General features: G+C 67.9%; 59 protein-coding genes and 1 tRNA gene (1 of these 60 cut by a window edge). 41 read left to right on the top strand and 19 right to left on the bottom strand.

Going from position 1 to position 54951, the window contains the following annotated elements; all coding sequences use genetic code 11:
- The 3 genes from ACP26O_RS04435 to ACP26O_RS04425 form a co-directional block, all read right to left on the bottom strand.
- Positions 1 to 499, bottom strand: partial view of a carbohydrate ABC transporter permease gene (locus tag ACP26O_RS04435; protein WP_006750821.1) — the 5' portion only. The gene continues 359 nt to the left of window position 1, outside the view; 499 of the gene's 858 nt are visible here — the first part of the coding sequence; its start codon is at positions 497 to 499; its stop codon lies off the left edge, out of view.
- Positions 489 to 1427 (bottom strand): carbohydrate ABC transporter permease, encoded by a 939-nt coding sequence (locus ACP26O_RS04430; RefSeq protein WP_011656200.1) that lies wholly within the window; start codon positions 1425 to 1427, stop codon positions 489 to 491. The genes ACP26O_RS04435 and ACP26O_RS04430 overlap by 11 nt, the downstream gene beginning before the upstream one ends.
- A 138-nt stretch (positions 1428 to 1565) precedes the next feature.
- The gene (locus ACP26O_RS04425; RefSeq protein WP_011656199.1) at positions 1566 to 2813 is read right to left on the bottom strand and encodes an ABC transporter substrate-binding protein; all 1248 of its coding nucleotides are present in this window, start codon (positions 2811 to 2813) and stop codon (positions 1566 to 1568) included.
- Positions 2814 to 3242: 429 nt separating this feature from the next.
- Between ACP26O_RS04425 and zwf the strand changes: the two genes are divergently transcribed.
- From zwf to ACP26O_RS04410, 3 genes are all read left to right on the top strand, one after another.
- Positions 3243 to 4712 (top strand): glucose-6-phosphate dehydrogenase, encoded by a 1470-nt coding sequence (gene zwf / locus ACP26O_RS04420; protein WP_105831591.1) that lies wholly within the window; start codon positions 3243 to 3245, stop codon positions 4710 to 4712.
- A gap of 87 nt (positions 4713 to 4799) precedes the next feature.
- Positions 4800 to 5480, top strand: a complete 681-nt coding sequence (gene pgl, locus ACP26O_RS04415; protein ID WP_175664104.1) for a 6-phosphogluconolactonase — start codon at positions 4800 to 4802, stop codon at positions 5478 to 5480.
- On the top strand, positions 5458 to 7386 hold the full coding sequence (locus ACP26O_RS04410) for a bifunctional transcriptional regulator/glucokinase (protein ID WP_105831589.1): 1929 nt from the start codon (positions 5458 to 5460) through the stop codon (positions 7384 to 7386). Before pgl ends, ACP26O_RS04410 begins: the two co-directional genes overlap by 23 nt.
- A gap of 109 nt (positions 7387 to 7495) precedes the next feature.
- Here ACP26O_RS04410 and ACP26O_RS04405 read toward each other — a convergent pair whose 3' ends face one another.
- Entirely contained in the window at positions 7496 to 8713 is a 1218-nt protein-coding gene (locus ACP26O_RS04405) for a Bcr/CflA family multidrug efflux MFS transporter (protein WP_012363278.1), read from the bottom strand.
- Positions 8714 to 8972: 259 nt separating this feature from the next.
- Between ACP26O_RS04405 and ACP26O_RS04400 the strand changes: the two genes are divergently transcribed.
- The 9 genes from ACP26O_RS04400 (at position 8973) to ACP26O_RS04360 (ending at position 16973) form a co-directional block, all read left to right on the top strand.
- The gene (locus ACP26O_RS04400) at positions 8973 to 9425 is read left to right on the top strand and encodes a hypothetical protein (protein WP_011656194.1); all 453 of its coding nucleotides are present in this window, start codon (positions 8973 to 8975) and stop codon (positions 9423 to 9425) included.
- Between the two features lie 186 nt (positions 9426 to 9611).
- The gene (gene hemL / locus ACP26O_RS04395) at positions 9612 to 10895 is read left to right on the top strand and encodes a glutamate-1-semialdehyde 2,1-aminomutase (RefSeq protein WP_011656193.1); all 1284 of its coding nucleotides are present in this window, start codon (positions 9612 to 9614) and stop codon (positions 10893 to 10895) included.
- A 12-nt stretch (positions 10896 to 10907) separates the two neighbouring features.
- Positions 10908 to 12029 carry a bifunctional diaminohydroxyphosphoribosylaminopyrimidine deaminase/5-amino-6-(5-phosphoribosylamino)uracil reductase RibD gene (ribD, locus tag ACP26O_RS04390; protein WP_006755086.1) on the top strand — a complete coding sequence of 374 codons (1122 nt, stop codon included), beginning with the start codon at positions 10908 to 10910 and terminating at the stop codon, positions 12027 to 12029.
- Between the two features lie 14 nt (positions 12030 to 12043).
- Entirely contained in the window at positions 12044 to 12673 is a 630-nt protein-coding gene (locus tag ACP26O_RS04385) for a riboflavin synthase (protein ID WP_175664105.1), read from the top strand.
- Between the two features lie 182 nt (positions 12674 to 12855).
- A complete protein-coding gene (locus ACP26O_RS04380; protein ID WP_175664106.1) occupies positions 12856 to 13374 on the top strand; it encodes a DUF1993 domain-containing protein in 519 nt (172 codons plus the stop codon).
- A gap of 187 nt (positions 13375 to 13561) precedes the next feature.
- Positions 13562 to 14704, top strand: coding sequence for a bifunctional 3,4-dihydroxy-2-butanone-4-phosphate synthase/GTP cyclohydrolase II (gene ribBA / locus ACP26O_RS04375; RefSeq protein WP_011656189.1), 1143 nt, complete (start codon positions 13562 to 13564; stop codon positions 14702 to 14704).
- A 52-nt stretch (positions 14705 to 14756) separates the two neighbouring features.
- Positions 14757 to 15272, top strand: a complete 516-nt coding sequence (gene ribH, locus ACP26O_RS04370) for a 6,7-dimethyl-8-ribityllumazine synthase (RefSeq protein WP_006754953.1) — start codon at positions 14757 to 14759, stop codon at positions 15270 to 15272.
- Positions 15269 to 15706, top strand: coding sequence for a transcription antitermination factor NusB (gene nusB, locus ACP26O_RS04365; RefSeq protein ID WP_006754954.1), 438 nt, complete (start codon positions 15269 to 15271; stop codon positions 15704 to 15706). Before ribH ends, nusB begins: the two co-directional genes overlap by 4 nt.
- A gap of 70 nt (positions 15707 to 15776) precedes the next feature.
- Positions 15777 to 16973, top strand: a complete 1197-nt coding sequence (locus ACP26O_RS04360; RefSeq protein ID WP_175664108.1) for a pyridoxal phosphate-dependent aminotransferase — start codon at positions 15777 to 15779, stop codon at positions 16971 to 16973.
- Positions 16974 to 17081: 108 nt separating this feature from the next.
- Here the strand turns inward: ACP26O_RS04360 and ACP26O_RS04355 are convergent, their stop codons facing one another.
- Positions 17082 to 18200, bottom strand: coding sequence for a transglycosylase SLT domain-containing protein (locus tag ACP26O_RS04355; protein ID WP_175664109.1), 1119 nt, complete (start codon positions 18198 to 18200; stop codon positions 17082 to 17084).
- A 596-nt stretch (positions 18201 to 18796) separates the two neighbouring features.
- Here ACP26O_RS04355 and ACP26O_RS04350 point away from each other — a divergent pair.
- Both ACP26O_RS04350 and ACP26O_RS04345 read left to right on the top strand, forming a co-directional pair.
- The gene (locus tag ACP26O_RS04350; protein ID WP_175664110.1) at positions 18797 to 20353 is read left to right on the top strand and encodes a UbiD family decarboxylase; all 1557 of its coding nucleotides are present in this window, start codon (positions 18797 to 18799) and stop codon (positions 20351 to 20353) included.
- 34 nt (positions 20354 to 20387) lie between these two features.
- On the top strand, positions 20388 to 21059 hold the full coding sequence (locus ACP26O_RS04345) for a LysE family translocator (RefSeq protein WP_126227304.1): 672 nt from the start codon (positions 20388 to 20390) through the stop codon (positions 21057 to 21059).
- A 103-nt stretch (positions 21060 to 21162) separates the two neighbouring features.
- On the opposite strand, the gene ACP26O_RS04340 is transcribed toward ACP26O_RS04345, so the two are convergent.
- Positions 21163 to 21453 carry a hypothetical protein gene (locus ACP26O_RS04340; protein ID WP_041491105.1) on the bottom strand — a complete coding sequence of 97 codons (291 nt, stop codon included), beginning with the start codon at positions 21451 to 21453 and terminating at the stop codon, positions 21163 to 21165.
- A gap of 511 nt (positions 21454 to 21964) precedes the next feature.
- On the opposite strand from ACP26O_RS04340, the gene ACP26O_RS04335 reads away from it, so the two are divergent.
- On the top strand, positions 21965 to 22894 hold the full coding sequence (locus tag ACP26O_RS04335) for a Rossmann-like and DUF2520 domain-containing protein (protein ID WP_175664111.1): 930 nt from the start codon (positions 21965 to 21967) through the stop codon (positions 22892 to 22894).
- A 76-nt stretch (positions 22895 to 22970) separates the two neighbouring features.
- The gene (locus ACP26O_RS04330) at positions 22971 to 23534 is read left to right on the top strand and encodes a YggT family protein (protein WP_011656180.1); all 564 of its coding nucleotides are present in this window, start codon (positions 22971 to 22973) and stop codon (positions 23532 to 23534) included.
- Between the two features lie 9 nt (positions 23535 to 23543).
- On the opposite strand, the gene ACP26O_RS04325 is transcribed toward ACP26O_RS04330, so the two are convergent.
- Both ACP26O_RS04325 and crcB read right to left on the bottom strand, forming a co-directional pair.
- Positions 23544 to 23894 carry a DUF190 domain-containing protein gene (locus ACP26O_RS04325; protein ID WP_011656179.1) on the bottom strand — a complete coding sequence of 117 codons (351 nt, stop codon included), beginning with the start codon at positions 23892 to 23894 and terminating at the stop codon, positions 23544 to 23546.
- 24 nt (positions 23895 to 23918) lie between these two features.
- Positions 23919 to 24305, bottom strand: a complete 387-nt coding sequence (gene crcB, locus ACP26O_RS04320) for a fluoride efflux transporter CrcB (RefSeq protein ID WP_041491104.1) — start codon at positions 24303 to 24305, stop codon at positions 23919 to 23921.
- 25 nt (positions 24306 to 24330) lie between these two features.
- Here crcB and ACP26O_RS04315 point away from each other — a divergent pair, with 25 nt between their 5' ends.
- Together ACP26O_RS04315 and ACP26O_RS04310 are read left to right on the top strand one after the other, a co-directional pair.
- Positions 24331 to 24543, top strand: coding sequence for a hypothetical protein (locus ACP26O_RS04315; RefSeq protein ID WP_175664112.1), 213 nt, complete (start codon positions 24331 to 24333; stop codon positions 24541 to 24543).
- A 171-nt stretch (positions 24544 to 24714) separates the two neighbouring features.
- Positions 24715 to 25926 (top strand): S53 family peptidase, encoded by a 1212-nt coding sequence (locus ACP26O_RS04310; RefSeq protein ID WP_011656177.1) that lies wholly within the window; start codon positions 24715 to 24717, stop codon positions 25924 to 25926.
- A gap of 35 nt (positions 25927 to 25961) precedes the next feature.
- Here the strand turns inward: ACP26O_RS04310 and ACP26O_RS04305 are convergent, their stop codons facing one another.
- Both ACP26O_RS04305 and ACP26O_RS04300 read right to left on the bottom strand, forming a co-directional pair.
- Positions 25962 to 26852, bottom strand: a complete 891-nt coding sequence (locus tag ACP26O_RS04305) for an SIR2 family NAD-dependent protein deacylase (protein ID WP_175664113.1) — start codon at positions 26850 to 26852, stop codon at positions 25962 to 25964.
- Between the two features lie 79 nt (positions 26853 to 26931).
- Positions 26932 to 27537 carry an NUDIX domain-containing protein gene (locus tag ACP26O_RS04300; protein WP_011656175.1) on the bottom strand — a complete coding sequence of 202 codons (606 nt, stop codon included), beginning with the start codon at positions 27535 to 27537 and terminating at the stop codon, positions 26932 to 26934.
- An 81-nt stretch (positions 27538 to 27618) separates the two neighbouring features.
- Between ACP26O_RS04300 and ACP26O_RS04295 the strand changes: the two genes are divergently transcribed.
- Positions 27619 to 28374, top strand: a complete 756-nt coding sequence (locus tag ACP26O_RS04295) for a DeoR/GlpR family DNA-binding transcription regulator (RefSeq protein ID WP_175664114.1) — start codon at positions 27619 to 27621, stop codon at positions 28372 to 28374.
- Between the two features lie 4 nt (positions 28375 to 28378).
- On the opposite strand, the gene ACP26O_RS04290 is transcribed toward ACP26O_RS04295, so the two are convergent.
- Positions 28379 to 29539: an enolase C-terminal domain-like protein gene (locus ACP26O_RS04290; protein ID WP_175664115.1), complete on the bottom strand. Its 1161-nt coding sequence runs from the start codon at positions 29537 to 29539 to the stop codon at positions 28379 to 28381.
- Positions 29540 to 30022: 483 nt separating this feature from the next.
- On the opposite strand from ACP26O_RS04290, the gene ACP26O_RS04285 reads away from it, so the two are divergent.
- From ACP26O_RS04285 to ACP26O_RS04270, 4 genes are all read left to right on the top strand, one after another.
- Positions 30023 to 30307 (top strand): hypothetical protein, encoded by a 285-nt coding sequence (locus tag ACP26O_RS04285; protein WP_011656171.1) that lies wholly within the window; start codon positions 30023 to 30025, stop codon positions 30305 to 30307.
- A gap of 291 nt (positions 30308 to 30598) precedes the next feature.
- Entirely contained in the window at positions 30599 to 30811 is a 213-nt protein-coding gene (gene rpsU, locus ACP26O_RS04280; protein ID WP_175664116.1) for a 30S ribosomal protein S21, read from the top strand.
- Between the two features lie 9 nt (positions 30812 to 30820).
- Complete coding sequence (locus tag ACP26O_RS04275) at positions 30821 to 31027, top strand: hypothetical protein (RefSeq protein WP_006752092.1); 207 nt, start codon at positions 30821 to 30823, stop codon at positions 31025 to 31027.
- A gap of 77 nt (positions 31028 to 31104) precedes the next feature.
- On the top strand, positions 31105 to 31323 hold the full coding sequence (locus ACP26O_RS04270) for a helix-turn-helix domain-containing protein (RefSeq protein WP_175664117.1): 219 nt from the start codon (positions 31105 to 31107) through the stop codon (positions 31321 to 31323).
- Between the two features lie 63 nt (positions 31324 to 31386).
- Here the strand turns inward: ACP26O_RS04270 and ACP26O_RS04265 are convergent, their stop codons facing one another.
- Positions 31387 to 31731, bottom strand: a complete 345-nt coding sequence (locus tag ACP26O_RS04265) for a cupin domain-containing protein (protein ID WP_006752094.1) — start codon at positions 31729 to 31731, stop codon at positions 31387 to 31389.
- Positions 31732 to 32025: 294 nt separating this feature from the next.
- Here ACP26O_RS04265 and ACP26O_RS04260 point away from each other — a divergent pair.
- Together ACP26O_RS04260 and trmB are read left to right on the top strand one after the other, a co-directional pair.
- Positions 32026 to 32100, top strand: a tRNA-Gly gene (locus tag ACP26O_RS04260).
- 132 nt (positions 32101 to 32232) lie between these two features.
- Positions 32233 to 33000, top strand: a complete 768-nt coding sequence (gene trmB, locus ACP26O_RS04255; RefSeq protein ID WP_175664118.1) for a tRNA (guanosine(46)-N7)-methyltransferase TrmB — start codon at positions 32233 to 32235, stop codon at positions 32998 to 33000.
- Positions 33001 to 33033: 33 nt separating this feature from the next.
- Here trmB and ACP26O_RS04250 read toward each other — a convergent pair whose 3' ends face one another.
- The 3 genes from ACP26O_RS04250 to ACP26O_RS04240 all read right to left on the bottom strand — a co-directional run bounded on the left by ACP26O_RS04250 (position 33034) and on the right by ACP26O_RS04240 (position 34978).
- Positions 33034 to 33864 (bottom strand): undecaprenyl-diphosphate phosphatase, encoded by an 831-nt coding sequence (locus tag ACP26O_RS04250; protein ID WP_006752096.1) that lies wholly within the window; start codon positions 33862 to 33864, stop codon positions 33034 to 33036.
- Between the two features lie 80 nt (positions 33865 to 33944).
- Entirely contained in the window at positions 33945 to 34526 is a 582-nt protein-coding gene (locus ACP26O_RS04245; protein WP_426356295.1) for a DUF1439 domain-containing protein, read from the bottom strand.
- Between the two features lie 134 nt (positions 34527 to 34660).
- Positions 34661 to 34978 (bottom strand): YkgJ family cysteine cluster protein, encoded by a 318-nt coding sequence (locus ACP26O_RS04240; RefSeq protein ID WP_175664119.1) that lies wholly within the window; start codon positions 34976 to 34978, stop codon positions 34661 to 34663.
- 171 nt (positions 34979 to 35149) lie between these two features.
- Here ACP26O_RS04240 and hemN point away from each other — a divergent pair, with 171 nt between their 5' ends.
- The 16 genes from hemN (at position 35150) to ureG (ending at position 49799) form a co-directional block, all read left to right on the top strand.
- Positions 35150 to 36541: an oxygen-independent coproporphyrinogen III oxidase gene (gene hemN, locus ACP26O_RS04235; RefSeq protein WP_175664120.1), complete on the top strand. Its 1392-nt coding sequence runs from the start codon at positions 35150 to 35152 to the stop codon at positions 36539 to 36541.
- A 72-nt stretch (positions 36542 to 36613) separates the two neighbouring features.
- On the top strand, positions 36614 to 36871 hold the full coding sequence (locus ACP26O_RS04230) for a hypothetical protein (protein WP_006752100.1): 258 nt from the start codon (positions 36614 to 36616) through the stop codon (positions 36869 to 36871).
- A 104-nt stretch (positions 36872 to 36975) separates the two neighbouring features.
- A complete protein-coding gene (locus ACP26O_RS04225) occupies positions 36976 to 37632 on the top strand; it encodes a protein-L-isoaspartate O-methyltransferase family protein (protein WP_011656163.1) in 657 nt (218 codons plus the stop codon).
- Positions 37633 to 37643: 11 nt separating this feature from the next.
- The gene (locus tag ACP26O_RS04220) at positions 37644 to 37967 is read left to right on the top strand and encodes a rhodanese-like domain-containing protein (protein WP_006752102.1); all 324 of its coding nucleotides are present in this window, start codon (positions 37644 to 37646) and stop codon (positions 37965 to 37967) included.
- A 367-nt stretch (positions 37968 to 38334) separates the two neighbouring features.
- The gene (gene urtA, locus ACP26O_RS04215; RefSeq protein ID WP_105831568.1) at positions 38335 to 39642 is read left to right on the top strand and encodes an urea ABC transporter substrate-binding protein; all 1308 of its coding nucleotides are present in this window, start codon (positions 38335 to 38337) and stop codon (positions 39640 to 39642) included.
- Between the two features lie 141 nt (positions 39643 to 39783).
- The gene (urtB, locus tag ACP26O_RS04210; protein ID WP_165751007.1) at positions 39784 to 41403 is read left to right on the top strand and encodes an urea ABC transporter permease subunit UrtB; all 1620 of its coding nucleotides are present in this window, start codon (positions 39784 to 39786) and stop codon (positions 41401 to 41403) included.
- Position 41404: 1 nt separating this feature from the next.
- Positions 41405 to 42589, top strand: a complete 1185-nt coding sequence (urtC, locus tag ACP26O_RS04205) for an urea ABC transporter permease subunit UrtC (RefSeq protein ID WP_175664121.1) — start codon at positions 41405 to 41407, stop codon at positions 42587 to 42589.
- A complete protein-coding gene (urtD, locus tag ACP26O_RS04200; RefSeq protein ID WP_006752106.1) occupies positions 42586 to 43443 on the top strand; it encodes an urea ABC transporter ATP-binding protein UrtD in 858 nt (285 codons plus the stop codon). The genes urtC and urtD overlap by 4 nt, the downstream gene beginning before the upstream one ends.
- Positions 43444 to 43447: 4 nt before the next feature.
- Positions 43448 to 44140: an urea ABC transporter ATP-binding subunit UrtE gene (gene urtE / locus ACP26O_RS04195; RefSeq protein WP_012363253.1), complete on the top strand. Its 693-nt coding sequence runs from the start codon at positions 43448 to 43450 to the stop codon at positions 44138 to 44140.
- Between the two features lie 243 nt (positions 44141 to 44383).
- Positions 44384 to 45259 (top strand): urease accessory protein UreD, encoded by an 876-nt coding sequence (locus ACP26O_RS04190; protein WP_175664122.1) that lies wholly within the window; start codon positions 44384 to 44386, stop codon positions 45257 to 45259.
- A gap of 237 nt (positions 45260 to 45496) precedes the next feature.
- Positions 45497 to 45799, top strand: coding sequence for an urease subunit gamma (ureA, locus tag ACP26O_RS04185; protein ID WP_006406310.1), 303 nt, complete (start codon positions 45497 to 45499; stop codon positions 45797 to 45799).
- 14 nt (positions 45800 to 45813) lie between these two features.
- Complete coding sequence (locus tag ACP26O_RS04180) at positions 45814 to 46119, top strand: urease subunit beta (protein ID WP_006752109.1); 306 nt, start codon at positions 45814 to 45816, stop codon at positions 46117 to 46119.
- 30 nt (positions 46120 to 46149) lie between these two features.
- On the top strand, positions 46150 to 47856 hold the full coding sequence (ureC, locus tag ACP26O_RS04175) for an urease subunit alpha (RefSeq protein ID WP_011656157.1): 1707 nt from the start codon (positions 46150 to 46152) through the stop codon (positions 47854 to 47856).
- A gap of 17 nt (positions 47857 to 47873) precedes the next feature.
- On the top strand, positions 47874 to 48470 hold the full coding sequence (gene ureE / locus ACP26O_RS04170; RefSeq protein ID WP_426356294.1) for an urease accessory protein UreE: 597 nt from the start codon (positions 47874 to 47876) through the stop codon (positions 48468 to 48470).
- Positions 48457 to 49137: an urease accessory protein UreF gene (locus ACP26O_RS04165; RefSeq protein ID WP_126227285.1), complete on the top strand. Its 681-nt coding sequence runs from the start codon at positions 48457 to 48459 to the stop codon at positions 49135 to 49137. The genes ureE and ACP26O_RS04165 overlap by 14 nt, the downstream gene beginning before the upstream one ends.
- Positions 49138 to 49151: 14 nt before the next feature.
- Entirely contained in the window at positions 49152 to 49799 is a 648-nt protein-coding gene (ureG, locus tag ACP26O_RS04160) for an urease accessory protein UreG (protein WP_011656154.1), read from the top strand.
- A 60-nt stretch (positions 49800 to 49859) separates the two neighbouring features.
- On the opposite strand, the gene waaA is transcribed toward ureG, so the two are convergent.
- The 4 genes from waaA to ACP26O_RS04140 all read right to left on the bottom strand — a co-directional run bounded on the left by waaA (position 49860) and on the right by ACP26O_RS04140 (position 54775).
- A complete protein-coding gene (gene waaA / locus ACP26O_RS04155; protein WP_175664124.1) occupies positions 49860 to 51227 on the bottom strand; it encodes a lipid IV(A) 3-deoxy-D-manno-octulosonic acid transferase in 1368 nt (455 codons plus the stop codon).
- Between the two features lie 37 nt (positions 51228 to 51264).
- Entirely contained in the window at positions 51265 to 52149 is an 885-nt protein-coding gene (locus ACP26O_RS04150; protein ID WP_011656152.1) for a Kdo hydroxylase family protein, read from the bottom strand.
- Positions 52150 to 52210: 61 nt separating this feature from the next.
- Positions 52211 to 53206 carry a lipopolysaccharide heptosyltransferase I gene (waaC, locus tag ACP26O_RS04145; RefSeq protein ID WP_175664125.1) on the bottom strand — a complete coding sequence of 332 codons (996 nt, stop codon included), beginning with the start codon at positions 53204 to 53206 and terminating at the stop codon, positions 52211 to 52213.
- Between the two features lie 174 nt (positions 53207 to 53380).
- Positions 53381 to 54775 carry a phosphomannomutase/phosphoglucomutase gene (locus ACP26O_RS04140; protein ID WP_012363244.1) on the bottom strand — a complete coding sequence of 465 codons (1395 nt, stop codon included), beginning with the start codon at positions 54773 to 54775 and terminating at the stop codon, positions 53381 to 53383.
- Between the last annotated feature and the right edge of the window lie 176 nt (positions 54776 to 54951).

Below are 54951 nucleotides of genomic sequence, written 5' to 3'. Positions count from 1 at the left end.
TGCGGAAGAACATCGTCGTGAACGCGATGCCGTACACGACGTGCACGAACACCAGGCCCGGAATCGTATTCGCGAGGCCGAGCATCCCCTGCAGGCGCGCCATCGGCAGCAGGATCACCTGGAACGGGATGAAGCAGCCGACCAGCATCATCGTGAACAGCGCATCCGCGCCGCGAAAGCGCCAGTGCGTGAGCACGTAGCCGTTGAACGCGCCGATCAGCGACGAGATCAGCACGGCCGGAATCACCATCTGCAGCGAATTCAGGAAGAACGGCTTCATCCCGTCGCAGCGCACGCCGGTACACGCGCCGCTCCACGCCTTCACCCACGGATCGAAAGTCCAGTGCGTCGGCGGCGTCAGCAGGTTGCCGGTGCGCAGCTGGTCGAGGTCCTTGAACGACGTCGACAGCATCACGTAGATCGGGAACAGGAAATACAGCGCGAACAGGATCAGCGCCGCATAGATCACTGCCCGGCTGATCGTCATCTTAGGCTGCATTGCGGGTGCTCCTCGATTCCATATACATCAGCGGCACCAGCACCGCGACCACGGTCGCGAGCATCATCACCGACGACGCCGCGCCGAGCCCGAGCTGGCCGCGGTTGAACGAAAACGTGTACATGAACATGGCCGGCAGCGACGACGACGTGCCGGGGCCGCCCGCCGTCAGCGCGACGACCAGGTCGAAGGTCTTGATCGTGATGTGGCAGAGGATCAGCAGCACCGAGAAGAACACCGGGCGCATGCTCGGGATCACGATCTTGCGGTAGATGGTCGGCAGCGTCGCGCCGTCGACCTGCGCGGCCTTGAAGATCTCGGCGTCGACGCCGCGCAAGCCGGCGAGGAACAGCGCCATCACGAAGCCGGTCGACTGCCACACGGCGGCGATCACGATACAGAAGATCGCCTTGTCCGGATCGTCGAGCCAGCCGAACGAGAAGCTCGTCCAGCCCCAGTCGTGCATCACCTTCTCCAGGCCGAGGCCCGGATTCAGGATCCACTGCCACGCGGTACCCGTGACGATGAACGACAGCGCCATCGGGTACAGGAAGATCGCGCGCAGCGCGCCTTCGTTGCGGATGCGCTGGTCGAGCAGGATCGCGAGGAACAGCCCGAGCGCGACGCAGATCGCGATGAACGGAATCCCGAACCAGCCGAGGTTCGCGGCGGAGGTCCACCACACGTCGTTCTGGAACAGGTCCGAGTAACGGCCGAAGCCGTCGAATTCGTAGTTCGGCAACAGCCGCGAGTTGGTCAGCGACAGATAGCCGGTAATCAGGATGAAACCGTAGATGAACACCACGGCGATCGCGAGGCTCGGCGCGAGCACGAGCTTCGGAATCCAGCGATCGGCGAAGGCCGACATCGGCGACGTGCGCCGCGCGACGGCAGCGCCGGATCCGTTTCCGCTAAGAGGGGCAGCCACTTGATTCGACTCCTGGAACGAGGGCGGCGCAGGCCGGGCCGGCGCCGGGTACGGCGCGGGCCCGCGGGCGAGCCCGTTTGCTGCACATGCAAAAACGCCCGGCCGACGATGCGTTTCCGGCCGGGCGCCCGTTGCGCCTTACTTCACCTTCGCGGCTTTCGCGAGCGCGGCGACCGCGCTCTTCGAATCCTGCTGCGAGTTCATGAACTTCGTCACGACGTCGGTGATCGCGCCGGCCGTCGCGTCGCCCTGCGCCATTCCGTGCGCGAGCGACGGCACGAAGCCGCCCGACTTGATCGCGGTCTGCTCGTCGGCGTACGACTTCTTCGCGCAGTCGTCGAACTTGTCCATCTTCACGCCGAGGCGTACCGGCACCGAACCCTTCAGCAGGCTGAACTGCTCCTGGAAGGCCGGCGTCATGATCGTCTTCGCGAGGGCGAGCTGGCCCGGCGTCGCGTCCTTCTGGCCCTTCTGCTGGAAGAACACGAACGAGTCGACGTTGAACGTGTACGAATTCGCCGTGCCCGGCACCGCTGCACAGATATAGTCCTTGCCGGCCTTCTTGCCCGCGTTCTCGAACTCGCCCTTCGCCCAGTCGCCCATGAACTGCATGCCGGCCTTGCCGTTGATCACCATCGCGGTCGCGAGGTTCCAGTCACGGCCGTTGCGGCCCGTGTCGAAGTAGCCCTGGATCTTGCGCACCGTGTCGAACACCGACACCATCTGCGGCGAATTCAGCGTGGCCTGGTCGAGATCGACGAGCGCCTTCTTGTAGAACGCCGGGCCCTGCGACAGCACGACGTCTTCCCACAGCGTCAGGTCCTGCCACGGCTGGCCGCCCATCGCGACCGGCTGGATGCCCGCGGCCTTCAGCTTGTCGGCCACCGCGAAGAACTCGGGCCAGGTCGTCGGCACCTTCGCGCCGATCTTGTCGAGCGCGGCCTTGTTGATATAGAGCCAGTTCACGCGGTGCACCGAGAACGGCGCGGCGACGGTATGGCCCTTGTACTTGATGATCTTGTCGATTTCCGGCGGCAGGTTCTGCTTCCAGTCGCCGGCAGCGGAATCGATGTTGACGAGCACGCCCTGGTCGGCCCAGTCCTGGATCAGCGGGCCCTTGATCTGCGCGGCCGACGGGGAGTCGCCGCTGATCACCTTGGTCTTCAGCGCGGTCATGGCCGCCGCGCCCGCGCCGCCCGCGACCGCGAAGTCCTTCCACACGTAGCCCTGCTTCTGGAGGTCGTCCTTCAGCACGCCGACGGCCTTCGACTCGCCGCCCGAGGTCCACCAGTGCAGCACCGTTACGTTCTCGGCCGCCTGCGCCGCCACGGCGCCAGCCATCAGACCCGCGGCGCAGAGCGCGCCCATGATCGAGCGAACTTTCATTACTTATCTCCTCCAGACTGAATCAACTCGTGAGGTTCCCTGACCGGGAACCGGCTTCTTGATAAACGACGGGGAAATCGAGCCGCGGGACGCGTGCAGCGTACGGGGCCGATGACCGGCCGGGCTCTTACAGAAAGCGTGAATCGAGATTCAACGGCGTGTCTCCTCATTGTGTTTCTGGCCCGCCGCGATGCCGCGGCGCGAGCCCGGGGCGACGGCGCGCGGACGATGCGCACCGTCAATGTCCGATAACATTCGGCACAAGGCGTTCCCGAAGGCGAAGCTCGCGCAGTTCATCGACCGCACTTCTTTTTTTCTTCACCCAGGTGCTACCCCTTGCGGCGGATTGTAGTTAAACTACAATTCAGTGTCAAAAATATTTTTATCGCACTACGGATCGCTTCCCAGCACCCCAACCGGCGGAGACACATGCATACCGATTCCAGCTTTACCTTCGTACTTTTCGGCGGCACCGGCGACCTGTCGATGCGCAAGATCCTGCCCGCGCTGTTCGAAGCGCACCGCGGCAACATGCTCGCGGAAGGCGGCCGGATCGTTGCCGTCGCGCGGCACGAATCGGATCGGGCGGGCTATCTCGAGTGGGTCGACACGCACGTGAAGCCGCATGCGGCGAAGGCGGCCGGCAAGGCGTTCGACGACAGCGCGTGGCAAGCCTTCCTCGAGCGCATCGAATACGTGAAGCTCGACCTCGGCCGCGCGGAGGACTACACCGTGCTGCGCGACGCGGTCGCGCAGTTGCCCGGCATCCGCGTGTTCTATCTCGCGACGGGGCCGTCGCTGTTCGTGCCGATCTGCAAGGCGCTCGCGTCGGTCGGCCTGAACGAAGGCGCGCGCATCGTGCTCGAGAAGCCGCTCGGCTACGACCTGCGCTCGTCGAACGCGATCAACGACGCGGTCGGCGAGATCTTCGCGGAAGACCAGATCTACCGGATCGACCACTACCTCGGGAAAGAGCCGGTACAGAACCTGCTCGCGCTGCGCTTCGGCAATGCGCTGTTCGAGCCGCTGTGGCGCCGCGAATGGGTCGAGAGCATCCAGATCACGATCGCCGAGGAGCTCGGCGTCGAGGCGCGCGGCGACTTCTACGACAATACGGGCGCGCTGCGCGACATGGTGCAGAACCACCTGCTGCAGTTGCTGTCGATCGTCGCGATGGAGCCGCCGCACTCGATGGATTCCGACTCGGTGCGCGACGAGAAGCTGCGCGTGCTGCGTGCGCTGAAAGCGGTCGATCCGCGCGACATCGGCAAGGTCGCGGTGCGCGGCCAGTATCATGCGGGCGTGATCAAGGGCGCGCAGGTGCCGGCCTACGCGACCGAGCCGGGCGTGAAGCCCGACAGCCAGACCGAAACCTTCGTCGCGCTGAAGGTCGAGATCGAGAACTGGCGCTGGGCCGGCGTGCCGTTCTTCCTGCGCACCGGCAAGCGTCTCGCCGATCGCGTCGCGGAGATCGTCGTCAATTTCCGCGCGGTGCCGCACTCGGCGCTCGGGCCCACCGCGCTGCGCGCCGGCGCGAACCGCCTCGTGATCCGGCTGCAGCCGAACGAGACGATTCGCCTGTACTGCCTCGCGAAGCAGCCCGGCGAAGGGATGAACCTCGCGAGCGTGCACCTCGACCTCGCGTTCGACCAGTTCTTCAAGGAAGGGCAGATGGAGGCCTACCAGCGGCTGCTGCTCGACGTGATCAACGGCCGCCTCGCGCTGTTCGTGCGCCGCGACGAGCAGGAAGCCGCGTGGCGCTGGGTCGAGCCGATCCTGAACGAATGGGCGCGCTCGCTGAAGCCGCCGAAGCCGTACGCGGCAGGCACGTGGGGGCCGGCCGCGGCGAGCGCAATGCTCGCGCAGCACGGCACCTGCTGGCTCGAAGAAGAAAATTGATGCAAACCGTTGCCGTGCGCGCTTGGCGCGCGGCAACGTGCCCCACGATTCATACGAATTGAACAGACAAAGCAGTCCGGAGGAGATGTGATCGAGATTCACGCTTTCGACACCCAGGAAGCGCAAAGCGAGGCGCTCGCGCGCGCCGTGGGCGATGCGCTGCGCGCCGCGCTCGGCGGCCCCGCGCGCCCGACGCTCGCGGTGTCCGGCGGCACGAGCCCGCGCCCGTTCCTGCAAACGCTGTCGCACACGGCGCTCGACTGGGCCGGCGTCGACGTCACGCTGGTCGACGACCGCTGGGTGCCGGAGGACGACGCGGCCAGCAACGCGCACCTCGTGCGCGACACGCTGCTGCAGCACGCGGCGGCCCCTGCCCGCTTCCTGCCGCTCGTCGACACGCGCGCCGCGCTCGATGCGCACGTCGCCGCGCTGAACGCGAACGCCGACTACCGCGTGCCGACCGTCGCCGTGCTCGGCATGGGCGAGGACGGCCACACCGCGTCGATCTTCGCGGACGCGCCCGAATGGGACCACGCGATCGCGACGCCCGAGCGCTTCGTCGCCGTGCATCCCGGCGCCGCGCCGCATGCGCGCGTGAGCTTTTCGCTCGATGCGCTGAAGCGCGTCGACCGGCTCTTCCTGTTGATCGCGGGCAGCCGCAAACGCGACGTGCTCGACGCCGCGGCCGCCACGCTGCAGAAGAACGCGATTTCCCACCTGGCCAACGACAAGGGGACCAAGCTCGATGTCTACTGGTGCGCAAAGTAAGGCTGTCGTCGCGGTCCAGCATGCCGACGGCCCGCGCCTGCTCGCGGACGTCGGCGGCACCAACGCGCGTTTCGCGCTGGAAACCGGCCCGGGCGAGATCACGCAGATCCGCGTCTATCCCGGCGCCGACTATCCGACGATCACCGACGCGATCCGCAAGTATCTGAAGGACGTGAAGATCAGCCGCGTGAACCACGCGGCGATCGCGATCGCGAACCCGGTCGACGGCGACCAGGTCACGATGACCAATCACGACTGGAGCTTCTCGATCGAGGCGACGCGCCGCGCGCTCGGCTTCGACACGCTGCTCGTCGTCAACGACTTCACCGCGCTCGCGATGGCGCTGCCCGGCCTCACCGATGCGCAGCGCGTGCAGATCGGCGGCGGCACGCGCCGCCAGAACAGCGTGATCGGGCTGCTCGGGCCCGGCACCGGGCTCGGCGTGTCCGGCCTGATTCCGGCCGACGATCGCTGGATCGCGCTCGGCAGCGAAGGCGGCCACGCATCGTTCGCGCCGCAGGACGAGCGCGAGGATCTGGTGCTGCAGTACGCGCGCAAGAAGTTTCCGCACGTGTCGTTCGAACGCGTGTGCGCGGGCCCCGGCATGGAGATCATCTATCGTGCGCTCGCCGCGCGCGACAAGAAGCGCGTCGCCGCGAACGTCGACACGGTCGAGATCGTCGAGCGCGCGCATGCCGGCGAAGCGCTCGCGCTCGAGGCGGTCGAATGCTTCTGCGGGATTCTCGGCGCGTTCGCGGGCAGCGTCGCGCTCACGCTCGGCGCGCTCGGCGGCGTCTATATCGGCGGCGGCGTCGCGCTGAAGCTCGGCGAACTGTTCACGCGCTCGTCGTTCCGCGCGCGCTTCGAGGCGAAGGGCCGTTTCACGCACTATCTGCAGAACATCCCGACCTACCTGATCACCGCCGAATATCCGGCGTTCCTCGGCGTGTCGGCGATTCTCGCGGAGCAGTTGTCGAACCGTTCGGGCGGCGCGTCGTCGGCGGTGTTCGAGCGGATCCGCCAGATGCGCGACGCGCTGACGCCGGCAGAGCGCCGCGTCGCCGATCTCGCGCTGAACCATCCGCGCTCGATCATCAACGACCCGATCGTCGACATCGCGCGCAAGGCGGACGTGAGCCAGCCGACGGTGATCCGCTTCTGCCGCTCGCTCGGCTGCCAGGGCTTGTCGGACTTCAAGCTGAAGCTCGCGACCGGCCTCACCGGCACGATTCCGATGAGCCACAGCCAGGTGCATCTCGGCGACACGGCCACCGACTTCGGCGCGAAGGTGCTCGACAACACGGTGTCCGCGATTCTGCAGCTGCGCGAACACCTGAACTTCGAGCACGTCGAGAATGCGATCGAGATCCTGAACGGCGCGCGACGCATCGAGTTCTACGGGCTCGGCAATTCGAACATCGTCGCGCAGGACGCGCACTACAAGTTCTTCCGCTTCGGGATTCCGACGATCGCGTACGGCGACCTGTACATGCAGGCCGCGTCGGCCGCGCTGCTCGGCAAGGGCGACGTGATCGTCGCCGTGTCGAAGTCGGGGCGCGCGCCCGAGCTGCTGCGCGTGCTCGAGGTCGCGATGCAGGCCGGTGCGAAGGTGATCGCGATCACGTCGAGCAACACGCCGCTCGCGAAGCGCGCGACCGTCGCGCTCGAGACCGACCACATCGAGATGCGCGAGTCGCAGCTGTCGATGATCTCGCGGATCCTGCATCTGCTGATGATCGACGTCCTCGCGGTCGGCGTCGCGATTCGTCGCGCGTCGACCAACGGCGAGTTGCCGGAGGCCGTCGCGCAAGCGCGCGCACGCGCGAGCGACGACGAAACGGCCGACGTGCTCGACTGGCTGAGCCACGGCGCATCGCCGGCGGCGAAGGACGTGGCGCGCGACTGACGCTCGACACGGTCAGGCGCTCGCCGCTTTCCGATCGCCCGAAAAAGAACGCCACCGACGCACATCGCGCGGTGGCGTTTTTTCATGCCGCGGCCATTGCGGCCTCCGCTCACGCCCCCGCTTTCACCGGCCGCCCATGCCAGCGCAGCACGAGGTAGCGCCCGGCGAAACACAGCACGCCCGACACACCGATCGTCACGCCCATCGCGAACGGCGTGCCGTCCGCGAGTGCGCCGATCGCGACGCTCGCGAGCGCGCCGAGCGCGAGCTGCATCGCACCGAACACGGCCGCCGACGCGCCCGCGTTGTGCGGGTAGCGATGCATCAGGTCGGTCGTGCAGTTCGCGGACAGGATCCCCACCACGCCGACCACGAAGAACAGGCACACGACGATCGACCACAGCCCGCCCCACCCCGTCAGCGCGACGAGCGCGACCGCGAGCGACGCGATGCAGCTCACGAGCGACGCGGCGGCAATGAGGCGCAGCGAGCCGATCCGGCCGACGAGCCGCGTGTTCGCGAAGTTGCCGATCATGATCCCGACGACGTTCAGCCCGAACAGCAGCCCGTAGTGCTGCGGCGACACGTGGAAATACTCGATGTACACGAACGGCGTCGCGGTGATGTACGAGAACATCGCCGCGAACGCCATCCCGCCGCACAGCATGTGCCCCCACGCGACGGGATCGGACAGGATGCGCCCGTACGACGCGAACGATGCGAGCACGGCCGCGCTCTTGCGCCGCTCCTTCGGCCAGGTTTCGGGCACGCGCAGGTACGCGGTCGCCGCGCACAGTGCGCCGAACACAGCCAGCACGACGAACACGCCGCGCCAGCCGGCGAAGCGCAGGATCTGCCCGCCGATCAACGGTGCGAGCAGCGGCCCGACCGCGGTGACGATCGCGACCATCGACAGCACCTTCGCGGCGTCGGTCGGCTCGTGCGCGTCGCGCGCGATCGCGCGGGCGAGCACCGACGCGGCGCCCGCGCCGAGCGCCTGCAGGAAGCGCACGACGATCAGCATGTCGATCGAGCCCGACACGAAGCAGCCGATGCTCGCGAGCGTGAACAGCGCGATGCCGCCGAGCAGCACCGGGCGGCGGCCCCACGTATCGGACAGCGGACCGTACAGCAGCATGCCGATCGAGAAGCCGGCCATGAAGCTCGTCAGCGTGCGCTGCGCGGCGCCGGGGCTCACGGAGAAGCCGTCGGCAATCGACGGCAGGCTCGGCAGGTACATGTCGGTGGCAATCGGCCCGCAGGCGGCGAGCGCGCCGAGCAACAGGATCAGCCGGGCATCGGGCCGGCGCCGGACGACGTGGGACATGGGTATCCGGAATGGAGGCCCGCGCGCATCGGGGCGCGCGTGGCGGTGAAGACGGGAGGCCGCGCCGCGGACGGCGCTCAGGCCCATGATTGTACGCGCAACTTTTTTGCGTGCCGGCGGCGTGTGTGGCGCGCACGGCCGGCAAGCGCCGGTACGGCCGGTGTCGCGCGCGCTCGCGTGCGGATTCGCGTGCGGATTCGATTAAGCTTGCTGCTCCCCGTTTTTCTCGTCTGACCAAACCGCCCCGACGACCGAACCGATGACCGCTTTCCTGCTGATCTGGAGCCCCAAGAAATGGCCGTGGCCCGAGCTGCCCGACGTCGCCGCGCGCGTGAAGGCCGGCGAGGCCGTGCATGACGTGTGGGGCTGCGGCTTCGCCCGCGGCATCCTCCCGGGCGACCGCGTGTTCCTGCACCGCGTCGCGAAGGAGCCGAAAGGCGTATTCGGCTCCGGCTACGTGACGCGCGCGCCTTACGAGGTGCCCGATCCGGCGACCCGGCGCGGCTACCGGCTGTGCATCGACTTCGTCTACGACTGGCTGGTCGACGCGCACCAGGACGTCGTGATCCCGCGCGACGCGCTGCGCGTGCATCCGTACTCGGTGCAGACCTGGGATGCGCAGAGCTCCGGCACGTCGATCAAGCCGATGGTCGAAGGCCCGCTGGAGAAACGCTGGGCCGAGCTGACCGGCAAGCGCAAGTCGCCGCGATAAGCGGATCGGAGCCGGCCCGCCCTCGCCGTTCCCGCGCGCCCACCTCGCGCCTGCGAACGCGCCGAAAGGCCGCAGACCGCCCGGCGGGCCCGCCCCGCGCGTCTCCGGTACAATCGGACGGATAGTTCCGCCCAGGCGCCGCGGCCCGTGCACAGGCCCCGCACCCTTCTCTCGCAGGTTTCGCTCATGTCCAACAATCAGATCCTCTTCGAACGCGCCCAGAAGACCATTCCGGGCGGCGTCAACTCGCCGGTGCGCGCCTTCCGTTCGGTCGGCGGCACGCCGCGCTTCGTGTCGCGCGCACAGGGCCCGTACTTCTGGGATGCCGACGGCAAGCAGTACATCGACTACATCGGCTCGTGGGGCCCGATGATCGTCGGCCACGTCCACCCGGAAGTGCTGTCGGCCGTGCAGAACGTGCTCGCCGACGGCTTCTCGTTCGGCGCGCCGACCGAGGCGGAAATCGAGATCGCCGAGGAAATCTGCAAGCTCGTGCCGTCGATCGAACAGGTGCGGATGGTGTCGAGCGGCACCGAGGCCACGATGAGCGCGCTGCGTCTCGCGCGCGGCTTCACGGGCCGCAGCCGCATCGTCAAGTTCGAGGGCTGCTACCACGGTCACGCGGACAGCCTGCTGGTCAAGGCCGGCTCGGGCCTGCTGACGTTCGGCAACCCGACGTCGGCCGGCGTGCCTGCCGACATCGCGAAGCACACGACCGTCCTCGAATACAACAACGTCGCCGCGCTGGAAGAAGCGTTCGGCGCGTTCGGCGATGAAATCGCCGCGGTGATCGTCGAGCCCGTCGCGGGCAACATGAACCTCGTGCGCGGCACGCCCGAATTCCTGAACGCGCTGCGCGCGCTGTGCACGAAGCACGGCGCCGTGCTGATCTTCGACGAGGTGATGTGCGGTTTCCGCGTCGCGCTCGGCGGCGCGCAGCAACACTACGGGATCACGGCCGACCTCACCTGCCTCGGCAAGGTGATCGGCGGCGGGATGCCGGCCGCCGCGTTCGGCGGCCGCCGCGACATCATGGCCCACCTCGCGCCGCTCGGCGGCGTGTACCAGGCCGGCACGCTGTCGGGCAACCCGATCGCGGTCGCGGCCGGCCTGAAGACGCTGCAGCTGATCCAGGCGCCGGGCTTCTACGACGCGCTCACCGCGCAGACGAAGCGCCTCGCCGATGGCCTCGCGGCCGAAGCGCGCGCGGCCGGCGTGCCGTTCGCGGCCGACTCGATCGGCGCGATGTTCGGCCTGTACTTCGCCGAGCGCGTGCCGACCAGCTTCGCGGAAGTCACGAAGAGCGACACCGAGCGCTTCAATCGCTTCTTCCACCTGATGCTCGACGAAGGCGTGTACTTCGCGCCGTCCGCGTACGAGGCCGGCTTCGTATCGAGCACGCACGACGACGCGGTGATCGACGCGACGCTCGCGGCCGCGCGCCGCGCATTCGCGGCCCTCGCCGCCTGACCGGAACCACGCATGTTCTCGGATACCGATTTCGCCCACATGCAGCGCGCGCTGACGCTCGCGGCGCGCGGCATGTATACGACCGCGCCGAACCCGCGCGTCGGCTGCGTGATCGTCAAGGACGGCAACGTCATCGGCGAAGGCTTCACGCAGCCGGCCGGCCAGGACCACGCGGAGGTGCAGGCGCTGAAGGACGCGCGGGCGCGCGGCCATGACGTCGCCGGCTCCACCGTATACGTGACGCTCGAGCCGTGCAGCCACTTCGGCCGCACGCCGCCGTGCGCGAACGCGCTGATCGACGCGCGCGTCGCGAAGGTCGTCGCGGCGATGGAAGACCCGAACCCGCAGGTCTCGGGGCGCGGCCTCGGGATGCTGCGCGACGCGGGCATCGACGTGCGCTGCGGGCTGCTCGCGAACGAAGCGGGCGAACTGAACATCGGCTTCGTGTCGCGGATGACGCGCGGCCGCCCGTGGGTGCGGATGAAGACGGCCGCGTCGCTCGACGCACGCACCGCGCTGCCGTCCGGCGAAAGCCAGTGGATCACCGGCGAGGCCGCGCGCCTCGACGGCCACGCATGGCGCGCGCGTGCATGCGCGATCCTCACCGGGATCGGCACGGTACGCGAGGACAACCCGCTCCTGACGGTGCGCGGCATCGACACGCCGCGCCAGCCGCAGCGCGTGCTGGTCGACAGCCGCCTCGACCTGCCGCTCGATGCGCGTCTGCTCGAAGGTGCGCCGCTGCTGATCTTCTGCGGCCGGCTCGATGCGTCCGGCGAAGTGCGCGCGAACGTGCTGAAGTCGCGCGGCGCGGAAATCGTGCCGCTCGCGAATGCGCACGGCAAGGTCGACCTGCCCGCGATGCTCGCGGCGCTCGGCGCGCGCGGCGTCAACGAACTGCACGTCGAGGCCGGCCACAAGCTGAACGGTTCGCTGCTGCGCGAGCAGTGCGTCGACGAGCTTCTCGTCTATCTCGCGCCGAGCCTGCTCGGCAGCGACGCGGCCGGCATGTTCGACCTCGCCGCGCCGGCGAGCCTCGACGCGCGCACGCGGCTCGCGTTCCACAGCGTCGAGCGGATCGGCGACGATCTGCGGATTCTCGCGCGCGTCGCGCCGCCTGCCGCCACCCACTGAACGGAGCCGTCACGATGTTTACCGGAATTGTCGCGGCCGTCGGCCGCATCGAATCGATCAACCCGCTCGGCGCGTCGCCCGACGCGGGCGTGCGGTTGACGGTGCAGGCCGGCGGGCTCGACCTGGCCGATGTCGCGCTCGGCGACAGCATCGCGATCCAGGGCGCGTGCATGACGGTCATCGAAAAGACCGAAACAGGATTCGACGTCGACGTGTCGCGCGAAAGCCTGAACCGCACGGTCGGGCTCGCGCAACCCGGCGAAGTGAACCTCGAGAAGGCGCTGCGCGCGCACGACCGCCTCGGCGGGCACATCGTATCGGGCCACGTCGACGGCCTCGGCACCGTGACGCGGTTCGCGCCGGTCGGCGAATCGCACGAGCTGCGGATCGTCGCGCCGCGCGAGCTCGGCCGCTATCTCGCATACAAGGGCTCGATCACGGTCAACGGCGTGAGCCTGACCGTCAACACGGTCGACGATCGCGCGGACGGCTGCGAATTCTCGATCAACCTGATCCCGCATACGGTCGAGGTCACGACGCTGCGTCACGTGAAGGCCGGCGACAAGGTCAATCTCGAAATCGACATGATTGCGCGATATGTCGAGCGGATGCTGTCGGCATCGCACGGGGTGCAGCAGGACTGATTGCGGGGGGCGCTGCCTCGGGACATGAAATGGCGGCCCGCGGTTCGGCCCGACACCTGGCCGGACGGCCAACGACGCGCACGGGTCATCGCGTCGCGCTAAGATGCAACGGCAGCGGTTTCGGCGCCGCGACACACGGTGCGCCGCGTACCGGCTGCCCCTTTTCCTTCAGGAGTCGTCCCATGTCCATCTCGATGTACCAGGCTTCGCTGCCCGTCCTCATCCGCGGCCTCACCAACCTGCAGCACATCCTCGGCAAGGCGCAGGCGCATGCGGCCGAGAAGCAGATCGACCCGTCGGTGTTCATCGGCGCGCGCCTCTATCCGGACATGCTGCCGCTCGTCCGCCAGGTGTACATCGCGACCGACACGGCCAAGGGTTGCGCCGCGCGGCTCGCCGGCGTCGACATCCCGAGCTATCCCGACGTCGAGCAGACGTTCGACGAGCTGCACGCGCGCATCCAGAAGACGATCGACTATCTGAAGAGCTTCGACGCCGCGCAGATCGATGGCAGTGAATCTCGCCAGGTCGTGCTCAAGATGCGCACCGGCCCGATCGAGTTCACCGGCCAGTCGTACCTGCTGAACTTCGTGCTGCCCAACTTCTTCTTCCACGTGACAACCGCGTACGACATCCTGCGCCACGGCGGCGTCGAACTCGGCAAGCTCGACTACCTCGGCGGCCGCAACGAGCACGCGTGACGCCTGGCCGCGCCCCGGCCGAGCTGCGGCCGCCCGTCCTCGGGCGGGCCGCGGCGGCCCCGGCAGGCGCGCCTCGCCGGGCGGTCGCGCGGCTTTCCGGCGTGCTCGCCGGCCGCGCGCGGCCGGTGCCAGCCGAAACGCGGTCCGGCTGGCGTAAAATACGCACTTTCCTCTTTCTCGCCCCCTTATGACGCTCGCCTCCACGCTCGACATCATCGCGGAGTTGAAAGCCGGCCGGATGGTGATCCTGGTCGACGAAGAAGACCGCGAAAACGAAGGCGACCTCGTGATCGCCGCCGAATTCGTCACGCCGGAAGCGATCAACTTCATGGCCAAGTACGGCCGTGGCCTGATTTGTCTGACGTTGACGCAGGAACGCTGCAAGCAGCTGCACCTGCCGCTGATGACCTACCGCAACGGCACCCAGTACGGCACCGCGTTCACGGTCAGCATCGAAGCGGCCGAAGGCGTGACGACCGGCATCTCGGCCGCCGACCGCGCGCACACGATCGCCACGGCGGTCGCGCACGACGTGCGTCCCGAGCACATCGTGCAGCCGGGCCACGTGTTCCCGATCATGGCGCAGCCGGGCGGCGTGCTCGTGCGCGCCGGCCACACCGAGGCCGGCTGCGACTTCACCGCGCTCGCCGGGCTCACGCCGGCCGCGGTGATCTGCGAGGTCATCAAGGACGACGGCACGATGGCGCGCCTGCCCGACCTGCTCGAGTTCGCGAAGGAGCACAACCTGAAGATCGGCACGATCGCCGACCTGATCCACTACCGCAGCCGCACCGAATCGATCATCGAGCGGATCGCCGAGCGCACGATGCAGACCGCGCACGGCACGTTCCGCGCGGTGCTGTACCGCGACCAGCCGACCGGCTCGCCGCACATCGCGCTGGTGCGCGGCACGCCGTCGCCCGACGTCGATACGCCCGTGCGCGTGCACGAGCCGCTGTCGGTCCTCGACCTGCTCGAGACGAGCATCTCGACGCACTCGTGGACGCTCGACGCCGCGATGCGCGACATCGCGGAACGCGACCTCGGCGTGATCGTGCTGCTCAACTGCGGCGACACGAAGGAACATCTGATCGACGTCTTCAAGGCGTTCGACGAGGAAGAAAAGGCCGCTGCGCTGAAGCGCCGGCCGGTCGATTTCAAGACGTTCGGCATCGGCGCGCAGATCCTGCGCGACGTCGGCGTCGGCAAGATGCAGGTGCTGTCGAATCCGCGCAAGCTGGGCAGCATGTCCGGCTACGGCCTCGAAGTCACGGGCTTCATTCCGATGCCCGGCGGCGAAGCCAAGTCCTGCCCGGCGTCCCACGCGTAACCCGCCACGGCGCTTTCGCCCTATAACCGTTCATCCACACCACGGACAGATCATGGAAATCGGACAATACCAACCGAATCTCGAAGGCGACGGCCTGCGTATCGGCATCGTGCAATCCCGCTTCAACGAACCCGTCTGCAACGGCCTGGCCGATGCATGCGTCGAAGAACTCGAGCGCCTCGGCGTCTCCGGTGAAGACGTGCTGCTCGTGTCGGTGCCCGGCGCGCTGGAAATCCCGCTCGCGCTGCAAAAGCTCGCGGAAAGCGGCCAGTTCGACGCACTGATCGCGCTCGGCGCGGTGATCCGCGGCGAGACGTACCACTTCGAACTCGTGTCGAACGAAAGCGGCGCGGGCATCACCCGCATCGGCCTCGACTTCAACCTGCCGATCGCGAACGCGGTCCTGACGACCGAAAACGACGAGCAGGCCGTCGCGCGCATGACCGAAAAGGGTCGTGACGCCGCACGCGTCGCGGTCGAGATGGCGAACCTGACGATGGCGCTCGACCAGCTCGGCGACGACGAGGACGAAGAAGAAGACGAAGAAGACGAAGAGGAGCGCGCATGAAGAAGAGCGCCCGCCGACAATCGCGCGAGCTGGCGACGCAGGGCCTGTATCAGTGGCTGCTGTCGAACGCGGCCCCCGGCGAGATCGACGCGCAACTGCGCGGCGCGCTCGGTTACGACAAGGCCGACAAGGAGCTGCTCGACGCCATCCTGCACGGCGTGATTCGCGAGCATGCGACGCTCATCGAAGCCCTCACGCCGTCGCTCGACCGCCCGGTCGACCAGCTGTCGCCGGTCGAGCGCGCCGTGCTGCTGATCGCGACGTTCGAGCTCACGCATCATGTCGAAACGCCGTACCGCGTGATCATCAACGAAGCGGTCGAACTCGCGAAGACGTTCGGCGGCTCGGACGGCTACAAGTACGTCAACGGCGTGCTCGACAAGCTCGCCGCGAAGCTGCGCCCCGCCGAAACGCAGGCGCGCCGCAACGGCTGATTCCGTTTGTACACGGGCGCGCAAGCGCCCGTTTTTCATTCTTCCTCCCCTTCCTCGCCCTGCCCGACCGATGAATACCACCGCCGATTCGCTCGTCACGCTCGCCGCACGCGTCGACGCGATCCAGCCCTTCTACGTGATGGAACTGATGAAGGAGGCACAGCGGCTCGAGTCCTCCGGGCGCGATGTTATCCACATGGGCATCGGCGAACCGGATTTCACCGCGCCGGAGCCCGTCGTCGAGGCGGCCGCGGCCGCATTGCGCCGCGGCGTCACGCAGTACACGAGCGCGCTCGGCATCGCACCGCTGCGCGAAGCGATCGCCGCCCACTATGCGCGCGCCTACGGCCTCACGATCAGCCCCGAGCGGATCGTCGTGACGGCCGGCGCGTCGGCCGCGCTGCTGCTCGCATGCCTCGCGCTCGTCGGCCGCGACGACGAGGTGTTGATGCCCGACCCGTCGTACCCATGCAACCGGCACTTCGTCGCAGCGGCCGAAGGCCGCCCGGTGCTCGTGCCGAGCGGCCCGGAAGCCCGCTTCCAGCTCACCGCGGACGACGTCCGCACGCGCTGGGGCAGCCGCACGCGCGGCGTGCTGCTCGCGTCGCCGTCGAACCCGACCGGCACGTCGCTCGAGCCGGACGAGCTGAAGCGGATCGTCGAAGCCGTGCGCGCTCGCGGCGGCTTCACGATCGTCGACGAGATCTACCAGGGGCTCAGCTACGACGCGGCGCCCGTGTCGGCGCTGTCGTTCGGCGACGATGTCGTCACCGTGAACAGCTTCTCGAAGTACTTCAGCATGACCGGCTGGCGACTCGGCTGGCTGGTCGTGCCGCCCTCGCTCGTCGGCACCTTCGAAAAGCTGTCGCAGAACCTGTTCATCTGCCCGTCCGCACTCGCGCAGCACGCGGCGCTCGCGTGCTTCGAACCGGCCGCGCTCGACATCTACGAAGCGCGCCGCGTCGAATTCAAGCGTCGCCGCGACTTCATCGCGCCGGCGCTCGAACGGCTCGGCTTCACGGTGCCCGTGATGCCGGACGGCGCGTTCTACGTGTACGCGCACTGTGGCGGCGTCGCCCATCCGGCGGCCGGCGACAGCGCGGCGCTCACGCAGGCGATGCTGCACGACGCGGGCGTCGTGCTGGTGCCGGGCATGGACTTCGGCGTCCATGCGCCGTGCGACTATATCCGGCTGTCCTATGCGACCGCGTACACACGCCTCGAAGAGGCCGTCGAGCGGCTGGCAGCGCTGTTCGGCCAGCACTGACGTCCGGCCGCCCCTCCCGGCGCGCGGCGGCCCTTGCGGCCGCGCCAAAAGAAAAAGGCACCCGGATCGGGTGCCTTTTTGCTTGGAGCCGGCTGGAACCGCGTGGCGTTACGCGCCGAGTTCCGGGTGGTCGCCGTGCGACTGCTTTGCGGTGTCGACGCTTGCGTCGTTCTGCTGCGGCGCGCCCTTCGGCACGGCGGCAGCCTTCGCGGCGATCGGCTGCGCGGCGTCGAGCGTCGCGTGCACGCGCTTCGCGCCGCCTGCGGCTGCCGTCGCGGACGCGGTCACGATCGGCTTCGACGGCTGGGCCGGCGCATTGAGCGGCACGCTGCGGCCATGCGAGACGTCGCGCAGGCGGGCACGCTCGGCCATGACCTTCGAGCCGTAGGCGGTGTCGTCCGGGTTGGTCGAGCCGTTGTACATGCGCAGGCCGTTCGCGAGCGAGCCGCCGCGGGCGATGCAGTCCTTCAGCACCAGCGCGCCGACCTGCAGGTTCGCGAGCGGTTGCAGCGCGGTATCGGTACCGCCGAAATATTCGAACTTGTCGGAATGGACCTTCGACATGACCTGCATCAGGCCTTGCGCGCCGACGCCGCTTTCCGCGTACGGGTTGAAGCCCGATTCGATCGCCATCACGGACAGCAGCAGCAGCGGATCGAGGCCGACGTCGCGACCGGTCTGGAACGCAGCCTTGACGAGCTGGCCGAGCGGCTCCTGCGCGACCCGGTAACGGCGCGACAGGTAGGTGGCGACGAGCGCCTGTTCACGGTTCGACGCAAGCGCACGATCGTCGCGCGCATCGGCCGGGACCCGCTGGGTCGGGATCAGTTTCGCGAGCGCGACGGGCGACGGGCCGTTGCGGGCCGGATCGGACGCATCGTTCTGCGCGGCGGTTTCCGGTGCGACGTCGAGACCGACGGCGAGCGCATCCGGTTCGGGGGTGTCTTCCTGCTGCGGCTGCGCGCCGGCAGGCGCGAAGTTCGGCAGCGGATGGCCGGTCAGCAGACGGGCCGGACCGGCCTGCACGGCCGCGGATACGACCGGCATCAGCTTCGCGGCGATGTTCCCGCGCACGGTCGGCAGCAGCCACAGGGCCAGTGCGATCGCGACAGCGAAACAACCGACAACGCTGAATAAATGGTGACTGACACGCGTCCCGCGGCGCAGCATGTCGCGCACGATCTGCGCATGCTGCTCATTGGGACGCCACGATAACCAAGCGTTCATTCAGATCATCTCCCATGAACATGACTCGTGCGGCTCGCTCAGCTCGATGGCGAGACAGAATACGTGCCGCGGAATCACGATGCCGCCCGCCTTGGTTGGGACGCGCAAGCATCGGGGAAACGGTATAAGTACCGTTCGAGGCCACGGTGTAAGAGGGCCGGCACCTTCGCACATTGGGCGAGGCGGGCATACGCGGTGGCACCCACGCAAAAAACCAGCGTGTGGTAGCGCTGGCTGGGACTACTACAAAAGCCGTCGAATACGCCGTGCAGGTATCGGCGGACGGTGACGCGCTGCGTCAAAGATCGGTGATTGGCGGCTCGAAGCCTTTTACCCTGCAGCCAATGTGAGCGGATTCTAGCAGGGTTTTATAGATCGTCAACACTATGAAATCTCAAAATCATAACAAAAAGTAATTTTGAATCGCCCTTCAGATCGCGAGCCCCCTGCCGTAGGGGCTCCGCGCGCGATCGACTTTTTTCACCGCCGGGCGTGCGCGCGGCCGCCCGGGTAAAATCGGCGATCGATTCGGGGCCGCAGCCGGCTGCTGCGCCCGCCCACCGCTGCCCGCTTTGCGGGCGGCCCGGACCTTCTTCATGAAATACAAAGACTTACGCGATTTCATTCAGCGCCTCGAGGCGCTCGGCGAACTGCGGCGCGTCACGCAACCCGTGTCGCCCGTGCTCGAAATGACCGAGCTGTGCGACCGCGTGCTGCGCGCCGGCGGCCCGGCGCTGCTGTTCAACGCCCCGCCCGGCAATGCGTTCCCGGTGCTCGGCAACCTGTTCGGCACGCCGCGCCGCGTCGCGCTCGGGATGGGCGTCGATGCGGGCGACGACGCCGCGCTCGGCTCGCTGCGCGACCTCGGGCGGCTGCTGTCCGCGCTGAAGGAACCGGACCCACCAAAGAGCCTGAAGGACGCCGGCAAGCTGCTGTCGCTCGCGAAGGCCGTGTGGGACATGGCGCCGAAATCGGTGTCGTCGCCGCCGTGCCAGGAGATCGTCTGGGAAGGCGCCGACGTCGATCTGCACAAGCTGCCGATCCAGACCTGCTGGCCCGGCGACGCGGGGCCGCTCGTCACGTGGGGCCTCACCGTCACGCGCGGGCCGAACAAGCCGCGCCAGAACCTCGGCATCTACCGTCAGCAGCTGATCGGCCGCAACAAGCTGATCATGCGCTGGCTCGCGCATCGCGGCGGCGCGCTGGACTTCCGCGAATTCGCGCTGCAGAACCCGGGCAAGCCGTATCCGGTCGCGGTCGTGCTGGGCGCGGATCCGGCCACGACGCTCGGCGCGGTGACGCCCGTGCCCGATTCGCTGTCCGAGTACCAGTTCGCCGGCCTGCTGCGCGGCAGCCGCACCGAACTCGCGAAGTGCCTGACGCCCGGCGTCGACACGCTGCAGGTGCCCGCCCGCGCGGAGATCGTCCTCGAGGGCTTCATTCACCCGCAGGAAGGCGCGCCCGCCCCTGCTCCGGCCGGCGCGCCGCCGCGTCCGGCCGGCAACGCGTCCGCCGCGTACGAGCACGCGCTCGAAGGCCCGTACGGCGACCACACCGGCTACTACAACGAGCAGGAGTGGTTTCCGGTGTTCACCGTCGAGCGCATCACGATGCGCCGCGACGCGATCTATCACTCGACCTACACCGGCAAGCCGCCCGACGAGCCGGCCGTGCTCGGCGTCGCGCTCAACGAGGTGTTCGTGCCGCTGCTGCAGAAGCAGTTCACGGAAATCACCGACTTCTACCTGCCGCCGGAAGGCTGCAGCTACCGGATGGCCATCGTCCAGATGAAGAAGAGCTACGCGGGCCATGCGAAGCGCGTGATGTTCGGCGTGTGGAGCTTCCTGCGGCAGTTCATGTATACGAAGTTCATCGTGGTCGTCGACGAGGACGTGAACATCCGCGACTGGAACGAGGTGATCTGGGCGATCACGACGCGCGTCGACCCCGTGCGCGACACCGTGATGGTCGACAGCACGCCGATCGACTATCTCGATTTCGCGTCGCCCGTTGCGGGCCTCGGCTCGAAGATGGGGCTCGACGCGACCAACAAGTGGCCCGGCGAGACGAACCGCGAATGGGGCCGCCCGATCGAGATGGACGCGGCCGTGAAGGCGCGCGTCGATCGCCTCTGGCGAGAGATCGGACTCTGAGTCCGCGCGTTGAACGTATCCGGCAAGAAAGACGATGAGCTTCGCCCCCGCCTCCATGATGTCCGACGGATTCTTCCTGTCGCTGTCGCTGTGTCTCGACATCGGCCTCGTCAACGTCGCGATGCTGTCGCTGACGCTGTCGCACGGCTTCCGGCCGGGCTTCTGGCTCGGCGTCGGCTCGTGCGTCGGCGATCTCGTCTACGCGGCGCTCGCGCTCGCGGGCATGGCCGTGCTGCTGCAGTTCGAGGCCGTGCGCTGGATCGTCTGGATCGGCGGCGGCGCGGTGCTGCTGTTCCTCACGTGGAAGATGGCGCGTGAAGCGCTCGCGCCGGCCGGCGGCGCCGACGCAGGCGATGCGGACGATACGCCACCGCCGCGGGCCAGCGCGCGGCGCAGCTTCGTGCGCGGGATGCTGCTCGCGATGTCGTCGCCGAGCGCGATCCTGTGGTTCGCGGCGGTCGGCGGCGCGCTGATCGCGAAAGCCGGCGCGACCACGCCGGCGACGGCGTCGGTGTTCCTGTCCGGCTTTTTCCTCGGCGGCCTCGCGTGGACCCTCTTCATGTGCACGCTCGCGAGCCAGGGCCGCAAGCGCGCGGGCGCCGGGCTGATGCGTGCATGCCATGTCGCGTCGGCACTGCTGTTCGCGTATTTCTCGTACAGCGTGATCGTCGGCGGCTATCGCGACCTGATCGTTCACGCGGTGTGAGCGGGGCGCGCCTAGCCGCGCCGAAATAAAAAACGGCGCAACGCCCCGCGAGGGACGTTGCGCCGTTTTGCCGCGAGCTCAGACGGCCGCGCGGACTATTGCATCAACGACGCCAGCCGTGGTGACCCCAGCCACCATAACCGTGACGCCAGTACGGACGGCCGTAGTAGCCACCGACGACCACGGGGGGCGGTGCATAGTATGCGGGCGCCGGGGCGTAATACACCGGCGGGGGCGGCGGCGCGTAATACACAGGCGGCGGCGCTGCGTACACGGGATATGCCGGTGCAACCGGGACGCCAATGCCGACCCCGATCGACACGTGGGCCTGTGCGGCGCCTGCGGCACCCAGACCCAACGCGGCGGCGGCGATGAACGGAATGAGCTTTTTCACTTCGATTCTCCTGCTGGAGCGGTAATTTGTGCGCCCCTGACGGCAACGGCGGGCATGCACGTCGCATGCAAGCAATGTAGCGAAAACCCGTCTCTCGTGTATTGCGCATTTGTTGCAAATTGCAATTCAACGCGGGCGCGGCCAGCGTGCGGCCCGGCTGCGCGAATCCGCTGCTGCCCATGCCGGTCGCGCGATTCCGTCCGACCAGTGAAATAGCGACACGCTGGCCGGTCAGTCTTACCGAATGCGGTAAGCGCGGCCGCCGCGCTTCCGTAATGAACGATTACAAATTCGAGACAAGACGCCGACAATTCAAGAGGGACGCGGCCCACAGGCGATTCGGGGCCGGATGCGACGGTCGTCATCGAGCAGCGAAAGCGCGGCATCCGGTGATCGACTGCTCGCCTGGAACATCGCCGCCCAGATCGTCCCGCCGGGCGCCCGCCATCCGCGCCCGCCCTGTCATTCCTGCGATACTGGCGGCTGCTCCGTTTTCGCTTCGTGGCCCGCCATGTCCCTCCCCGACACTCCCCGCCTTGGCTTCATCGGCGCCGGCCGCCTCGCGCGCTGCGTCGCCCGGCGATTCGCGGCGGCCGGCTTTCCGGTCGTCGCGATCGCGAGCCGCACGGCGGAATCGGCCGCGGCACTCGCCGCGCATATAGATGGCTGCCGGGCGGTCGACACGCCGCAGCAGGTGGTCGACGCCGCCGACCTGATCTTCCTGACCGTGCCCGACGACCATCTCGCGTCGACCGCCGCGGCGCTGCGGTTCGACGCCGCGCGCGCGGCGGGCCAGGCGCTCGTCCATTGCAGCGGCGCGTCGGCGGTCGAGTTGCTCGATCCGGCAAGACGGCAAGGCGCGGCCACCGGCGGCTTCCATCCGCTCTATCTGTTCGGCGGCACGGACGCCGATCTCGCCCGCATCGACGGCTGCTCGGTCACGCTCGAAGCCGACGGCGCGCTGCACGCGACGCTGCTGCGGCTTGCTGCCGCACTCGGCTGCCATCCGCTGTCGATTCCGGCCGGCGGCCGGATGCTCTATCACGCGGCCGCACATTACGCGGCGAGCTTCGCGCTGTGCGGGCTCGCGGAAGCGGTCGAGCTATGGCGCGGCCTCGGCTTCGACGAGGCCGCCGCGCTGCGCGCGCTGCTGCCGATGCTCGCCGGCACGATCGAGACCGCACGCGACAAGGGCCTCGCGAACGCCCTCGCGGGCCCGGTGTCGCGCGGCGACACCGGCATCGTCGAGCGCCAGCTCGCGCTGCTCGAGGCGCGCGGTGGCGATCATGCGACGCTGTATGCGCTGATGACCCGCCGGGCGGTCGCGCTCGCGGCCAAGCGCGCCGCGCCGCCGGCCGCGCTGCCGGCGCTCGCGCAGGCCGTCGAAACGTCGCTCGCGCGCACGACCGGGCACCCCTCCCCGCCGCACGACGAGGCGTGATAAGGTGTCGGCCGATGCGCCGCCATCCGGCGTTGGCGGCCGCACGCTACTCGACTGTAAAAAAAGGATGCCAACGATGTTCGGCGAGATCGCCCGTTTTCTGCTCAATACCCTCTTCACGCTGTTCGGCGCCGCGCTGATCCTGCGCGTCTGGATGCAGGCCGTCCGCGTGCCGCCGTACAACCCCGTCACGCAGGCCGTGCTGCAGGCGACCAACTGGCTCGTGCTGCCGCTGCGCCACGTGATCGCGGGCGTGCGCGGCATCGACTGGGCGAGCGTCGTCGCCGCGCTGCTCACCGCGCTCGTCTATGTGGTGCTGATGGTCGTGATGGCCGGCTTCGATCCGGCCTCGGTGATCCCGACGCTCGTCGCGGTGGCGCTGCTCACCGTCGTGAAGTGGGCGCTCAATCTCGTGATCTGGATGACGATCCTGATGGCGCTGCTGTCGTGGCTCAATCCGCGCTCGCCGGCCATGCCGATTCTCTACCAGCTCACCGCGCCGTTCCTGAACCCGCTGCGACGCGTGATCCCGAACCTCGGCGGCATCGATCTGTCGCCGATCCTGCTGTTCGTGATCGTGCAGGTGCTGCTGATGGTCGTCACGCGCGCCGCCGTGTCGCTGACGATGTTCGGTATCTGACGCGCGGCGCTACGCTGCCGGCCCCTGCGCCGGCGGCGCCGAGAGCGTGTCGATCACGCCGAAGCGCGCCGGAATCATCGCGTAGCACACGCGCACCTTCTCGCGCGACAGCCGCTCGAGCAACTGCTGCGCCTCGTCCTCGGTGGCGATGAATTCGACCTCGATCGCAAGCGAGCCCTGCAGCTCGAAAAAGCGGTCCTCGTGCAGCACCCGATGCCGGCCGAAGCCGGCCATCGCGCGAAACGCGGAACCGCCCGCGATGCCCATCCGGTTGCCTTCCTCCAGCAACCACTCCCATAGCGGCTTCCAGTGCAGCCGGTGCTGCTCGTGCACATAGAAGCGCAAGAAGACCCTGTCCATCGCACCCTCCCGGTGCCGGCGCGCTCAGGCCGCCGCGAACCACGCGCGCGCGGTCCACATGCCGAGCGCCGTCAGCGTGAACGATCCAGTCAAGTGTAGGGCAGCCACCGCGATCGCCCATCCGAATTCGCCCTGCACCGCGTGCGTCATCACTTCGACCGAATAGGTCGAGAACGTCGTGAGACCGCCGAGAAAGCCCGTGATCACGAACAGCCGCCATTCGGGCGGCAGCCCGACGCGCGCGGTAAATACGACGACGGCCACGCCGATCACGTAGCCGCCGATCAGGTTCGCGGCAAGCGTGCCGAGCGGCACGGCGGGAAAGAATTCGTTGAGCGCAAGGGCCAGGAACCAGCGCAGCACCGCGCCGAACCCGGCGCCGACGAAGATCGCGACGATCGAATAGAACAAGGGAGCTCCTCGCTGACGAGGCCGCATGGCGGACGCGGCCCACGCCGAACTGTATGCGGAATCACGCCGCGACGGCAATGCCGCAGGCCGCTCGGCATGCGGGGTGTCGAGCCGCACCGTATCTGCGCCTTTCATGATTTTCACGCGGCTACCGCAATCGATATTTCCGGCGCATTACGCAGATCATTACAAACCAAATCAAACGCCGATTGATTATTTATTCGCCTTTGAAAATTGAAATGCGAATTGATCCCGCCACGCGCTCGCGCTCGAAACCCACGTCTTACGGGCGATCCGCGTACTTTCCCTCATCAGACATTCCCGCATCCGGTCGATATTCGATGCAATCGGCTTCACCGATTTCGTAAAATCATTTCGCCCCCACTCCATCGACATGGAGATTCGAAAAATGAACAATATCCGCGTGTCCTCCATGTTGATTCCGGCACTGTGCGCGTCGCTGCTCGCCTCGACGGTTGCGCTCGCCGAAGGTAACGGCATCCCGTCCTTCGTCGAAGGCAACCGCGCACCGAAGGGGTATGCGCGGCCGCCGTTCCATACCAAGCCGCGCGCCAGTACCGCCGCGGTAGCCGGCCTCACGCCATCGCTCGCACGGCACGCCTACGGATTCGACGCGCTTGCGAACCAGGGCGACGGGATGGTCGTCGCGATCGTCGACGCGTACGACGACCCGAAGATCGAAGCCGATCTCGGCGTGTTCAGCAACACGTTCTCGCTGCCGGCCTGCACCACGGCGAACGGCTGCTTCACGAAGGTGTACGCGCGCGGCCCACGGCCCAGGACGGACGCGGGCTGGTCGCTCGAGATATCGCTCGACGTCGAATGGGTGCATGCGATCGCGCCGAAGGCGCGGATCCTGCTGGTCGAGGCCGCGTCCGCGAGCTTCAACGACCTGCTGGCCGCGGTCGACATCGCGGTCAAGCGCGGCGCGTCGGTCGTGTCGATGAGCTTCGGCGGCAACGAGTTCAACACCGAGACGGGCTTCGACAGGCACTTCAACGTGCCGGGCGTCACGTTCGTCGCGTCGTCGGGCGACAGCGGCACCGGCACCGAGTACCCGGCGTCATCGCCGTACGTGGTCGCGGTGGGCGGCACGACGTTGTCCACCGACACATCCGGCAACTACATCGGCGAAGCCGCATGGAGCGGCAGCGGCGGCGGCGTGAGCACGATCGAGGCCGAGCCGGCCGGGCAGACCGGCTGGCCGGTGCCGGTAGCCGGCAAGCGCGGCGTGCCCGACGTCAGCTACGACGCGAATCCGTCCAGCGGGTTCGCCGTGTACGACTCGGTCAGCTATCAGGGGCAGGCGGGCTGGTTCCAGGTCGGCGGCACGAGCGCCGGTGCGCCGCAATGGTCGGCGCTCGTCGCGATCGCGAATTCGCTGCGCGCGGCCGCCGGCAAACATGCGCTGAGCGGCACCTACGACACGCTCTATACGGTCGGGAAAAACGCGTACGGCAGCGACTATCACGACGTGACGACCGGATCCAACGGCAATTGCGGCAGCGTCTGCAATGCGGCCGGCGGCTACGACTACGTGACAGGTCTCGGCTCGCCGATCGCGCCGGCGCTCGTCCAGGCACTCGTCGGACAGCCGTAACCGCGCGGTCGCCGGCCGGTTTCGTCTGGCGGCACTCAGCCGCCGCGCCACGCGCGGTCGAGCGCGGTCAGCGTCGCGAGCGCGCCGCCCTGCAGCCCGATCACGTCCGCGCGGCGCGCATGGGCTTCGCGTGCATTGATGCGGATCACGTCGGCGCCGAGGCGTTCGCTCAGCAGCCGCACGGTCGGAATCGCGGTGCCCGCGCCGATCTCGACGACGCTCACCCGTCCTGCCCGTGCGATCCAGTCCTGCAGCGCCCGCTCCTGCGCGTCGTAGCGTTCGCCGAGCCAGCCATCGTCGCCGAACATCAGGATGTTCGGCCGCGCCAGGCCGCCGCAACGCGGACACCGCGGCAGCTCGCCGACCAGCCGGCACGCGGCTGCGTCGACGTCGGGCGTGAACGGCGCGGCGTCCCAGGTGTCGTCCGAGCACGGTCGCAGGCACTGCATCGAATGAATCGAACCGTGGATCTCGGCGACGCGCGCCGGATCGAAACCCGCCTTCTGGAACTGGCCGTCGACATTGCTCGTCAGCACAAAGCCGCCGTTCGGCATCGCGTCCATCCAGCGCCGCAGGATCGCGAAACCCGCGTGCGGCACCGTCTCCCGATAGAGCGCGAGACGATGCCCATAGAATCCCCACGCAAGCTGCGGATGCGCGCGGAACGCGTGCGGCGACGCGATTTCGTGGAACGCGAAACGTTCGTGGCGCAGCGCCGGATACGCGCGCCAGAAACCGTCCGTGCCGCGGAAATCGGGCAGCCCCGAATCGACGCCGATGCCGGCACCGGCCGTCACCAACAGCGCATCGGCACGCGCGAGCGCGTCGACGGCGGACGCGACCAGATGCGCCGGCAATTGCGCGCCAGCAGCGCTGCAATCGGTGGAGGACGAATCGGGTAATTCGGGTGAATCGGCAAGCGGCATGATGGAGCGGTGGTGGCGTCGAACGGTGCCGGACGGGCATCGCGCGATCTTACGCCCGTTCCAGCACCGTGACGCGGCATCACGCAGTCGCAGTGCGCATGCCCTCGGGTTCCCGCAACGCGACGTACTGCAGCAGCATGATCGTCTTCGCGTCGACGATTTCACCGCGCTCGACGGCATCCAGCGCCGCGTGCAGCGGCATTTCGACGACCTCGAGATCCTCGCCTTCTTCCGCGATGCCGCCGCCGTCGCCCGTGCGCAGCGACGCATCGTATTCGCCGACGAAGAAATGCAGCTTCTCCGTCACCGAGCCCGGGCTCATGAACGCCTCGAACACCTTGCGCACACCGCGCACGCGATAGCCGGTTTCCTCTTCGGCTTCCGCGCGAATGCGCGCGTCGGGCGTCGCGTCGTCGAGCAGGCCGGCGGCCGCTTCGAGCAGCATTCCGTCGTGTCCGTTGACGAACGCCGGCATCCGGAACTGCCGCGTGAGCAGCACGTCGCCCGTCGCCGCGTTGCGCAGCAGGATGGTCGCGCCGTTGCCGCGGTCATAGGTTTCGCGGCTCAGCCGCTGCCACGTGCCATCGCGGCGCAGGAAATCGAACGTCACCTTCTTCAGCACATACCAGTCATCGGATAGCACCGTCGTATCGACGATGCGCACGCGGTCCTGCGTTGCGGCCATGGCGGCCTCCCATTCGACATATGACGGCGCCCATGGTAACGTGCATATTCGTGCAATTTCAAGAAATTTCGTGCATAACCGATGCTGACGACCCAACGCAAGAAAGCGATCCTCGATGCGCTCGCCCGCGACGGCCAGGTGCTGGCCACCGAACTGAGCGTGCAATTCGGCGTGTCCGAGGACACGATCCGCCGCGACCTGCGCGAACTGGCGGCCGAAGGCCTGCTGCAACGCGTGCACGGCGGTGCGCTGCCGGCGTCACCCGCCGTCGCGCCGTTCGCGCAGCGCGAGACGCTCGAAACCGCCGAAAAACGGCGCATTGCCCGTCGGGCCGCGCAGATGATCGCGCCCGGTCAGATCGCGATCGTCGATGGCGGTACGACGTCGGCGCTGCTCGTCAGCCAGTTGCCGCCCGACCTGCGCGCGACGATCGTCACGCACAGCCCGAGCGTCGCCGTCGCGCTGGCCGCGCATCCGTCGATCGACGTGATCCTGATCGGCGGACGGTTGTACAAGCATTCGATCGTCGCGGTGGGCGCCGCGGCGATGGAGGGCATCTCGCGTATCCACGCGGACCTGTACTTCATGGGCGTGACCGGCGTCCATCCGGTCGCGGGGCTGAGCACCGGCGATTTCGAGGAAGCGGCGATCAAGCGTTCACTCGCCGGACGCGCGGCCGAGACGGTCGTCCTTGCTTCGCAATCCAAATTACGTGCTGCGTCGCAGTTCGTGATCGGTGAGCTTGCGCTCGCGCAAACCATCGTGGTCGAGCAGGAAACCGACTCGTCGCTGATCGAGCCAATCGAGGCAGCGGGCGTGACGGTCGTGCGGGCCTAGCCGCTCAGCGGCCCGTTACCGAGCGAAACGCGCGATAGGCATCGGCGTGAAGCTCGAAGCCGATGCCCGGCGCCTGCGGCACGGCCGCGCAGCCGGCGTCGAGCGTTTCGCCGTCCGGCAGCCCGCTGAACGGGTGGAACGCAAACGGATTGACTTCCGCGCCACCGAGCCCGAGCGCAGCCACGACGTGCAGCGAGAACAGATGACCGCCGTGCGGCCAGAACGCATCGCGCCGCCAGCCGCTCGACACGAAATGATCGACGATCTGCAGATAGCCCGGCAGGCCGTAGCAATGCACCGGATCGAACACGAGGAAGTCGCGATCCGCTCGCAGGCCGCCGTAGCGTGCGAGCAGCTTCGCTTCCGCGAGCGAGAACAGCGCCTCGCCGGCCGCGACCGGCGGCGTGTATTGCGCAGTCAGGTCCGCATGCAGCGGCAGGTCGAGCGGATCGCAGAGGTCCTCGAACCACCAGAGCGCGAACGACGCCAGCATCGCGGCGGCGGCGCGGCCGCTTGCCGCGTCGTACGTGTTCATCGCGTCGACCGCGAGATGCGAGCTGTCGGCAAGACAGGCAGCGGCGGCTTCGATGCGTCTTTTGTCATCGTCGAGATCCGGGCCGCCGATCTTGATCTTCGCATGCGTGTAGCCGAGATCGGCGATACGACGCATCTCGTCCGACAGGCGCGCGAGATCGTCGTGCGGATAACGGTAGCCGCCGCCGGCGTACACGCGCACGCGACGCGCTGCGTGGCGCGCGAGCCGGTCGGCAAGAAAGCGATGAAGCGGCAGGCCGGCGATCTTCGCGGCGGCATCCCAGATCGCCATGTCGAGCACGCCGACCGCAACACAGCGTTCGCCGTGACCGCCCGGCTTCTCGCCGGCCATCATCGCGCGCCATGCACGAAACGGATCGAGGTTCGTTGCGGCGTCGTCGGCAATGGTGTCCGCGGCGGCAAGCAGCCGCGGCCCGAACCGTTCGCGAATCAGCCCGCCCTGCGCATAGCGGCCGACCGACGCGTAACCGTAACCCGTCACCGGACGGCCGTGGCGCACGACATCCGTGACGATCGCGACGACGCTCGTCGTCAGGCCACCCGACGGAATCGCCGGGTCGGCATAACGGGAAACCGGAATTGTTTGCTCGCGAATGTCGATGATGCGCATGGTCGGGTTCCGGAGGAAACGTTCTGCGTTCGCGGGCCATGCACGCGATGCGGCCGACGCGCTGGCGGATCGCTGCATCATAGGTGCTTGCGCGAAGTCTTGCAGGCTCGCGTTCGTCACGACGACGCGGCGTCATGCGGCTCCATCGGCATCACCCGCATCGCGCTGCACGGCGTCGGAATACCGATGAATGCTCTGTCATGCTCGATGCGCGTTGCGCGTTGCGTGCGTCGAATCCGCGCATCGCACTGCGCCGGCAGTGAATGAGATGGACAACCAATATGAAGCGCGTATGATGAATTTGTCCGAGCACGGGTGGTCGAGTTGCTGGCCGCTCGCCCCGCCATCTTCCTCATTGCTGCGTCGTGCGTTCATCAGCACGCGTCGCTGCCTTTTTCACCCTACCCGTCGCGCCGCGCCGCGGTGATACCGGTCGGAAGTGTTCGTCCACGCGATTTGTCGCGACCGAACCAGGAGTTCATCATGAGCATGCATCTCTATCGTGGCTTCGAAATCTATCCGCTGATTTATCCGCACGTGCCTTCCCAGAACGGCAACCCGCACAACTACGACGGCGGCTTCGACGCGGCCGTGAAGATTTGCCAGCGCGGCACCGCCGACACGGTGACCCGCAGCGAAACATTCCGGTTGCTCGGCAACGCGCCGTTCGAATCGGCGGGCGAAGCGCGCCGGGCGTCCCTTCGCTACGCGGAGGAGATCATCGACGGCAATCGCGGCGAGCAGCCGCTCTTCGCCAACTCCCACTGACGTATCTTGCAGCGGTAGCGCGGTCGCATATCACTTCGGATCACGAAGCGATAATCGGCGCGGGCGATCATCCGATTGCATTGCACGAGATCGCCTAATCCGGCGCAGCTCCGCACAACGGCCTCATCAGTTCGGCGTTGCGTCATCACCCGGCGTCGCAGATGCTGTCTGCCGCGCGCACACCGTCGATCCGCGTCGGCTATTTCGAATGCGATCCGACGAGATAGCGAGTGCCGTCACAACTTCGCTCGACCAGCGTTCCTTCACGCATTGTTTGAAAACGGGATCTGCATGACGACGATCGTCCTCAAGCCCAACGAACCGGTCGATGTCGCGCTTCGGCGCTTTCGGCGAGACATCGAAAAGACAGGCCTGATCCGCGAGTTGCGCAGTCGCACCGGTTACGAAAAGCCGACGACGCAGCGCAAGTGCGAGAAGGCCAGCGCCGTCGCGACACAGCGCCTGCGCGCCAAGCGCATGTTGCCGCCTCGCAAGCCGTACTAGGAGAACGCCATGTACCAGCCGCCCGTCGAAGCCCCGCCGTTCTTTCCGTTGACGAAATGCGAAGTCGATTTCGATCGACAGAACGATGCGATCACGCTTTTGCCGAGCTTCTACGCGTTTGGCTGCGAGTACACGAGTCGCGGCCTGCTGATCGGCCGCGATGATGCGTTCAAATTGATTGCCGCGATCGAAAAGGCGCTGAGCGTCGAGAAGTGAGCTTGGGCTGGGAGTGGTCGAATCGCATCGCGTAGCGCGGGCCGGCTGCTGCTTCCGGGCAATCCGGATTCGCATGGATGCTGATGCATCCGCGAAAGAACATTTCCGAAATCGCGGCGTACTGCGGATTTGCCGACGCGTCGCGTCTCGGGCCCAGGTTTCGGCGCGCGTACGGGATGTGGCCGCGCGCGTATCGTGAGCATCAGGCGCCCGGTGCGCTCGGCGGGATAGGGGGACTGGCCGAGCGTGCGACCACGCTCGGCGAGCTGTTCCCGAACCGGAACGAGTCTTACTGAACCGGAATCCACCAGACCGCCATTCCTGCCGAAAGCGCGGTGGAATGACGCGTCATGCGGGCGTCAGGCGAAAACGAAATACTTGCGCACCGTCTCCACCACTTCCCAGGTCCCTTTCATGCCGGGCTCGATGACGAACACGTCGCCGGCTTTCAGGTGCACCGCCTCCTCGCCTTCCGGCGTGATGATGCAGTAGCCGTCGAGGAAGTGGCAGTACTCCCACTTCTCGTAGTTCACCTCGAACTTGCCCGGCGTGCAGATCCAGGTGCCCATGATCTTGCTGCCGTCCTTGGACAGGTAGGCGTTGAGGTTCACGGTGTGCGGATCGCCGCCGATACGCTTCCACTTGGTGGCGTCAAGGACCGGGGTCGGGCAGGTTTCGCGCAAAACGGTGATGAAATCGGACATGTCGGCTCCAGACTTACGATCGGATGAGAGGTCTGTCACGTTAGTTCGAAAGCCGCACCGGGGCTTGTATGGTTCCGACACCGACTCGTCTAATTTCGACACCGGCTCGCGTGGTGGGGCGCTGCGGCGCGCATTCCATTTCGCGTTGCATTGACTGACGGCTTCCGGCGGATCGTTATTCACTTTTCCCGCTGGTGTCATCGCCTCCACGCCAAGCGATGCCGGCTTCGATACCAACGGCCAAAACGCCTCGCTTGCAACATCTCGACCAACCCCTGTACAATCACCCGTTCTGCGGGCGTCGTATAATGGCCATTACCTCAGCTTCCCAAGCTGATGACGTGGGTTCGATTCCCATCGCCCGCTCCACTTTCGGCTGCACGGCAGCCAGCGCAAGAGCCGCCTCGTCGAAGGCGGCTTTTTTGTACCATGTGCCCGTTCATCCGGCGCACCGCTGCGCGTAACGGGCCCCGCCCCGAACCGAGCCTTTCTCTGTCACCGATGATGCACGACGATCCGAACGAAGCCGGCCTGCCGCCGGACGACGCCGCCCTCCCCGACGAAGCCGCCGACGGCGCCGACGAAGTCAATCCGCTGCACCACCGCCGCATCCGCAGCTTCGTGACGCGCGCCGGCCGCGTGTCGACCGGCCAGCGCCGCGCGCTCGACGAGCTGGGCCCGCGCTTCGTCGTCCCGTACACGCCTGAAATTCCCGACTGGGACGCCGTGTTCGGCCGCAGCGCACCGCGCATCCTGGAAATCGGCTTCGGGATGGGCGCATCGACCGCGGAAATCGCCGCGCACCGCCCAGGCGACGACTTCCTCGGCGTCGAGGTGCACGAGCCGGGCGTCGGCGCGCTGCTGAAGCTGATCGGCGAGCAGGGCCTGCCGAACATCCGCATCATCCAGCACGACGCGGTCGAAGTGCTCGAGCACATGCTCGCGCCGGAAAGCCTCGATGGCGTGCACATCTTCTTCCCGGATCCGTGGCACAAGGCGCGCCACCACAAGCGCCGGCTGATCCAGCCGCCGCTCGTCGCGCACCTCGCATCGCGCCTGAAGCCCGGCGCGTACCTGCATTGCGCGACCGACTGGCAGAACTACGCGGAACAGATGCTGGAAGTGCTCGGCGCCGAACCGTCGCTCGAAAACACGGCGGCTGACTACGCGCCGCGTCCCGACTACCGCCCCATCACGAAGTTCGAGCGGCGCGGGTTGCGGCTCGGCCACGGCGTGTGGGACCTGGTGTTCCGCAAGCGCGCCGCCTGAACCCCCGCTGCGACGGCGCACCGCGCACCGGCATCACGCCCAGTTCAGCCACCCGCTGTAACCCACGAGCAGCACGAACAGGCCGAACGCGATCCGGTACCACGCGAATACCGTGAAGTCGTGCGTCGCGACGAAGCGCAGCAGCCAGCGCACGCACACGAACGCGCTGACGAACGCGGCAACGAGCCCGAGCGCGAACAGGCCGAGCGAGTCGACGGTGAACGCCTGCCAGTCCTTGACCGTTTCATAGAGCGTCGCGCCGAAGATGATCGGAATCGCGAGGAAGAACGAGAATTCGGTCGCGACGCGCCGGTCGAGGCCGAACAGCATCCCGCCGATGATCGTCGAGCCCGAGCGCGACATGCCCGGCACCAGCGCGAAACATTGCGCGATGCCGACCTTCAGCGCGTCGAGCGGCGTGAGCGCATCGATCGACTGCACGCGCGGTGGCTCGCTGCGTTCGCGCTGCCGCGCCTCGGCCCACAGGATGATCGCGCCACCGACCACGAGCGCGAATGCGACCGGCACCGGCGAGAACAGCACGGCCTTGATCTTCTTCTCGAACAGCAGGCCGAGCGCGATCGCGGGAATCGTCGCGATCACGACGTTCAGCGTGAAGCGCTGCGCGTCGGGCCGGCTCGGCAGACCGGTCACGATGGACACGATCCGCTGACGGTATTCCCAGCAGACGGCGAGGATGGCGCCGAACTGGATCACGACGTCGAAGGTCTTCGCGTGCGCATCGTTGAAATTCAGGAAGCTGCCCGCGACGATCAGGTGGCCGGTGCTCGACACCGGGAGGAATTCCGTCAGCCCCTCGACGACGCCGAGGATCAATGCCTTGCAGATCAGGATCCAGTCCATCCGTGGCCCAACTCCGAAGTAGTCGAAAGAGAATGGGCCGCGTCACCGCCGCGGCCCGCCCGGCCGCGCGCGGTACGTCGTCACTTTTCGACGATCGCCACGCGTATGCCGTTTGTAAGAATCGTAATTGTACCGGGTTCGTAGTTCACTCCGGCAAATTGCAGTTGCTCGGGCTTGAACGTGTAGATCGGATAGTTGGTCAGCACCTGCGTCGCGAGCAGGCCGGCGGCCGCGCCGACCTGTTGCGCGTACATCTGCGCATTGCCGTCGATCACGAGGCTGTCGACGGCCGGCGCCCTCAACACGACCGAGCGGCTCGGCGCGTCGTACGCCAGTTGGCCCGACACGGTGAACTTGCCGCTCACCGGCTCGCTCAGGAACGGACTCGCGAAATGCGCGTCGAGCTGCACGGCGACACGGTTCTGGTCGGGCAGCAGGTTGACGGCCGGATTCGCGAGCGACACGTCGACGACCTGCGCGACGGTCTTCTGGTACGGGAACTTGCGCGCGACGGCTTTCTGCACGTCGCCGCGCGAGAACGTGTAGTGATCGGGGATGAACGGGAACGTCGACGCGCAGGCGGCGAGCGATACCGACACGCCGATGGCGCCGGCACAGACGGCGAGGAAACGGCGCCGGCCGGGCGTGCAAGATGCGGTCATGCTGGACAATCTCCTGTATCGGGCGAAGCGGCAATCGTGCCATCGGCCCGGCCGCCGCAGCGGGGCCGTGGACCGAAGTTAGTGCTTGCGCACGCGCCGCCGGTTCCGTGCGCGAGCCGGTGCACGACCATGCGTCAACGGGAAGCGCCGGTGCCGGACGACGGCTGGGTCGCGACCTCGAGGCGCGTGAGCCACGCGAGCGCGTCGTCGCGCGACGCACCGCACATCTCGGCGGACGGCTGCAGCCCCGAACAGCACGCGGGACGCTCCGGCCGGCCGAAGATCCGGCAGCGCAGGTCGTCGCCGAGCTGCACGCAGCGCACGCCGGCCGGCTTGCCGTCGGGCATCCCCGGAATCGGGGACGAAATCGACGGCGCGATGCAGCACGCGCCGCACCCCTCGCGGCACGCATGCGGCGGCGGGGCATTGGCGGGCGCCGGACGGACAGGCATTTCGACGGACACTCGACTCTCTCAAAAACGACAAAAAAACGGTGCGGCAACCGGACGCGGCGTGCGGCGGCCCACCGCGCATTGTGCCATCGCCGGCTGCGACGTTATTACACAATGCAGCCGAAACGCGCGTTTATATACTCGAACGCATCTGAAAAGCGCGAGGCCGCCATGAGTTCCGGTTCTGCCGACACGATGTTCCGTCCCGATTTGCTCGCGAAGTACGGCGCGAACGGGCCGCGCTATACGTCCTACCCTACCGCGCTGCAGTTCCGCGACGATTTCGACCCGGCCGACTACCTGCGTGCCGCGCGCGATCCCGGTGCGTCGTCGAGCGATCTGTCGCTGTACTTCCATATCCCGTTCTGCAACACGGCCTGCTTCTATTGCGGCTGCAACAAGATCGCGACGAACAACCATCGCCGCGCGCGCCCGTATCTCGAGCAACTGAAACGCGAGCTGGCGCTGCAGGCCGCGCTGTTCGATCCGGCGCGTCCGGTCACGCAGCTGCACTGGGGCGGCGGCACGCCGACCTTCCTGTCCGACGCCGAAATGGCCGAACTGATGGCGACCACCCGCGATTATTTCGTGCTCGCGCCGGACGCCAACGCCGAGTTCTCGATCGAGATCGACCCGCGCACGGTCACGCCCGCGCGGCTCGTCCACCTGCGCAACATCGGCTTCAACCGGCTGAGCCTCGGCGTGCAGGATTTCGATCCGGCCGTGCAGCAGGCGATCAACCGGGTCCAGCCGCTCGCGATGACGGCCGACCTGATGTCCGCCGCGCGCGCGACGGGCTTCCACTCGGTCAGCGTCGACCTGATCTACGGGCTGCCGCACCAGACGGTCGCCGTGTTCGCGCGCACGCTCGAGACGATCATCGAACTCGCGCCGGACCGTCTGTCCGTATTCGGCTACGCGCACATGCCGCACCTGTTCAAGATGCAGCGGCAGATCGACGACGCGACGCTGCCGCCGCCCGAAACGCGCATCGCGCTGCTCGGCCTCGCGATCGACATGCTGACGTCGGCCGGCTACGTGTACATCGGGATGGATCACTTCGCGCGGCCAACCGACGAACTCGTGCGCGCGCAGCGCAACGGCACGCTGCAGCGCAATTTCCAGGGCTACAGCACGCGCGCGGATACGGACCTGGTCGGTTTCGGCGTGTCGTCGATCGGCAAGGTCGGCGACGTCTACGCGCAGAACGCGAAGGATCTGCCGGCCTATGGCGCCGCGCTCGACGCGGGCCGGCTGCCGATCGCGCGCGGCGTGCGGCTCACGGCCGACGACCGGCTGCGCCGCGACGTGATCACGCAGCTGATGTGCAACCTCGAACTGCCGTTCTCGCATATCGAGGCGGCGCACGGGATCCGCTTCGCCGATCACTTCGCGCGCGAGCTCGACGCGCTGCGCGGGTTCGAGCAGGACGGGCTGCTGACGATCGCCGGCGACCGCCTGACGATTCAGCCGGCCGGCCGGATGGTGGTGCGCAACATCGCGATGGCGTTCGACGCCTACCTCGGCCGGACGCCGCGCCAGCGCTACTCGCGCACCGTCTGACGCCGCGCGGCCGCATGCGGGCGGCCGGTTTGCTAAAGTAATGGGCTCAACGCCCCTGCAAGAACCCGCACGATGCGCACCACCAAAGCGACCCACGCGGTCGAACGCCTGAAGACCCGGTCCGGCAACCCGCAGTTCGCGGCCGTCGCGATGGCGGGCGGCCTGTTCTATCTGGTCGACCGCTCGGGCGGCACCGCCGAGAAGCGCAGCGAGCCGCTGCCGCTCGACGAATTCGTCAAGTTCGTCGACCAGTTCGGCCCCCAAAAACCGCGCAAGGCGAGCAAGCTCGACCTCGCGTTCGAAGCGCAGATCAAGAAGAGCAAGGGGTAAAGGTCTGTTGCAGGCCGTCTGAAGGCTTCGCCGGCGCCCCGTTTGGTACAATCACGAAGTTTCTCTATCCCCGCTGATGGCCGACCTGGCTGCGTGACCACACCATGAATATCGAAAACGCGCGTTTCAACATGATCGAACAACAGATCCGGCCGTGGGACGTGCTGGATCTCGACGTCCTGGGCCTGCTGTCGATCGTCAAGCGTGAAAACTACGTGTCGCCCGAACATCGCGATCTCGCGTTCGCCGACCTCGAGCTGCCGCTGCCCGGCGGCCGCGGCAAGATGCTGTTCCCGCGCGTCGAAGCGCGCATGCTGCAGGAACTGGCGGTGAAGAAGCACGAGAACGTGCTCGTGATCGGCGCGGGCTCCGGCTACCTCGCCGCGCTGTTCGCGCATCGCACGCTGCACGTGACGGCCGTCGAGATCGATCCGGCCATCGCGAAGTTCGCGGCCGACAACCTGCGCAACGACGGCGTGACGAACGCGGAAGTCGTGCTCGGCGACGGTTCGCTCGGCTGGCCCGACAAGGCGCCGTACGACGTGATCTGCGTCGCGGGCGGCCTGCCGGTCGTGCCGCAGCAGATGCTCGAACAGCTGAAGATCGGCGGCCGCCTGTCGGCGTTCGTCGGCGGCCGTCCGGTGATGAAGGCGCAGATCATCACGCGCATCGACGACAAGCAGTACCGTGTCGCCGACGTGTTCGAGACCTACGTCGACCACCTCGTCAACGCGATCGAACCGTCGCGTTTCAAGTTCTGAGCGGCGGCCCCATGCAGATCCTGACTGCCGCGATGCTCGCGGAATGGCTTCGCGATCCGGCGCGTCCCGCGCCGGTCGTGCTCGACGTGCGCGAACCGTGGGAAATCTCGACCGCGCAGATCGCCGGCAGCGTGTCGATCCCGATGCAGCAAATCCCCGCGCGCAGCGAAGAGCTCGACGACGAAGCCGAAATCGTCTGCGTGTGCCATCACGGCATGCGCAGCGCGCAGGTCGCGATGTTCCTCGAATCGCGCGGCTTCACGAAGCTGTACAACCTGCAGGGCGGCATCGACGCGTGGTCGCGTGACGTCGATCCGTCCGTGCCGCGTTACTGAGTTACCGACCTACCCCGGCGGCGCATCGCGCGCCGCCACGTCGACCGGCCCATTGCCGCCGGTCGCACCGGTCCCCGCCGAACGGGCGCGCTTTGCGCGCCCGTTTGCGTTTCTGCTTCCATGTTTCCCCCTCCTTCCGTTGACGTCGGTGCGCCGGCGAGCGCGTCGTGCACCATTTGCGCCCGCGCGACTGCACCGCAACGGATCGCGCATGCTGCACGACGCGTCATGTGCACCGCGTGCGCCCCTCGAGCCACCGCGGTCAGGCACGCCCAGCGTGCATCCGCGCGACTGGCACATGCCTTGCGTTACTACGATGCCGGCGCCGCCACGGCGCACGCACATCCAACACGTCAAGGGGAACCCGATGAAACGTCGCAGTCTGCTGAAGTTCGGTTCGATGGCCGGTGCACTCGCGCTGGCGGGCAAGAGTCCGTTCGCGCAAGCGGCCGATGCGGGCACGGGCCCGATCAAGGTCGGCATCCTGCATTCGCTGTCGGGCACGATGGCGATCTCCGAAACGTCGCTGAAGGACACGGCGCTGATGACGATCGCCGACATCAACAAGAGCGGCGGCGTGATGGGCCGCAAGCTCGAGCCGGTGGTCGTCGATCCCGCCTCGAACTGGCCGCTGTTCGCGGAGAAGGCGCGCCAGCTGCTCACGCAGGACAAGGTCGCGTGCGTGTTCGGCTGCTGGACGTCGGTGTCGCGCAAGTCGGTGCTGCCGGTGTTCGAGGAACTGAATGGCCTGCTCTACTACCCGGTGCAGTACGAAGGCGAGGAAATGTCGCGCAACGTGTTCTATACGGGCGCCGCGCCGAACCAGCAGGCGATACCGGCCGTCGAGTATCTGATGGGCGCGGAAGGCGGCGGCGCGAAGCGTTTCTTCCTGCTCGGCACCGACTACGTGTATCCGCGCACGACCAACAAGATCCTGCGTGCGTTCCTGAAATCGAAGGGCGTGAAGGACGCCGATATTCAGGAGGTCTACACGCCGTTCGGCCACAGCGATTACCAGACGATCGTCGCGAACATCAAGACCTTCGCGCAGGGCGGCAAGACGACCGTGATCTCGACGATCAACGGCGATTCGAACGTGCCGTTCTACAAGGAACTCGGCAACCAGGGGATCAAGGCGACCGACGTGCCGGTGGTCGCGTTCTCGGTCGGCGAGGAAGAACTGCGCGGGATCGACACGAAGCCGCTCGTCGGCCATCTCGCCGCATGGAACTACTTCATGTCGGTGAAGAACCCGACGAACACGAAGTTCAAGGACCAGTTCGCCGCGTGGGTGAAGGCGAACAACCTGCCGGGCGGCGCGAAGCGCGTGACCAACGACCCGATGGAGGCGACCTACGTGGGCATCCACATGTGGAAGCAGGCCGTCGAGAAGGCGAAGAGCACCGACGTCGACAAGGTGCGCGTCGCGATGATCGGCCAGAGCGTCGTCGCGCCGTCGGGATTCACGCTGTCGATGGACGGCAACCACCACCTGCACAAGCCGGTGATGATCGGCGAGATTCGCGGCGACGGGCAATTCAACGTCGTGTGGAAGACGAAGACGGCCGTGCGCGCGCAGCCGTGGAGCCCGTTCATCGCGGGCAACCAGGGCAAGCCGGACGTCGTCAGCTCGATCCCGGCCTTCCTGCGGCGGCAGCGCGCGGCGCTCGCCTGATGCGATGCGGAGCGCCGCGCACCGGCGTGGCGCTCCGCTCGCAGGCTGCCGCGGGCATGCTGCCGCGCGTGCGGTGACGAACCGCACGCGCCCGCGCACCGCCGCACGCATTCGCTTTTCCACGCCCCACAGGATCTCCCGATGCCCACCCGCTTTCGCCGCGCCGCCGTCGCGGTCGTCGCCTGTGCCGCGCTGGCCTGCGCGCTGCCGCGCGCCGCGTTCGCCCTGACGGCCGCCGATACCGCCGCGCTCGCCGGCGACGACTTCGACGCGAAAACGACCGCGATCGAACGGATCGCCGCCGATGCCGATCCGCGCGCCGTCGCGCTGCTCAATGCGCTGTCGACCGGCGACGCGCTCGCGACCGGCGACGGCCGCCTGCTGATCCAGACCGGCGACACCGCGCACGATGCGCTGACGCAGGCCGCGACGCCGGCCGGCGACGCGCAGCCCGTGATGCTGAACAACCTGCTGCGCACGAAGATCGCCGCCGCGCTGTCGGGGCTCGCGCTCGCATCGCCCGACGTCGCCGCGCGTCGCGACGCGATCGACGCGCTGCTGAAGTCGCCCGACCCGGCACTCAAGCCGATGATCGAGCGCGCACGCGCGAAGGAAACCGACCCGGCATTGAAGCGCCGCCTCGACGCACTGTGGGCCATCGCCGCGCTGCACGATGCCGATCCGGCGAAGCGTCTCGACGCCGTGCAGGTGGTGGCCGCGCGCAGCGATCTCGACATGATCGAGCAGTTGCGCCCGCTCGTCGCGAAGAACGCCGACGGCAGCTACACCGAACCCGACGCGCGCGTACGCGCAGCCGCGCAGCAAGGGCTCGACACGTTGCACGCGCTGCAGCGCCGCGGCGAGATCGTGGGCACCGTGTTCGCGGGCCTGTCGCTCGGCAGCGTGCTGCTGCTCGCGGCGCTCGGCCTCGCGATCACGTACGGGCTGATCGGCGTGATCAACATGGCGCACGGCGAATTCCTGATGATCGGTGCGTACGCAACCTATGTCGTGCAGACACTGATCCAGCGCCATGCACCGGCCGCGTTCGACTGGTATCCGCTCGTCGCGGTGCCCGTGTCGTTCGCGGCCGCGGCGCTGGTCGGCATCGTGCTTGAACGTCTCGTGCTGCGGCACCTGTACGGCCGCCCGCTCGAGACGCTGCTCGCGACGTTCGGCGTGAGCCTGATCCTGATCCAGGCGACGCGCATGCTGTTCGGCGCGCAGAACGTGCAGGTCGTGAACCCGTCGTGGATGAGCGGCGGCGTGACCGTGATGCAGAACCTGATCCTGCCGTACAACCGGCTCGCGATCCTCGCATTCGCGCTCGCGGTCGTGTTCGTCGCGTGGGCGGTCCTGACGAAGACGCGGCTCGGCCTGTTCGTGCGCGCGGTCACGCAGAACCGCCGGATGGCCGCGTGCGTCGGCGTGAAGACCGCGCGCGTCGATGCGTATGCGTTCGCGTTCGGCGCGGGCATCGCGGGCCTCGGCGGCTGCGCGCTGTCGCAGATCGGCAACGTGGGCCCCGATCTCGGGCAGAACTACATCATCGATTCGTTCATGGCTGTGGTGCTCGGCGGCGTCGGCCAGATCGCCGGCACCGTGCTCGGCGGCTTCGGGCTCGGTCTCGTCAGCAAGGCGATCGAACCGTTCTGGGGCGCCGTGCTCGCGAAGATCGCGGTGCTCGTGATGATCGTGCTGTTCATCCAGAAACGTCCGCAGGGCATGTTCGCCCCGAAGGGCCGCAGCGCGGAGGCGTGACATGACTTCAATCACCGATTCGTTGTCGAACCCGGTCGCCGGCGCGCCAAAGCCCGCCGCCGCGCCCGCGAAGGAAGGCTTCGCGCTCGGCCTGCCGCCGCGCCCCGCGCTGCTGTCGCGCCGCGCGTGGCTCGCGCTCGTCGCGCTGTGCATCGCGATCGGCGTCGGCGTGCCGCTGGCCGCGCTGGTCGCGCCCGAGTCGAGCGCGTTCCATCTGTCCGCGTATGCGATGACGCTGGGCGGCAAGCTGATGTGCTACGCGATCGCCGCGCTCGCGCTCGATCTCGTGTGGGGCTACTGCGGCATCCTCAGTCTCGGCCACGGGCTGTTCTTCGCGCTCGGCGGCTATGCGATCGGCATGTACCTGATGCGCGAGATCGGCCGCGACGGCAAGTACGGCAGCGACCTGCCCGACTTCATGGTGTTCCTCGACTGGCATCAGCTGCCCTGGTACTGGAGCGGCACGCAGCATCTCGCGTGGGCGCTCGCGCTGGTCGTGCTCGTGCCGGCCGTGCTCGCGTGGGTGTTCGGCTTCTTCACGTTCCGCTCGCGCGTGAAGGGCGTGTACCTGTCGATCATCACGCAGGCGCTGACGTTCGCCGCGATGCTGCTGTTTTTTCGCAACGAGACGGGCTTCGGCGGCAACAACGGCTTCACCGACTTCAAGCGCATCGCCGGGTTTGCGATCACGTCGCCCGGCACGCGCACGGTGCTGTTGCTGCTGACCTTCGCGACGCTCGTGCTCGCGTTCATCGCCGCGCGCGCGATCGTCACGAGCAAGCTCGGGCGCGTGGTCACCGCGGTGCGCGACGGCGAGACGCGGCTGATGTTCCTCGGCTACAGCCCGCTCGCGTACAAGCTGTTCGTGTGGACGCTGTCGGCCGTGCTGTGCGGCATAGCGGGCGCGCTGTACGTGCCGCAGGTCGGCATCATCAATCCCGGCGAGATGTCGCCCGGCAACTCGATCGAAATGGCGATCTGGGTCGCAGTGGGCGGGCGTGGCACGCTGATCGGGCCGATCGTCGGCGCGTTCGCGGTGAACGGCGCGAAGAGTTTCTTCACCGCGTACTTCGCCGAATACTGGCTGTTCTTTCTCGGCCTGATCTTCGTGCTGGTGCCGCTGTTGCTGCCGCGCGGGATCATGGGCCTCGTCGATACGCTGCTTGCGAAGGGGAAACGCGGATGAACGGCACGGCCCTCTACCAGTTCACGCCACCGGCCGAAGACGAGCTGCTGACCGTCAGCGGCACCGCATCGATGGGCCGCGTGGTGCCGCCCGGCATCGACACGTCGCACGGCACGATCCTCTATCTCGAGGACATCGAAGTCAGCTTCGACGGCTTTCGCGCGCTGAACAAGCTGTCGCTCGCGATCGACGCCGGTGAGCTGCGCTGCGTGATCGGCCCGAACGGCGCGGGCAAGACCACGATGATGGACGTGATCACCGGCAAGACGCGCGCGGATGCGGGCAAGGTGTTTCTCGGCCAGACGATCGATCTCGCCCGGATGAACGAGCCGGAAATCGCGCGCGCGGGCATCGGCCGCAAGTTCCAGAAGCCGACCGTGTTCGAACAGCATCCGGTGTGGGAAAACCTCGAGCTCGCGATGCAGACCGACAAGGGCTGGCTCGCGTCGCTGCGCGCGCGGCTCGACCGCACCGCGCAGGCGAAGATCGAGGAAACGCTCGCACTGATCGGCCTGGAAAGCGATGCGTATCGCGCGGCCGGCGAGCTGTCGCACGGGCAGAAGCAGCGGCTCGAGATCGGCATGCTGCTGATGCAGCGCCCCGCCCTCCTGCTGCTCGACGAACCGGCGGCCGGGATGACCGATCACGAGACGATGGAACTCGCCGCGCTGCTGAACACGCTGCGCGGCACCTGCTCGATGATGGTCGTCGAGCATGACATGGACTTCGTCGCGGCGCTCGCGGGCGACACGGGCCGCGTGACGGTGATGGCCAATGGCGCGGTGCTCGCGCACGGCACGCTCGACCAGGTCAAGCGCGACGACGCGGTGATCGAGTCCTACCTCGGAAGATGATGCGATGCTGAAGATCGACGCACTGAACCAGTACTACGGCGGCAGTCATATCCTGCGCAACGTGAACCTCGCCGCCGAAGACGGCAAGCTCACCGTGCTGCTCGGCCGCAACGGCGTCGGCAAGAGCACGCTGCTGCGCTGCCTGATGGGCGTCGTCGCCGCGAAAAGCGGCAGCGTGTCGTGGCGCGGCACGCCGCTCGGCGCGTTGCCGCCGTATGCACGTGTCGCGGCCGGGCTTGCGTACGTGCCGCAGGGCCGCGACATCTTTCCGCGGCTGACCGTCGAGGAAAACCTGCTCGTCGGCGCGGCAAGCCGCAAGGCGCGCTCGTCGGTGCCCGAGCGCATCTACGAGCTGTTCCCGGTGCTGAAGGACATGCGCGCACGGCGCGGCGGCGACCTGTCGGGCGGCCAGCAGCAGCAGCTCGCGATCGGCCGCGCGCTGATGAGCGAGCCGCAGTTGCTGATCCTCGACGAGCCGACCGAGGGCATCCAGCCGTCGATCATCCAGGACATCGGGCGCACGCTGCGCCAGCTCGTCGACGAATCGAAGATGACCGTGCTGCTCGTCGAGCAGTACTACGACTTCGCGCGCTCGATCGCGGACCACTACTGGGTGATGAGCCGCGGCGAGGTCGTCGCGGGCGGCGATGCGCGGGACATGGAGGCGAACGGCGTGCGCGAGCTGATCGCGGTGTAGCAGGCACGGGCGCCGGAGGGGCATCGCTTCCGGTTACCGCTCCGACGCATCGTCCGACGCATCGTCCGACGCATCGATCCGGTGCTTCGAGCTGGCGCGTCGCCGGGCAACGCATGCCGGGCCCACGCTCGCAAAACGGCACGGTTTGCGAGCGACGTTGCGTGAGCCTGCAACGCGACCGCCGAAGCGTATATTGTTGCGGTAGCATCCTCGTTCACCGCGCCCGTCCCCTGCTTTGCACCGATGTCCGCCCCTGATTCTCACGCCTCGCTGTCCCGCCCCTCCGTCGCCAAATCGTGGCGCGGTCGCCTCGAACTCGGCTTCGAACGGCACGGCGCGCGCACGACGCTCGTGCACCGGCTGCACGACGGCCCGCTGCGCGTGCAGCGGCCGCTGTATCCGGAAGGCGACGCGATCTGCCACGCGGTCATCGTTCACCCGCCGGGCGGCGTCGCGGGCGGCGACCAGCTCGACATCGGCATCGCGCTCGGCAACGGCACGCATGCGGTGCTGACGACGCCCGGCGCGACCAAGTGGTACAAGTCGAACAGTCTCGACGCGACGCAACGCATCGGCATCACGGTCGGCGCGCACGCGAAGCTCGACTGGCTGCCGCAGAACAACCTGTTCTTCGACGCGGCCCACGCCGCGCTCGACTTCACGGTGACGCTCGGCGCGGGCGCGAGCGCGATCGGCTGGGACGCGACGCTACTCGGCAGGCAGGCGGCTGGCGAAACGTGGTCGGCCGGCCGCATCGCGTCGCGCTCGGCACTCGTCGATGCCGACGGACGGCCGCTGTGGACCGAGCGCGCGCTGCTCGACGCGCACGATCCGCTGCGCGGCGCGTTGCAGGGTCTCGCCGGCTTTCCGGTGTACGGCACGCTGTGGGCCGCCGGCGCCGCGTGCGATGCGGCACTGGCCGAAGCGCTCGCCGCGCGGATGCCGTTCGACGATACGCTGCGCACGGGCGCGACTTGCGTGACGCCCGGCGTCGTGCTGGTGCGCGCGCTGTCGACCTCGATGGAAGCGCTTCAGCGTCATTTCGCCGACTGCTGGCTTTACCTGCGACCGATCGTGCACGGTGTCGACGCGCGGCCGCTGCGCCTCTGGCAAACCTGAACGCGCGCCCGGCGCGCACCGTTTCGGCGCAGCGCCGTCGCCCGCGCTGCCCGCCATTCATGCATCGCGCACCACGAACGCGCATCGCCGCACGTTTTATCGGCATGGCACGCACCTTGCTGCTTACATAACGGATACACGACGCACGGAAAAAACGCGCGGTGCTACGATGGCCCGCGCCTGTGCCGGAACCCCGCGCCCCGATAAAAAATTACGTTTTCCTGAACGATTGCCTTCATGAAACTGACTCCCCGAGAAAAGGACAAGCTGCTGATCTTCACGGCGGCGCTGCTGGCCGAGCGCCGTCGCGCGCGCGGTCTGAAGCTCAACTATCCGGAGGCGGTCGCATTCATCACCGCCGCGCTGATGGAAGCCGCGCGCGACGGCAAGACCGTCGCCGAGGTGATGCACTACGGCACGACGCTGCTCACGCGCGACGACGTGATGGATGGCGTGCCGGAGATGATCCCCGACATCCAGGTCGAGGCGACCTTTCCGGACGGCACCAAGCTCGTCACCGTCCACCACCCGATTCCGTGAGCGAGGCCCCCCGCATGATCCCCGGCGAAATCCTCACCGACGACGGCGAGCACGAACTGAACGCAGGCCGCCCGACGCTGACGGTCGTCGTCGCGAACACCGGCGACCGGCCGGTGCAGGTCGGCTCGCACTACCACTTCTTCGAAGCCAACGACGCGTTGTCGTTCGACCGCGCGGCCGCGCGCGGCTTCCGGCTCAACATCGCGGCCGGCACCGCCGTGCGCTTCGAGCCGGGCCAGACGCGCACCGTCGAGCTCGTCGAGCTGGCCGGCGACCGCGCCGTCTACGGTTTTCAGGGCAAGGTGATGGGGCCGCTGTAAGCCGCGCCCCCACTCTTCAGGAACAGCACCATGACATTACGCTTGAGCCGCCGCGCGTACGCGGAAATGTTCGGGCCGACGACGGGCGACCGCGTGCGGCTCGCCGACACCGAACTCTTGATCGAGATCGAACGCGACTACACGATCTACGGCGAGGAAGTGAAATTCGGCGGCGGGAAGGTGATCCGCGACGGGATGGGCCAGTCGCAGCGCGTGGCCGCCGACGTGCCCGACACGATCATCACGAACGCGGTGATCCTCGATCACTGGGGCATCGTGAAGGCCGACATCGCGATCAAGCACGGCCGCATCGCCGCGATCGGCAAGGCCGGCAACCCGGACATCCAGCCCGGCGTGACGATCGCGATCGGCGCCGCGACCGAAGTGATCGCCGGCGAAGGGTTGATCGTCACCGCGGGCGGCATCGACACGCACATCCATTTCATCAGCCCGCAGCAGATCGACGAGGCACTCGCGTCGGGCGTCACGACGATGCTCGGCGGCGGCACGGGGCCGGCCACCGGCACCAACGCGACGACCTGCACGCCGGGCCCGTGGCACATGGAGCGGATGCTGCAGGCGGCCGACGGCTGGCCGATCAACCTCGGCTTTCTCGGCAAGGGCAACGCGAGCCTGCCGCAGCCGCTCGTCGAGCAGATCGCGGCCGGCGCGATCGGCCTGAAGCTGCATGAAGACTGGGGCACGACGCCCGCCGCGATCGACAACTGCCTGTCGGTGGCCGACGACACCGACACGCAGGTCGCGATCCACACCGACACGCTGAACGAAGCCGGCTTCGTCGAATCGACGGTCGCCGCGTTCAAGGGCCGCACGATCCACACGTACCACACCGAAGGCGCGGGCGGTGGCCATGCGCCCGACATCCTGAAGGTGTGCGGCGAGGCGAACGTGCTGCCGTCGTCGACCAACCCGACGCGTCCGTATACGATCAACACGCTCGACGAGCATCTCGACATGCTGATGGTGTGCCATCACCTCGATCCGTCGATCGCCGAGGATCTCGCGTTCGCCGAATCGCGGATCCGCCGCGAGACGATCGCGGCCGAGGACATCCTGCACGATCTCGGCGCACTGTCGATGCTGTCGTCCGACTCGCAGGCGATGGGCCGCGTCGGCGAAGTGATCATCCGCACCTGGCAGACCGCGCACAAGATGAAGGTGCAGCGCGGCGCGCTGCCGGAAGACGGCGCCCGCAACGACAACTTCCGCGCGAAACGCTACGTCGCGAAGTACACGATCAACCCGGCGATCACGCACGGGATCGCGCACGAAGTCGGGTCGATCGAACCCGGCAAGTGGGCCGACCTCGTGCTGTGGGAACCGGCGTTCTTCGGGATCAAGCCGTCGATGATCCTGAAGGGCGGGATGATCGCGGTCGCGCAGATGGGCGACCCGAACGCGTCGATCCCGACGCCGCAGCCGGTCCACTACCGCGAGATGTTCGCGACACGCGGCGGCGCGCTGGCGCGCACGTCGCTGACCTTCGTGTCGCAGATGGCGGCCGACGCGGGCATCGCCGAACGCTACGGGCTCGCGAAGCGCATCGTGCCGGTGCGCAACTGCCGCAACGTGACGAAGGCCGACATGATCCACAACGCATGGCGCCCGTCGATCAGCGTCGACCCCGAAACCTACGACGTGATCGCCGACGGCCAGTTGCTCACCTGCGAGCCGGCGTCGGTGCTGCCGATGGCGCAGCGCTATTTCCTGTTCTGATTTCCGGTTTTCGTTCCATGCGCACCCTCGACAAACGCATTGCCCCGAACGTGAAACTCGCCGCGTCGCTCGTCGCGCGCGCGCCGACGCTCACGCTCGCCTATGACGCCCGCTGCAAGAGCCGCCTCGCGGCCACGCTCGATACCGGCGAGGACGTCGCGGTCCTGCTGCCGCGCGGCACCGTGCTGCGCGACGGCGACGTGCTCGTCGCCGACGACGGCGCGCTCGTGCGCATCGCCGCGGCGCCCGAGACCGTGCTGCTCGTGCGCGCGGGCGATCCGCTCACGCTGATGCGCGCCGCGTATCACCTCGGCAACCGTCACACGCCGGTCGAGATCGGCGACGGCTACCTGAAGCTCGAAGCCGATCCGGTGCTCGCGGACATGCTGCGCCGGCTCGGCACGCAGGTCGAACCCACGAGCGCGCCGTTCCAGCCGGAAGCCGGTGCGTACGGCGGTGGCCACAAGCACGGACATGACGCGACGTTCGCCGAGGATTACGCGCTCGCGCAGCAGGTATTCGGCGAGCACCACGGCCACTCGCACGATCACGATCACGATCACCAGCATGGTCCGGGCTGCACGCACGGCCACCACGGCCATGACCACCACTGAGCTCGTCGCGCTGCTGCATCTCGCGTCGCCCGCGCTGCCGATCGGCGCGTTCAGCTATTCGCAGGGATTCGAAGCCGCGCTCGACGCGAACCTGATCCGCGACGCCGACACCGCGCGCGACTGGATCGCGAGCGGGCTGACCGACGTGCTCGCGCACGGCGAACTGCCGTTCCTCGCGCACCAGCTCGCACGCTGGCACGCGCACGACGCCGATGCGCTCGCGCGCGAGAACGCATGGTTCGTCGCGAGCCGCGAATCGGCGGAGCTGCGCCGCGAAACCGAGCAGATGGGCTGGTCGCTCGCGCAGCTCTGCACGTCGCTCGAATGGGGCGATGCCGCGCGCCGCGCGACGCTCGCGACGATTTCGCCGATCGCGCTGCCGACCGCGTTCGCCTACGCGGCGGCCGCGCACGACGCGAGCGCCGATGCCGTGCTCGCCGCGTACGCGTTCGGCTGGGTCGAGAACCAGACGTCGGCCGCGCTGAAAGCGGTGCCGCTCGGCCAGCTTGCCGGGCAACGCATCATCGTCGCGCTGCGCGGCGCGATCGACGCGGCCGTGCGCCGCGCGCTCGCCACGCCGCCCGACGCCGTCAACACGTTCGCGCCGCAGCTCGGCATCCTGTCCGCGCGGCACGAAACCCAGTATTCGCGGTTGTTCCGCTCCTGAACCCGATCCACGCCATGAACGCACCCGCTCTCTCCCCCGCCCGCCGCACCAAGAAACTGCCGCCGCTGCGCGTCGGCATCGGCGGCCCGGTCGGCTCCGGTAAGACCACGCTGCTCGAAATGCTGTGCAAGGCGATGCGCGAGCGCTACGACCTCGTCGCGATCACGAACGACATCTATACGAAGGAAGACCAGCGCCTGCTGACCGTCGCGGGCGCGCTGCCCGAGGAGCGCATCATGGGCGTCGAGACGGGCGGCTGCCCGCACACGGCAATCCGCGAGGACGCGTCGATCAATCTCGAGGCCGTCGACCGGATGCTGTCGCGCTTTCCCGATGCCGACATCGTGTTCATCGAATCGGGCGGCGACAATCTCGCGGCGACGTTCAGCCCCGAGCTGTCGGACCTGACGATCTACGTGATCGACGTCGCCGGCGGCGAGAAGATTCCGCGCAAGGGCGGCCCCGGGATCACGAAGTCCGACCTGCTCGTGATCAACAAGACCGATCTCGCGCCGCTCGTCGGCGCGAACCTCGACGTGATGGCGTCCGACACCAAGAAGATGCGCGGCGAGCGGCCTTACGTGATGACGAACCTGAAGGCGCTCGACGGCGTCGCGGACGTGGTCGCGTTCATCGAGAAGAAAGGATTGCTGACGGTGTGAGCGGCGGCGCGGCGGCCCGCTGCCGCCTCGCCTGCCCAAGGGCGGCTTCGCGCCGCCCGCTCAGTCGTCGGATGGTTCCGACGCGTCGGTTGCGCCACGCATCGCGCCGCTGCCGCGCTCGACCGGCGGCAGCAACGCCGCGAGCACGTCGACCGAGCGCGCGGTCGCGCCGCGATGGCGCGCCGCGAACGCGGCCCCCGCCGCGCCCATCGCGATGCGCCGCGCGTTGTCGGCGAACAGCGCGTCGAGCACGTGCGCGAGATCGAGCGGATCCGCGACCTGCATCGCCGCGCCGGCCGCGACCGCATCGGCGGTCGCCTGCGTGAAGTTGAACACGTGCGGGCCGATCAGCACCGGCACGCCGACCGCGCATGCCTCGATCAGGTTCTGCCCGCCGAGCGGCAGCAGGCTGCCGCCGATGAACGCGACGTCGGCGGCCGCGTAGTACGCGCCGAGCTCACCCATCGAATCGCCGAGCAACACCGTCACGTCGGCCGGCAACGGTTCCGCCGCAGCGGGCCGGCCGGCCGCGAGGGCCGCCGCGTCCGCACCCCACACCGAACGCCGCACGCACTTGAGCCCGTTGCGCTCGACGAGCGCCTCGACTTCGCCGAAACGCTGCGGATGGCGCGGCACGAGGATCAGCAGCGCGCCCGGCGTGCGCATCGCGGCGAACGCCTGCAGCACCAGCGCCTCCTCGTTCTCGCGCGTGCTGGCGGCGACCCACACGGGCCGCGTGCCGATCGCGTCGCGCCATGCATGGCCGCGCGCGGCCAGCTCCGGCGGCGTCGTCATGTCGAATTTCAGGTTGCCCAGCACCGTCACGTTGCGCGCGCCGAGCGACGTCAGCCGCTCCGCATCGGCCGGGCTCTGCGCGAGCACGCGCGAGAAACCGCCGAACACGTCGCGCGTGGCCGCGCCGAACTTCGCCGCGCGCCGATGCGAGCGCGCGGACATCCGCGCGTTGGTCAGCACGAGCGGCACGTCCGCGCGGCGGCACTCGTCGATCAGCGTCGGCCACACCTCGGTTTCCATCACGAGGCCGAGCGTCGGCCGCCACGCGCGCAGGAAGCGCCGCACCGCGCCCGGCATGTCGTACGGCAGGTAGCAGCGCAGCACGCGGTCGCCGAAGATCTGCTCGCCGGTCGCGCGGCCGCTCGGCGTCATGTGCGTGAGCAGGATGCGCGCGTCGGGACGCGTACGTATCAGCGCGTCGATCAGCGGCTGCGCGGCGCGCGTCTCGCCGACCGACACCGCATGCACCCAGATCAGCGGCGCGCGATCGTCCGGCGAACGGCCCGCGACCTGGCCGAAGCGCTCGGCGATGTGCTCGCGGTAGCCGCGCTCCTTGCGCGAGCGCACCAGGAGCCGGATCACGGCGATCGGCGCGACGAGCCACCACAGCGCGCGATAGATCGCCCTCAGCATGCGCGGGCTCCGTCACCGCGAAGGATGCGGGGCGCGCTCAAACCAGCGCCCGGCCGGTCAGGCGCTCGAGAATCCCCAGCGGCGCGCATTCGCGCCGCACCATCGCGTCGACCGGCAGGAAGAAGGTCTGCTCGAGCATGAACTGGCCGGACATCACAGCGTGCGAAGTCTGATCCGAGAAACATATCCACACGCTGCCGGGCGGAAACGGCATCGTCTGCTGCGGACAGGTCTTCTGGTAATCGAGATCGGCCTTCATCCCGTCGTGCAGGTTCAGCATCAGGTGGTCGTACGCGCTGCGCGGCGACTTCGTCACGTGCAGCAGGTTCAGCAGCCACGCCGAGCCCGGCAACTGCGGCCGGATCTTCGGCAGGAAGCGCTTCGCGACGTCCTCGAACGGCTCGCCGACGCGCCACACGCGCGGCTGGCCGGCCGGGTTCACGTTGGTGAACACGCGCAGGATCCGCTCGCCGTAGTTCGGCCGAGACGGGAACGCGTCGACGTGCAGCCGGCTGTCGTCCTTGCGCCAGGACGTCTGGCGCGTCTCGACCTGCATCAAGCGCAGGCTCGTCGGCGCGACGCGCAGCTTGCCGCGGTATTCGGGAAAGAGGCCATCGACGAGCGTGCCGGCCTGCTGCTGGAAGCGCGCGACGAGCGCGCGCACGGCCGACTGCGTGACGCTGTCGCCGAGCACGCCGGCGAGCACGCCGCCGTTCGGCGCGAGGCTAATGTTCTTGCGTTTCGGATCGGCGAGCGACGGATCGAGCAGCGCTTCCTCGCCGCCTTCGATCGCGAAGCGCAGGTGCGGGAAATACAGTACCTTGCCCTCCTCGACCGCGGCCAGCAGCTGCTCGCGCGGCGCCGACAGGTTGTGTCCGCTCCAGTCGGCGGACGGGACTTCGATGATCTGGGATTCGCTCATGATCGGTTCGCGTGCGTGACGGGCAGGAGGGGCAGGAGAGACAGGACAGGCGTGACGTGCATCACAGCAGACCGAAGCCCGCGAGCGCCGCCTTCACCTGCGCGATCGACGGCGGCTGCCCCGCCGTGCCGAGATTGACGACGTTCGGCGACCAGTAGCCGCCGGTGCGCCAGGCCGTTGCGAAATTGTACAGTTCGACCGTCGGACGCTTGAGCGCGGCCGCGATGTGAACCAGACCTGTATCAACCCCGACGGTCGCGGCCGCGCCGTCGATCAGGCCGACGACGGCGGGCAGCGACAGCTTCGGCGGCACGATCGCCGCCGCGCCGAACTCCTTCGCGAGCCGCTCGCTGGTCGCGCGCTCGGCATCGTTGCCCCACGGCAGCACGAGCGACGCGCCGCGCCGCACGAGCGCCTGGCCGAGCTCGATCCACGCGGCGTCCGGCCACTGCTTGTCGGCACGCGACGTCGCGTGCACGAACACCACGTACGGCACCGGGAGGTTCAGGCCGAGCGCCGCGACCGCGAGCGCCGCCGCGCGCGTATCGAGGCCGAAATCGACCGGATCGGCCGGCGTCGGCGCCGGGTCGCCCAACGCGGCCGCGACCAGCTGGCGCGAGCGCTCGACCACGTGCGTGCGCGGCGCGATCGGCACGCGCTGGCGATAGAAGAAGCGCACCGGCCATTCGTAGCCGGCGCCGTCGGTGCGGTTGCCGAGGCCGGCGAGCGGGCCGCGCGCCCAGCTCGCGACCCAGGCCGTCTTGATCAGACCCTGGCAGTCGATCACGAGGTCGTACTGCTCGGCCACGAGCCGCTTGCGGAACGCGCGGATCTCGCGCCACGTCGTGGCCGAGAACGGCTTCTTGCGCCAGCGGCGCAGCGAGAACGGCAGCACGTTGCGCACGCCGTCGACGAGCCGCACGAGGTCGACGAAGCTCTCCTCGACGAGCCAGTCGATCTGCGCATCGGGGTGGCGGCGCCGGATATCGGCGATCACCGGCATGTTGTGCACGACGTCGCCCAGCGACGACACGCGCACGATCAGGATCTTTTGCACGCTGAAAAAACGCCGGCGGATAGCCGGCGACAGGCATAAAGACGCGATTTTATCGCGCCCGGGACGTCAGACAGACAAAAAGCGGCCGCACGTGTGAGCGTGCGCCGCTTTTCGGGGATGGCGCGACGGCCCGTTCGAGCGTCGCGCCGGCGGCGGCCCGCAGGCCGCCGGGGTTCAGAACGGCAGCTTGACGTCCGGCTTCGCGGCCGTCAGCACGCGGCGGAAGTCCTCCTGAATGCGCTTGAGCCCTTCCTTGGTCTCCGATTCGAACCGCATCACGACGACAGGCGTCGTGTTCGACGAACGCGCGAGGCCGAAACCGTCCGGATACTCGACACGCAGGCCGTCGATCGTCACGACTTCCTCGGCACCGTCGAACTTCGCCTCTTTCTGCAGCTTGTCGATCAGGCGGAAGTTCTCGCCTTCGTCGAGCCAGAGCTGCAGCTCGGGCGTGCTCATCGCGTCCGGCAAGCCGTTCAGCAGCGCGCTCGGATCGGCCGTCTTCGCGAGGATCTCCAGCAGGCGCGCGCCCGTGTAGAGGCCGTCGTCGAAGCCGTACCAGCGGTCCTTGAAGAACACGTGGCCGCTCATCTCGCCGGCGAGCGGCGCACCCGTCTCGCGCAGCTTCGCCTTCACGAGCGAATGGCCCGTCTTCCACATCAGCGGCTCGCCGCCCTTCGCCTTCACCCACTGCGCGAGATGGCGTGTGCACTTGACGTCGTAGATGATCTGCGCGCCCGGGTTGCGCGACAGCACTTCCTCCGCGAACAGCATCAGCTGGCGGTCCGGGTAGATGATCTGGCCGTCCTTCGTGACGACGCCCAGGCGGTCGCCGTCGCCGTCGAACGCGAAGCCGAGTTCGGCGTCGGTGTCCTTCAGCGCCTGGATCACGTCCTGCAGGTTTTCCGGATGCGCGGGATCGGGGTGGTGGTTCGGGAACGTGCCGTCGATGTCGGTGAAGCGCTCGACGAGTTCGCAGCCGAGCGCCTTGAACAGGCGCGTCGCGAGCGGGCCCGCGACGCCGTTGCCGGCGTCGACGACGAGCTTCAGCGGGCGCGCGAGCTTCACGTCGCCGACGATGCGCGCGATGTACTGGTCCGCGACGTCGAATTCCTCGAACGTGCCGCTGCCCGTTTCGAAGCGCTCGTCGACGATGCGGCGGTACAGCGCCTGGATCTGCTCGCCGTAGATCGCCGCGCCGCGCAGCACCATCTTGAAGCCGTTGTAGTCGGGCGGATTGTGGCTGCCCGTGACGACGATGCACGAATCGACGCGGCGTTCGCCGCCCTTCAGTGCAAGCGGCACGCTCGCCGCGAAATAGCCGACCGGCGTGGGCACCATGCCGACGTCGACGACGTCGACACCCGCCGCACGCAGGCCATCGGCGAGCGCGCCGACGAGCTCGGGCCCCGACAGGCGGCCGTCGCGCGCGACGACAACCGCGTCGCCGCCCTGGGCGCGCACTTCGCTGCCGAATGCCCGGCCGATCCCGCGCGCCGTGTCGGCGTCGAGCGTCTTGCCGACCACACCGCGAATGTCATATGCCTTGAAGATGGATTGGGAGATCATCGATTCTCTCTCGGTTGCGTGCATGGAAAATAATCTGGCCGCCTTTCGCGCGTGCCCGGCATCATACATGCGGGCCTTGCGCGACAAGGAACCGGGCGGCTGGTGCGGCCGCGATCCAACTTATAATCCCGGGTTTTGATGACGCGCATTCTGTCCATTTTAATGCCTAGCCGTTC

The organism is Burkholderia sp. R-40, assembly GCF_049942845.1.
Lineage (GTDB): Bacteria > Pseudomonadota > Gammaproteobacteria > Burkholderiales > Burkholderiaceae > Burkholderia > Burkholderia ambifaria.
The sequence above is the reverse complement of the archived record's forward strand: the minus strand, read 5'-3'. Positions and strand labels throughout refer to the sequence as shown.

Bases quoted from the DNA above. Each gene is read 5' to 3' on its own strand.
- ACP26O_RS04315 (WP_175664112.1), top strand. From the start codon at position 24,331: ATGGCGGACGCGGCCCACGCCGAACTGTATGCGGAATCACGCCGCGAC.
- ACP26O_RS04230 (WP_006752100.1), top strand. From the start codon at position 36,614: ATGCGCACCACCAAAGCGACCCACGCGGTCGAACGCCTGAAGACCCGG.
- ACP26O_RS04285 (WP_011656171.1), top strand. From the start codon at position 30,023: ATGAGCATGCATCTCTATCGTGGCTTCGAAATCTATCCGCTGATTTAT.
- urtA (WP_105831568.1), top strand. From the start codon at position 38,335: ATGAAACGTCGCAGTCTGCTGAAGTTCGGTTCGATGGCCGGTGCACTC.
- ACP26O_RS04360 (WP_175664108.1), top strand. From the start codon at position 15,777: ATGAATACCACCGCCGATTCGCTCGTCACGCTCGCCGCACGCGTCGAC.
- ACP26O_RS04405 (WP_012363278.1), bottom strand. From the start codon at position 8,713: ATGTCCCACGTCGTCCGGCGCCGGCCCGATGCCCGGCTGATCCTGTTG.
- ACP26O_RS04180 (WP_006752109.1), top strand. From the start codon at position 45,814: ATGATCCCCGGCGAAATCCTCACCGACGACGGCGAGCACGAACTGAAC.
- ACP26O_RS04265 (WP_006752094.1), bottom strand. From the start codon at position 31,731: ATGTCCGATTTCATCACCGTTTTGCGCGAAACCTGCCCGACCCCGGTC.
- ACP26O_RS04325 (WP_011656179.1), bottom strand. From the start codon at position 23,894: ATGGACAGGGTCTTCTTGCGCTTCTATGTGCACGAGCAGCACCGGCTG.
- ACP26O_RS04305 (WP_175664113.1), bottom strand. From the start codon at position 26,852: ATGCCGCTTGCCGATTCACCCGAATTACCCGATTCGTCCTCCACCGAT.
- ribBA (WP_011656189.1), top strand. From the start codon at position 13,562: ATGACGCTCGCCTCCACGCTCGACATCATCGCGGAGTTGAAAGCCGGC.
- urtC (WP_175664121.1), top strand. From the start codon at position 41,405: ATGACTTCAATCACCGATTCGTTGTCGAACCCGGTCGCCGGCGCGCCA.
- nusB (WP_006754954.1), top strand. From the start codon at position 15,269: ATGAAGAAGAGCGCCCGCCGACAATCGCGCGAGCTGGCGACGCAGGGC.
- ACP26O_RS04400 (WP_011656194.1), top strand. From the start codon at position 8,973: ATGACCGCTTTCCTGCTGATCTGGAGCCCCAAGAAATGGCCGTGGCCC.
- ACP26O_RS04275 (WP_006752092.1), top strand. From the start codon at position 30,821: ATGTACCAGCCGCCCGTCGAAGCCCCGCCGTTCTTTCCGTTGACGAAA.
- ureE (WP_426356294.1), top strand. From the start codon at position 47,874: ATGCGCACCCTCGACAAACGCATTGCCCCGAACGTGAAACTCGCCGCG.
- ACP26O_RS04220 (WP_006752102.1), top strand. From the start codon at position 37,644: ATGCAGATCCTGACTGCCGCGATGCTCGCGGAATGGCTTCGCGATCCG.
- ACP26O_RS04270 (WP_175664117.1), top strand. From the start codon at position 31,105: ATGCTGATGCATCCGCGAAAGAACATTTCCGAAATCGCGGCGTACTGC.
- hemL (WP_011656193.1), top strand. From the start codon at position 9,612: ATGTCCAACAATCAGATCCTCTTCGAACGCGCCCAGAAGACCATTCCG.
- ACP26O_RS04300 (WP_011656175.1), bottom strand. From the start codon at position 27,537: ATGGCCGCAACGCAGGACCGCGTGCGCATCGTCGATACGACGGTGCTA.
- trmB (WP_175664118.1), top strand. From the start codon at position 32,233: ATGATGCACGACGATCCGAACGAAGCCGGCCTGCCGCCGGACGACGCC.
- ACP26O_RS04140 (WP_012363244.1), bottom strand. From the start codon at position 54,775: ATGATCTCCCAATCCATCTTCAAGGCATATGACATTCGCGGTGTGGTC.
- ACP26O_RS04355 (WP_175664109.1), bottom strand. From the start codon at position 18,200: ATGAACGCTTGGTTATCGTGGCGTCCCAATGAGCAGCATGCGCAGATC.
- ureG (WP_011656154.1), top strand. From the start codon at position 49,152: ATGAACGCACCCGCTCTCTCCCCCGCCCGCCGCACCAAGAAACTGCCG.
- ACP26O_RS04385 (WP_175664105.1), top strand. From the start codon at position 12,044: ATGTTTACCGGAATTGTCGCGGCCGTCGGCCGCATCGAATCGATCAAC.
- ACP26O_RS04410 (WP_105831589.1), top strand. From the start codon at position 5,458: ATGTCTACTGGTGCGCAAAGTAAGGCTGTCGTCGCGGTCCAGCATGCC.
- waaA (WP_175664124.1), bottom strand. From the start codon at position 51,227: ATGCTGAGGGCGATCTATCGCGCGCTGTGGTGGCTCGTCGCGCCGATC.
- ACP26O_RS04425 (WP_011656199.1), bottom strand. From the start codon at position 2,813: ATGAAAGTTCGCTCGATCATGGGCGCGCTCTGCGCCGCGGGTCTGATG.
- ribD (WP_006755086.1), top strand. From the start codon at position 10,908: ATGTTCTCGGATACCGATTTCGCCCACATGCAGCGCGCGCTGACGCTC.
- ACP26O_RS04335 (WP_175664111.1), top strand. From the start codon at position 21,965: ATGTCCCTCCCCGACACTCCCCGCCTTGGCTTCATCGGCGCCGGCCGC.
- urtB (WP_165751007.1), top strand. From the start codon at position 39,784: ATGCCCACCCGCTTTCGCCGCGCCGCCGTCGCGGTCGTCGCCTGTGCC.
- zwf (WP_105831591.1), top strand. From the start codon at position 3,243: ATGCATACCGATTCCAGCTTTACCTTCGTACTTTTCGGCGGCACCGGC.
- ACP26O_RS04245 (WP_426356295.1), bottom strand. From the start codon at position 34,526: ATGACCGCATCTTGCACGCCCGGCCGGCGCCGTTTCCTCGCCGTCTGT.
- ACP26O_RS04290 (WP_175664115.1), bottom strand. From the start codon at position 29,539: ATGCGCATCATCGACATTCGCGAGCAAACAATTCCGGTTTCCCGTTAT.
- ACP26O_RS04150 (WP_011656152.1), bottom strand. From the start codon at position 52,149: ATGAGCGAATCCCAGATCATCGAAGTCCCGTCCGCCGACTGGAGCGGA.
- ACP26O_RS04345 (WP_126227304.1), top strand. From the start codon at position 20,388: ATGAGCTTCGCCCCCGCCTCCATGATGTCCGACGGATTCTTCCTGTCG.
- ACP26O_RS04165 (WP_126227285.1), top strand. From the start codon at position 48,457: ATGACCACCACTGAGCTCGTCGCGCTGCTGCATCTCGCGTCGCCCGCG.
- ACP26O_RS04295 (WP_175664114.1), top strand. From the start codon at position 27,619: ATGCTGACGACCCAACGCAAGAAAGCGATCCTCGATGCGCTCGCCCGC.
- ACP26O_RS04190 (WP_175664122.1), top strand. From the start codon at position 44,384: ATGTCCGCCCCTGATTCTCACGCCTCGCTGTCCCGCCCCTCCGTCGCC.
- urtD (WP_006752106.1), top strand. From the start codon at position 42,586: ATGAACGGCACGGCCCTCTACCAGTTCACGCCACCGGCCGAAGACGAG.
- ACP26O_RS04225 (WP_011656163.1), top strand. From the start codon at position 36,976: ATGAATATCGAAAACGCGCGTTTCAACATGATCGAACAACAGATCCGG.
- ureC (WP_011656157.1), top strand. From the start codon at position 46,150: ATGACATTACGCTTGAGCCGCCGCGCGTACGCGGAAATGTTCGGGCCG.
- ACP26O_RS04350 (WP_175664110.1), top strand. From the start codon at position 18,797: ATGAAATACAAAGACTTACGCGATTTCATTCAGCGCCTCGAGGCGCTC.
- ACP26O_RS04310 (WP_011656177.1), top strand. From the start codon at position 24,715: ATGAACAATATCCGCGTGTCCTCCATGTTGATTCCGGCACTGTGCGCG.
- ACP26O_RS04330 (WP_011656180.1), top strand. From the start codon at position 22,971: ATGTTCGGCGAGATCGCCCGTTTTCTGCTCAATACCCTCTTCACGCTG.
- ribH (WP_006754953.1), top strand. From the start codon at position 14,757: ATGGAAATCGGACAATACCAACCGAATCTCGAAGGCGACGGCCTGCGT.
- ureA (WP_006406310.1), top strand. From the start codon at position 45,497: ATGAAACTGACTCCCCGAGAAAAGGACAAGCTGCTGATCTTCACGGCG.
- ACP26O_RS04380 (WP_175664106.1), top strand. From the start codon at position 12,856: ATGTCCATCTCGATGTACCAGGCTTCGCTGCCCGTCCTCATCCGCGGC.
- rpsU (WP_175664116.1), top strand. From the start codon at position 30,599: ATGACGACGATCGTCCTCAAGCCCAACGAACCGGTCGATGTCGCGCTT.
- ACP26O_RS04250 (WP_006752096.1), bottom strand. From the start codon at position 33,864: ATGGACTGGATCCTGATCTGCAAGGCATTGATCCTCGGCGTCGTCGAG.
- hemN (WP_175664120.1), top strand. From the start codon at position 35,150: ATGAGTTCCGGTTCTGCCGACACGATGTTCCGTCCCGATTTGCTCGCG.
- ACP26O_RS04240 (WP_175664119.1), bottom strand. From the start codon at position 34,978: ATGCCTGTCCGTCCGGCGCCCGCCAATGCCCCGCCGCCGCATGCGTGC.
- urtE (WP_012363253.1), top strand. From the start codon at position 43,448: ATGCTGAAGATCGACGCACTGAACCAGTACTACGGCGGCAGTCATATC.